This is a genomic window from Pseudomonas sp. 21615526 (assembly GCF_013386245.1).
Taxonomy (GTDB): domain Bacteria; phylum Pseudomonadota; class Gammaproteobacteria; order Pseudomonadales; family Pseudomonadaceae; genus Aquipseudomonas.
The window spans coordinates 1-57,671 of record NZ_JACAOM010000101.1; the positions used below are offsets into that span (position 1 = coordinate 1).

A 57,671-nucleotide genomic window follows, 5' to 3' on the forward strand; every position below is an offset into this window, starting at 1 on the left:
CCGCACAACCTCACCCGTCGCCAGATCCCGAATCAGACTCGGGTTCTTGCGCCCACCCAGATTCCCCCCCAATACCAGATCCACCTGCCCGCGGAAGTACTGCTCCACACGAATCCGCGTGCGCGCCGCCGGGCGGCCCTGCGGGTTGGCCGAGGTGGAAATCAGTGGCCCGACCAGCGAGCACAGATCCCGCACTTGCGGATGATCAGTCACCCGCAACGCCACCGTGTCATGCACCCCGGTAATCCACTCGGGCAGCAAGTCCTGATGGGGCACCAGCCACGTATTCGGGCCAGGCCAGGTACTGGCCATGCGGTCCATCCACTCATCGGGAAAGTCTTCGAAGAGAAAATCGAACTGACGGATATTGTCGGCAATCAGGATCAACCCCTTATCCACAGACCGGCCCTTGATCGCCAGCAACCGATCCACCGCTTCTTCGTTCCAAGGGTCACAGCCCAGGCCCCAGACCGCCTCGGTTGGATAGGCAATCACTGCGCCTGCGCGAATTTCTCGTGCGGCTTCTCGCACCCGCCACCTGTTGACCATTACTCACTCTCCGGACTAAAGCTCTGCGCAGTTTACCGATCTTCGTTACAAAACCTAGCTGCGCGCAAGCCAGCGCCCGCTTTCGCAGATCACTCGGCCTTCCAGTTCCAGCTCCGTCAGGCTGGCCAGCACCTCGGACAAGGCCCTGCCACTGGCAATCGCCAGGGCTTCACTGGTGTGGGGCGCCGCGTGCAACAGCGCCACCAGCGGATGATTGACCGCAATCGGCGCCGGGCGGGAGAGGGCCTGCCAGCCACGCAGGTTTTCGAGAATGTGTTCGATGGTTTCCACCAGCACCGCGCCATCGCGGATCAGTTGATGGCAGCCTTTGGCCCCGGGGTGATGGATGGAGCCGGGGATGGCGTATACCTCGCGCCCTTGCTCCGCCGCCAGCCGCGCGGTGATCAGCGAACCGCTGGCCATGCTGGCCTCCACCACCAGTACCCCAAGCGACAGGCCACTGATAATACGGTTGCGGCGCGGGAAGTTGCCGGCCTGGGGCGCGGCGTCCAACGGAAACTCGGAAACCACGGCACTGCCTTGGGCAATCATCGCCTCGGCCAAGCGTCGATGGCGCTGTGGATAAAAATTTTCGAGCCCGGTGCCCAGCACGCCGATTGTATGTCCACCAACATCCAAAGCCGCCTGGTGAGCAGCACCGTCGATACCCAGGGCAAGGCCACTGGTGATGACAAAACCGGCACTCGCCAGGCTGCGGGAAAACGCGGCGGCGGTATCCATTCCTGGCCTGGAGGCGCGACGGCTGCCGACCATCGCCAGCTGCGGTTTCTCCAGAATCGCCGGGTTGCCGGCGACGAATAATAGCGGGGGTGCATCATCCAATTCTGCAAGCAATGCCGGGTAGTCGGGTTGGTCCCACATCAGCAAATGCTGGGCCGGACGCTCCAACCAGGCCAATGCCGCACTGGCACCATCACGTACTTCCTCGCAACGCCGGGCATCGGCGCTGGCCACCTTGAGCCCCAGGGAGCGCCAGGCACTGGCCGGTGCGCTGATGGCTTTTGACGCAGAACCAAAGGCCTCGATAAGTTTTTTAAAGCCCTTGGGACCCAGTTCCGGCAGCCTGTGCAAGCGTAGTCGGGCTTCCAGTTCTGCCGGGGAAATTTCACGGTCATTCGTCGGTAACATATGATCGTCCTTGATCGGAACAAGCTGTGGATAACTCTGTTGGTAACTTATTTAGCAACCTAATTATTGTCTTCGTTCAGGCGCCTCAAAACGGTCCATTACCGCCAGCGAACGCGACGCGCTGAGCACCAGGCCGTAGCTGAGCTTTTCGTAGGTGCGGAACACCAATAGCGTCCCGGCCGGCTCGTCGGGCATCTTCACCGGAGCACCGGTCACTCGGTCCCGAACGGTTTCCCCGGTTTTCACCACGGCCAGCAAATGGCCTTCCGTCAGGCCGTCACGACGGCCCTTGTTCAGCGTCACCGCGTCCAGCACGCCGATCTGCGTCACGCCCCGTGGCACGTCGATGATGTGCCCGGCAGTGGCGCGAGCAGGCATCTGAATCACCAGGCTGGCCAGGTCGGTGGGCGCTTGCTGGCTGAGCAATCGGTCGCCGGGCCGCACTTCCTGGGTGACGCGCTGCACACTCAACGTGCTGACATCGCCCGCCGTCACAAAACGTGCGGTGCCAATGTCGTCGACGTTGATACCCAGCAATTCCTGGCTTTGCGGGTCGGTATAGGCCTTGCCGCGACGGAAGATCCCGTAGCTTTCGGCGGTAGGGTCCAGGGCACCTCGCGCATAAATACGCTCGCCATCGGCGCCCAATACTCGTCCGGCATCTGCTGCAACAATATAGGGAGCGTGCTCCAGTTCCTGGGGGGTATCGAGAATGCGGTTGTGCATTAAAAAGCGCTGGATGGCCTGCTGCGTATGAAGCGGCAACGGTTGGCCAGCCTGTGGATAGCTCTCGGGAACCTGGGCAATAACGGCCTGGGCCCACAGCAGCAAGACGAGTAGCGATTTCCTCATGGGGTGAATCTCCTTTATTATGTGCATTCGCGTGAAACGCCTTGGCCTTCGCGGCTTTCGGACGTTTTCCCACGGCACTTATCCCGGCACATCAAGGGTCCATCCCCGGCGCCGACTTGCCTTTACCTCACATGTGCAGCAATTACGCTTATGGCTATTTTGAACATCCTCGAATTTCCGGACTCACGCCTGCGCACCATCGCCAAGCCAGTGGCCGTAGTGGACGCCAAGGTTCGTCAGTTGGTCGATGACATGTTTGAAACAATGTATGAAGCCCCGGGTATCGGCCTCGCCGCGACCCAGGTCGACGTGCATCAGCGCGTCGTGGTCATGGACCTGTCCGAAGACCGCAGCGAGCCCCTGGTGTTTATCAACCCTGAGTTCGAAACCCTGACCGACGAGATGGGCCAGTACCAGGAAGGCTGCCTGTCGGTGCCCGACTTCTACGAGAACGTCGACCGTCCCCAGCGCGTCAAGATCAAGGCCCTGGACCGTGATGGCAAGCCGTTCGAGATGATTGCCGAAGGCCTGCTGGCGGTGTGCATCCAACACGAGTGCGACCACCTCAACGGCAAGCTGTTTGTCGATTACCTGTCCACGCTTAAACGCGACCGGATCAAGAAGAAGCTGGAAAAGAAGCATCGCCAGCAAGCTTGATTCCCTTCTTTCAAAGGCTTGCTCCGGCAAGCCTTTTTCTTTTGTGAGACGTTTCCCATGACCGAGCCACTGCGCATCGTTTTTGCCGGCACCCCCGAATTCGCCGCCGAACACCTCAAGGCCCTGCTCGCCAGCCCTTATGAAATCGTGGCGGTCTACACCCAGCCCGATCGCCCGGCCGGTCGTGGGCAAAAACTGATGCCCAGCCCGGTCAAGCAGCTGGCACTGGAAAACAACATTGTGGTGCTGCAGCCGCCGACCCTGCGCGACGCCGATGCCCAGGCCGAACTGGCTGCGCTGAAGCCAGACCTGCTGGTGGTGGTGGCCTACGGCTTGATCCTGCCCCAGGCTGTGCTGGATATCCCGCGCCTGGGCTGCATCAACAGTCACGCCTCGCTGCTGCCTCGCTGGCGTGGCGCGGCACCGATCCAGCGTGCCGTCGAAGCCGGTGATGCGCAAAGCGGGGTGACCGTGATGCGCATGGAAGCAGGCCTGGACACCGGGCCGATGCTGCTGAAAGTCACCACCCCGATCACCGGGCAAGACACCGGCGGCAGCCTGCATGATCGCCTCGCCGAAATGGGCCCGCCGGCTGTCGTCCAGGCCATCGCAGGCCTGGCTGCCGGCACTCTGCAAGGTGAAGTGCAGGACGACAGCCTCGCCACCTACGCCCACAAATTGAACAAGGATGAAGCCCGCATCGACTGGAGCCGCCCGGCCGTTGAGCTGGAGCGTCTGGTGCGTGCCTTCAACCCGTGGCCGATCTGCCACAGCATGCTCAATGGCGAGGCCTTGAAAGTACTGGCCGCCACCCTGGCCGAAGGCAAGGGCGCCCCCGGCGAGATCATCGGCGCCAGCAAGGACGGCCTGTTGGTAGCGTGCGGTGAACAGGCGCTGTGCCTGACCCGTCTGCAATTGCCCGGCGGCAAGGCGCTGAACTTCAGCGATTTGTTCAACAGTCGCCGTGAGAAATTTGCCGTTGGCATCGTCCTCGGCCAAGCGGTGGACGCGCAATGAACCCACGTCTGGCCGCCGCCAAGGCCCTGGCCGCCGTGCTCAACGGCAAGGCTTCCCTCAATAGTTCGTTGCCGACCCAACTGGATAAAGTCGAAGACCGCGATCGCGGCTTTACCCAGGACCTGGCCTTCGGTACCGCCCGCTGGCAGCCACGTTTATCGGCGCTGGCGGCCAAGCTGCTGCAAAAGCCGTTCAAGGCGGCGGACGCCGATGTCGAGGCGCTGCTGCTGGTGGGCCTGTATCAACTGCTCTACACCCGCGTGCCGGCCCACGCGGCAATCGGCGAAACCGTCGGTTGCGCCGACAAGCTGAAAAAGCCTTGGGCCAAGGCCCTGCTCAACGCCGTGCTGCGCCGCGCCCAGCGCGAAAGCGAAGCGCTGCTGGCCGAGCTGGAACATGACCCGGTGGTGCGCACCGCCCACCCGCGCTGGCTGCAAAAATCCCTGAAGGCGTTCTGGCCCGAGCAGTGGGAAGCCATCTGCGCAGCCAACAACGCGCACCCGCCGATGATCCTGCGGGTCAATCGCCGTCATCGCACCCGCGACGCATATCTCACGTTGCTTGGCGAAGCCGGTGTAGCGGCCACGGCCTGCGTCTACAGCCAGGACGGCATCGTTCTTACAGAACCGGGCGATGTACGTAACCTGCCCGGGTTCGCCGAAGGCTGGATCAGCGTGCAGGACGAAGCCGCTCAACTGGCCGCCGACCTGCTGGACCTGGCCCCGGGCCAACGCGTACTGGACGCCTGTTGCGCCCCCGGCGGCAAGACCTGCCACATCATGGAAGTGCAAGCAGACCTGGCCGGTGTCGTCGCCGTCGACCTGGAAGCCAAGCGCCTGGTGCGTGTGCGGGAAAACCTCGCCCGCCTGGGCCTCAGCGCCGAGCTGATCGCCGCTGACGGCCGCGACACCGCCACCTGGTGGGACGGCAAGCCGTTCCAGCGCATCCTGCTGGACGCACCGTGCTCCGCCACCGGCGTGATCCGCCGCCACCCGGACATAAAGCTGACCCGCCAACCCGACGACATCGCCGCCCTGGCCGTGCTGCAAGGCGAGTTGCTGGACGCGTTGTGGCCGACCCTCGAAGTAGGCGGCATCCTGCTGTACGCCACCTGCTCGACGCTGCCTACCGAAAACACTGAAGTCATCGAAGCCTTCCTTGCTCGCACCAGCGGCGCACGGGAACTGGACCTCGACATCCAGGCCGGGATCAAGCAGCCTCATGGCCGCCAGTTGCTGGCCCAGGAAGGCGGCCACGACGGGTTCTATTACGCCAAGCTGATCAAGATTGCCGCCGCTCGCGGCTGAATGGTTTTAAGGGAGTGACCGGATGAAAATCATCATCCTCGGCGCAGGGCAGGTTGGCGGTACGCTGGCCGAGCATTTGGCCAGCGAAGCCAACGACATCACCGTGGTCGACACCGACGCGGAGCGCCTGCGGGATTTGGGCGACCGTTTGGACATCCGTACCGTACAGGGCCGCGCCTCGTTTCCTACAGTGCTGCGCCAGGCCGGTGCCGACGATGCCGACATGCTGGTGGCAGTCACCAACAGTGACGAGACCAACATGGTTGCCTGCCAGGTCGCCCACACCCTGTTTCACACTCCGACCAAGATCGCCCGAGTGCGTGAGGCGGCCTACCTGACCCGCGCCGGACTGTTCGACAACGACGCGATCCCGGTCGATGTGCTGATCAGCCCGGAACAGGTGGTGACCCATTACATCAAGCGCCTGATCGAACACCCGGGCGCCTTGCAGGTGATCGACTTCGCCGAAGGCAAGGCACAGCTGGTGGCGGTCAAGGCCTACTACGGCGGACCGTTGGTGGGCCAGCAACTGCGCCAGCTACGCGAGCACATGCCCAACGTCGAGACGCGGGTGGCGGCGATCTTCCGTCGCGACCGGCCGATCCTGCCCCAGGGCGATACGGTGATCGAGGCTGACGACGAGGTGTTTTTCATCGCCGCCAAAGCGAACATTCGCGCGGTGATGAGCGAAATGCGCCGTCTGGATGAAACCTATAAACGCATCGTCATCGCCGGCGGCGGGCAGATCGGTGAGCGCTTGGCCGAGGCCATCGAAAGCCGCTACCAGGTGAAGATCATCGAGATGAATCCGGCACGCTGCCGGTATTTGTCCGACACCCTCGACAGCACCGTGGTCCTGCAGGGCAGCGCCTCGGATCGTGATCTGCTGCTGGAAGAAAACATCGCCGACGCCGACATCTTCCTGGCCCTGACCAACGATGACGAAGCCAACATCATGTCGTCGTTGCTGGCCAAGCGGCTGGGGGCGAAGAAGGTGATGACCATCATCAACAACCCGGCCTACGTCGACCTGATCCAGGGCGGCGATATCGACATCGCCATCAGCCCGCAACTGGCGACCATCGGCACCTTGCTGGCCCACGTGCGCCGCGGCGATATCGTCAGTGTGCACTCGTTGCGCCGGGGTGCGGCGGAAGCCATCGAGGCGATTGCCCACGGTGATTCGAAGTCGAGCAAGGTGATTGGCAAGGCGATCCGCGATATCGGCCTGCCGCCGGGCACCACCATCGGCGCAATCATTCGCGATGAAGAAGTGATCATCGCCCACGACGACACGGTGATCGCCACGGGCGACCACGTGATTCTGTTCCTTGTGGATAAAAAACATATCCGCGATGTGGAGAAGCTGTTCCACGTGGGCCTGAGCTTTTTCTGATCAAACGGAGTGACCGACATGCTCGAATCCCTGGAAAAAATGCTCGCCAAGGGTGTGGATAACTCACTGCTGCGGTTTGGTTTGGGCAAGGGTTATCTTGATCTGAAGGACAACGCCAAGGCGGCCGAGCATTTGCAGAAATGCGTCGAGTTCGACCCGAAGTATTCGGCGGCGTGGAAGCTGTTGGGCAAGGCGCAGCTGGGGCAGGGTGATAACGCTGCAGCGCGGTTAGCTTGGGAGAAGGGTATTGAAGCGGCCCTGGCACATGGCGACAAGCAGGCCGAAAAGGAAATGACCGTATTCCTGAAGAAACTCGACCGCCAAGCTTAAGCAGAACCCAATGTGGGAGCGGGCTTGCTCGCGAAGGCGTCGTGTCAGTCACCGAATTTGTGTCTGATACACCGCCTTCGCGAGCAAGCCCGCTCCCACATTTTGTTTTGTGCCAACCTTGAGTCAGCCGTACATCAATACCACCGCGCCTCACCCGGCGGGCGCTTCTTGAAGCGTTTCATGCTCCACATGTACTGGCTCGGGTAAGCCCCCACATAGCGCTCCACCACCTTGCTCATCGCCGCACACGAAGTGGCGGTGTCGGTGCTGTACATGTCTTCCGGCGCCGCTTCCAGGATCACTTTGTAGCCCGAGCCATCCGGCAGCCGCAGGGCATGCAGGAACACCCCGACCGCCTTGTGCCCCGCCAGCATGTTCGGCACGAACTTGCTGGTCAGCGCCTGGGTGGCGAAGAACGGCACGAAGATCCCGGCCGATTCCGCCGGCTCCGGATCCGCAGGAATCCCCACCTGGCCGCCTTTGCGCACTTCCTTGATGACGCTGAGGATGCCTTCCTTGGTGGACGCCGCCACGCGGTTACCCAGTTGCACCCGCTGTTTGCGCAGCAAGTCATCCACCGCCTTGAGCTTCGGCGGGCGGTAGAAAATGATCGGTTTACACTGGCTGCAATAGAAGTGGTTCAACACTTCCCAGTTGCCCAGGTGGCTGGTGATGCCGACCACGCCTTTGCCCGAAGCCAGGGCTTCGTGCAGCACTTCCAGGCCTTCGACCTCGCGCACCAGGTCGATGGAACGCTGGGCCGGCCAGATCCAGGCGCAGGCGCTTTCGGTCAGGGACTTGCCGATGTCCATCAGGCTGCGTCCAACGAGACGCTCGCGCTCGGTCGGATCCATGTCCGGGAAGCATTTGGACAGGTTGATCCGCACCGTCTCGCGGGAACGGTTGGGGGTTTTCCACATGATCCAGCCAATTGCCGAACCGACCGCTTGCACCGCGCGCCAGGGCAGCAGGGCAAACAACCGAAGAGCGCCTACCAGCAAGGCGCCTTTAAACTTTTCCACAGGTCACTCCTGATCGTGTGTGGTGCGCAAAGCCGCCATTCTAACCGGCGTTGGCGAGGTCCGCGTAACGGTCGCAGTCCTGAGTGTGGTCCATGACCATGCCCGAGGCCTGCATGAACGCGTAGCAGATGGTCGGCCCGACGAAGGTGAAGCCGGCTTTTTTCAAGGCTTTGCTCATGGCCTCAGCCTCCGGCGTAATGGCCGGGACCTGGCTGCGGTCCTTGAAATGATTGACCTTGGGCACGCCGCCCACAAACGACCACAGAAACTCCACGGGGTCCTGCAGCGCCAGCCAGGCGGCGGCATTGCGCCGGGTGGCATTGAGTTTCAGGCGGTTACGCACGATGCCCGGATCGAGCATCAGCGCTTCGATCTCGGCATCGCTCAGTTGGGCCAGACGCTGCGCATCAAAGCCGAACAAGACCTTTCGATAATGCTCGCGTTTGCGTAAAACGGTGATCCAGGACAGGCCCGCCTGGAACCCTTCGAGCAAAAGCAACTCGAACAGTCCCTGCGCATCGCGCAGCGGCGTTCCCCACTCCTGATCGTGATAAGCCATGTACAGCGGATCTTCAGAACACCAAAAGCAGCGTGGCATAAGGCTCCAGGGGATGGTGGCGCGGCCGAATCGGGTATACTCCCGCTCTTTAAATCGCAGCCCAAGTAACAGGTGAATTTCGTGAGCCAGCCTACGCCAGCCGTGCGTACCTTCCAAGACTTGATCCTCGCCCTCCAGCAATACTGGGCCGAGCAAGGTTGTGTGGTACTTCAGCCCTACGATATGGAAGTAGGCGCCGGCACTTTCCACACCGCTACCTTCCTGCGGGCCATCGGCCCGGAAACCTGGAACGCCGCTTATGTGCAGCCCAGTCGTCGCCCGACTGACGGCCGCTACGGCGAAAACCCGAACCGCCTGCAGCACTACTACCAGTTCCAGGTGGTTCTGAAGCCAAACCCGGACAACTTCCAGGAGCTGTACCTGGGCTCGTTGAAACATGTCGGCCTGGACCCGCTGGTCCACGACATCCGTTTCGTCGAAGACAACTGGGAATCGCCAACCCTGGGCGCCTGGGGCCTGGGCTGGGAAGTCTGGCTCAACGGCATGGAAGTGACGCAGTTCACTTACTTCCAGCAAGCCGGCGGCATCGAGTGCTACCCGGTGACCGGCGAGATCACCTACGGTCTCGAGCGCCTGGCCATGTACCTGCAAGGCGTGGACTCGGTCTACGACCTGGTGTGGGCTGACGGCCCGTTCGGCAAGGTGACCTACGGCGACGTGTTCCACCAGAACGAAGTGGAGCAGTCGACCTACAACTTCGAACACGCGAACGTCGAGAAGCTGTTCGAACTGTTCGACTTCTATGAAAGCGAAGCCAAGCGCCTGATCGAACTGGATCAGCCGCTGCCGTTGCCAAGCTATGAAATGGTTCTGAAGGCATCCCACACCTTCAACCTGCTGGACGCCCGTCGTGCCATCTCGGTAACTGCGCGCCAGCAATACATCCTGCGTGTACGCACCCTGGCGCGTTCCGTCGCCCAAGCCTACCTGTTGGCTCGCGCCAAGCTGGGCTTCCCGATGGCCACCCCGGACCTGCGTGATGAAGTGTTGGCTAAGCTGGAGGCTGCACAATGAGTGCTCAAGATTTCCTGGTTGAACTGGGCACCGAAGAGCTGCCACCCAAGGCACTGAATACCCTGGCCGACGCATTCCTGGCCGGTATCGAAAAAGGCCTGCAAACCGCTGGCCTGAAGTTCGCCGCAAAAAAAGTCTACGCCGCGCCGCGCCGACTGGCTGTGTTGCTCACCGCACTGGAAACCCAGCAGCCGGACCGCAGCATCAACCTCGACGGCCCGCCACGCCAGGCCGCCTTCGATGCTGAAGGCAACCCGACTCAAGCCGCCCTTGGTTTTGCCAAGAAGTGTGGCGTCGAGCTGAGCGAAATCGACCAGAGTGGCCCGAAGCTGCGTTTCAGCCAGGTCATCACCGGCAAGCCGACCGCCAGCCTGTTGCCGACCATCGTTGAAGACTCGCTGAACGACCTGCCGATTCCCAAGCGCATGCGCTGGGGTGCCCGCAAGGAAGAGTTCGTGCGCCCGACCCAATGGCTGGTGATGCTGCTCGGTGACCAGGTCATCGACTGCACCATCCTCGCCCAGAAGGCCGGCCGTGATTCACGTGGCCACCGCTTCCACCATCCTGAAGCCGTGCGCATCACCGCGCCCGCCAACTACCTCAATGACCTGCGTGCAGCCTATGTGCTGGCGGATGCCAATGAGCGCCGCGAGCTGATCAGCAAGCGTACCGAAGAGCTGGCCCGCCTGCAGGAAGGCACCGCCATCGTGCCGCCAAGCCTGCTGGACGAAGTGACCGCTTTGGTTGAATGGCCAGTGCCGCTGGTGTGCTCGTTCGAGGAGCGTTTCCTCGACGTGCCGCAGGAAGCGCTGATCACCACCATGCAGGACAACCAGAAGTATTTCTGCCTGCTGGACGTCGACGGCAAGCTGCTGCCGCGCTTCATCACCGTGGCCAACATCGAAAGCAAGGACCCGCAGCAGATCATCGCCGGTAACGAAAAAGTCGTTCGCCCGCGCCTGACTGACGCCGAGTTCTTCTTCAAGCAAGACAAGAAGCAGAAGCTCGAAGACTTCAACCTGCGCCTGCAGAACGTGGTGTTCCAGGAAAAACTCGGCAGCGTCTACGACAAGGCCGTACGGGTTTCCAAGCTGGCGGCCTACATCGCGCCACGCATTGGTGGCGATGCTGCCTGGGCTGCGCGTGCCGGCCTGCTGTCCAAGTGCGACCTGGCCACCGAGATGGTCGGCGAGTTCCCGGAGATGCAAGGTGTTGCCGGTTACTACTACGCCCTGAATGATGGCGAGCCGCAAGACGTCGCCCTCGCGCTGAACGAGCAGTACATGCCGCGCGGTGCTGGCGCCGAGCTGCCGACCACCCTCACCGGTGCGGCCGTGGCCATCGCTGACAAGCTGGATACCCTAGTCGGTATCTTCGGTATCGGCATGTTGCCTACCGGCAGCAAAGACCCGTATGCGCTGCGCCGTGCGGCCCTGGGCGTGCTGCGCATCCTGATCGACAAGAAGCTCGACCTCGACCTGACCCAGGCCGTGGTGTTTGCGGTTGGCCAGTTCGGTGCCAAGGTCAAGCAAGCCGGCCTGGCCGAGCAAGTGCTGGAGTTCGTGTTCGACCGTCTGCGTGCGCGTTACGAAGACGAAGGCGTGGACGTTTCGGTGTACCTGTCGGTACGTGCCCTGCAACCAGGTTCGGCGCTGGACTTCGACCAGCGTGTGCAGGCCGTACAGGCCTTCCGCAAGCTGCCGGAAGCCGGTGCCCTGGCCGCCGTGAACAAGCGTGTGTCGAACCTGCTGAGCAAGGCCGACAACCTCGGCAATGCCGAAGTCGACCCGGGCCTGTTTGCCGATGCCAAGGAGTTCTCGCTGAACTCGGCCATCGCCAAGGCGGAAAACGCAGTGAAGCCGCTGATCGCCGAACGCAACTACGCCGAAGCCTTGGCGCGCCTGGCCACCTTGCGTGAGCCGGTGGATGCGTTCTTCGAAGCGGTGATGATCAATGCCGAAGACGCGGGCGTGCGGAAAAACCGCTACGCCATGCTGGCGCGCCTGCGCGGCCTGTTCATCAATATCGCTGACATTTCCGTACTGAGCTGACCATGTTGAAACTGCTGATTCTCGATCGGGACGGAGTGATCAATTACGACTCCGACGCTTACATCAAATCGGTGGCGGAATGGATTCCACTGCCCGGCTCGATCGAGGCCATCGCGCAGTTGAGCAAAGCGGGCTGGACAGTGGCCATCGCCACCAACCAGTCCGGCATCGCTCGCGGCTACTACGACATCGCCACCCTCGACGCCATGCACGCGCGCCTGCGCACGCTGGTGGCCGAGCAGGGCGGTGAAGTAGGGCTGGTGGTGTATTGCCCGCACGGCCCGGATGAAGGCTGCGATTGCCGCAAGCCCAAACCGGGTATGCTTAAAACTATTGCTGAACATTACAACGTGCCGTTGGCTGGGCTATGGTTTGTCGGGGACAGCCTCGGTGACCTGGAAGCCGCCAAAGCCGTCGACTCTCAGCCAGTTTTGGTAAAAACCGGGAAAGGCGAAAAGACCCAGGCTAAAACCCTGCCGGTAGGTACTTTGATTTTTGACGATCTGGCGGCGGTTGCCGCAGAACTTATCAACAACTAGCAGCCCTTCTGACTTCCTGACCAAGGACTGTTCGGGAGCGCGCTTTTAACAGGCGGGCGTTGTCCCGCAACGGTAAATGCCGCCATGTCGATTTTGCAGGCCATCAGAACCTTCTTCTTTTACCTGCTGTTGGGCACCAGCTCTTTTCTCTGGTGCACCCTGAGCTTTTTTATCGCGCCTTTCCTGCCGTTCAAGGCGCGCTATCGTTTCATCAACGTCTTTTGGTGCAACTGCGCGCTGTGGTTGACCAAGGTGTTCCTGAACATTCGTTTCGAGATCAAGGGCGCCGAAAACGTCCCGGACCAGCCTTGTGTGATTCTGTCGAACCACCAGAGCACCTGGGAAACCTTTTTCCTGTCTGCGTATTTCTCGCCCCTGAGCCAGGTGCTCAAGCGTGAGCTGCTGTACGTGCCATTTTTCGGCTGGGCCATGGCCATGCTGCGACCGATCGCCATCGACCGCGACAACCCCAAGGCCGCACTCAAGCATGTGGCCAAGAAGGGCGATGAGCTGTTGAAGGATGGAGTTTGGGTGCTGATCTTCCCTGAAGGCACACGCGTGCCCTACGGCACTGTGGGCAAGTTCTCACGTGGCGGTACGGCCCTGGCGGTGAACGCCGGGCTGCCGGTGCTGCCGATTGCCCACAACGCCGGCAAGTTCTGGCCAAAGACCGGCTGGGCCAAGCGTCAAGGCACCATCACTGTAATCATTGGCGAGCCCATGTATGCCGAGGGCGAAGGCCCACGTGCCATTGCAGCGCTGAACGACCGTGCCCAGGCATGGAATGAAGCGCAACAAAGGGCCATGGGTTCGTTGCCGCCGGAGCCGGTTGTGGTCGACACGCCGGTGATTTGAGTTTCTGTGGATAACCTGTGTACGGTTTGTTGGCGAATAGCTCTTTTTGGCTTATAGGCTGCTGATTTACTTACATATTTCCCAAGCTCATAAAACAGCGGAAAAGGTGCATAAGTTTTTCCCGCATTAAAAACCGGTCCTTGAGACCGGTTTTTTATGCACAGGTGAAAAGCCGCGATTCAGTCTCGCCACAATGGCAGCTGAAGGATGAAGGTCGTACCTTTATCCACCTCGCTTTCGCAGCGAATTCTCCCACCGTGACGATCCACGACGGCCTTGACCATGGTCAGCCCCAACCCCAATCCTTCACTGCCCTGAGCCGAGGCGAAGCGCCGGTATTGAGCGAAGAGTTCGGGCAAATCCTGCGGGGAGATTCCTCGCCCCTGGTCGCTGATGCGGCACTCCAACGCGTCTTCATGACTGGTCAGGCTTAACGTAACGGTGGTGCCCGATGGGCTGTATTTCACCGCATTTTCCAACAGGTTGAACAAGGCGCGGGTCAGCAGCGATTGATCCGCCCACACCATTTCTTCGCCGTCTTCATCCAGGTGATGGACCAGGCGAATGCCTTTCAACTGGGCGTGCACTGCGACTTGATCAAATGCGTCGAGTACCAACATGGCGAACAGGCTGGGCTGGAATTGGTAGCCATCGGATTCGGCTTTCGCCAACTGCACGAATGATTCGGTCAGGTTCAGGGCACGGCGAACTTGTTGTTCGATCTGCGCAAATATCGGCGCGGCGGTGTCCTGAACATCCAACAGGGCCAGGATCGCCGAATGCGGCGCACGCAAGTCATGGGACAGAAAGCGCAGCAGGGTCTCCCGTTGCTGCTGGGTATCACGCTCAATGCTCAGGTCTGTGAGGCTCAGCAGCCAGCCCAGGGCCACGTCACCGTCTGCAGGCAGCAGCGGCGCCAGGTCGAGGCGCAGGCTGCGGTCAAGGGTGTCGCGGAACTCGACAATCTCCAGCGTCGACAGGGCAGGGCGAACACCGTCCTGCAGCGGTGGATAACCTAATGTGGCGAGCTGATCCAAGAGGTTTTCGGCCACCAGTTCATTGCCGAACACATCGCGGGCAATTCGATTGGCCAGCAGGACGTTGCCCCTGGGATCGGTAATCAAGGTTGCTACAGGCAAACATTCCAGCCCATCGGCCATGAAGCGACGAGTGTCCCGGGTACGGCTGACCGCTTGTTCGAGGGCGAAGATTCGTCCCTGCAATACATCACCCTGGCTGGCGGGCGCTCGACGGCGCTCCGGGAGCACTTTGGGCTCGTTGTCCAGGCGTGCCAGTTCCCAGCCGAAGTAGGCCAGGATCACGCTCAGGCGCCGCCAGTTCCAGATCAGATAGCTGAGCAACATGCCAACCAGACTTGCTGCCGGCGACCACCAATGGCCCAGGCGCAACAGGCCCCAAGAACCCAGAAGCGCAGCCCCCATGCAACCGAGGGTCAGCCACAGTGCATAACGCGGTCGAAACAGCAGAAGGCCCAACAGCACCGCGACCATCGCGGTGGCCAGTAGCGTCGCCATCCACACGGGCAGATCGACAATACTGCGCCCTTGCAGCAAGCCATTGAGAATATTTGCCTGGATCTCCACGCCCGGGGTGGTGCCGACACTGGCCGAAAGCGGCGTGACATAACGGTCGCCCATGCCCGGTGCCGTAGCGCCAATCAGGATCAAGCGGTCGCGCAGCAACTCGGATGGCACCTCCCCGCGCAAGACACTGATATACGGCACGCTGGGAAAGCCGGCATGACTGGCAATAAAAGGAATTCGAATGGCATTTTCCCGCTGCCAGCTGGAGCTTTCCGACGGACCAGGTGCGCCCGGCATTAGGGATGGCTGGCCGCTCAGTTCAAACGCCAGCCAGGCTAACTGCGGTGTCAAATTACCGGGTGGACCTTCACGTAAATACAGGCTTCGAACGATGCCGTCGCTGTCCGCTTCCACGTTGATATGGCCGACGCTACGGGCGCAATCACGCAAGGGCAACACTGGCAGGATTTGCGCCACAGGCTGGCCGTAGCGCGGCGAGCCTTCACGAATCAAAGGCAACAGGACGTTGCCAGCGTTGCACATAGCCTCGGCCAGGCGCAGGTCATTGGCTGGCTCCCGGGCGGGCTCGCTGAAGATCACATCAAACAGGATGCCGGCAGGCTTGGCGGCGCTCAGCCGATCAAGCAGGTCGGCATGCACACGTCGGGACCATGGCCATTGGCCAAGTTCCTTCAGGCTTCGGTCGTCGATCGTTACCAGCAGGATGCGTGGATCCACCGATAAAGGTGCCAGCCGGCGGAGGCTGTCATACAGCAGGTTATTGAGGGCCAGGCCAGGGCTCAGGGACAGGAAGGCCGTGATGGGTAATAGCAACAGGCTGACCCACAGCCATTCGCGCACCAGGCCATTGAACAGCCGCTGAGCCTGAGTCGGTTGGCGCTTTTCAGCCCTGTGCCACAGCCTCACCGGCTCGCGTCCAGGGCACTACTGCACGCGGTTCGCGGGTGGGTAATAGAAAATGTCATAAACCCCGGTTTCTCCCTCAAGCCCGTGTTCATCATATGCCGACAAGCGAACGTGATAGAACGATGCTTTCAGCCCAGTGAAGCGCATTTGCGGCTTGTCGGAGAAGTTTTCCTGCTTGATGTTCAGAAACTCCTTATCGGTCGCGACCTGGGCCCGGTAGCGCTGGGCCCCGGCCAATGGCCGCAGGAACAGGGTCCAGACAGGCGCATCGCCCTTTTGACCGTCCTGGCCGACCAACCGTGGCGCATCAAGCAGTTCCACGGGTTTGAGTTCACCTTGTTTCTTGAAGGCCAGGCCCTGCCGCGCACCAACCTTTACTTCACCAGAGACTGGACCGGTAATGGGCTTCTTCTTGATAGGGCGCGGGCTCGGTGGAGCGTCATCACGATTGACCGCCACTTGCCCGTTGAGTACTTCCACCAGCGATTGTTCGCCATCGTTACGCACACGGAAATGCGTGCCGCGTACCCCCAGAACGCCCACCGGGGTCATGATCTGGAAACGGTCATAGTCGCTGGCACGCTTGATCACGTAAGCCTCGACCTGACCTTCTTCAAGAATCACCTGGGGAATGGATTGCTCCTCGACCAGATGCAATCGGACCTGGGAGCTGGAGGGCAAGACAATCCGCGAGCCGTCCCCCAGCAACAGGCTGACAAATGCGCCCGATGAGGTTTTCACGCTTTCTTGTTCATCAATGAACATGCCTTCTTCCAGGGCCGCGGACACACCCTTGGCATCCAGTTTCCAGGCTTCCCCCGTGAGGTGCTGCACCACTGCCGGAAGCGGTTGCGCGCGGCACATCCGGTTGTCGTCGATATAGGGTGCACGGGGAGGGGCAGGGCGTGCCAAGGCCGGAAGACTCACTACGCCAAGCGTAACGATCAGGCCCGAACTCAACAGCGTAGAAGCGGCAGAGCGGAATCGGCAGGGGAAAAAGGTCATGGCGCTCATCAAGATTCTAGTTCTAATGGGTCATCAGAAAGCACTTTCAGGCAGCGTCTTGCAGCGGGAAGACCTTGAGTACCGTCTACGATACTCGATGAGGTATCCAGTCGATAGCCGAAATATCTGGGAGCGTGAGATCCATTGCAGAAGATGACACGTCCCTGTGTCGGAGCACTTCCGTCGCTCCAATCCGTGTGTCATCCAGCGAGAGCGAATTTACCTACAACATAGGTGCATCGGACCGATTCGCAACATTTGTTCAGATTTGCGGGTACTTAAAATACCCAACGTTGGGTCTGCTGCTGTTCGCTGAGTTGCTGAAACGGTGAACGGGCGAAGCCCATGCCATTGCCGGGCTCACTCAAAGTCTGCCGTTCCTCGAACGGCATAGGTATCGCCGGCTTATTGGCCCCGACCGTTTCCGTGCCCAGCGTAGCAACCATCACCACCAATACCAGTCTTCCCCATACATCAACCTTCCCCAGAACGGCCATACGTCTCGAAACAGCATAAAACCAGATTGCCATTGATCCTTTTCCTGAAGGTCTCGAGCCGGTATCTTCCCAGCTTGGGTGTTGACGATTTCCAATGGCTTGCGGCCATTTGATATCAGCGTACCGAGAGATTCAGAGGGCCTGAGAATCTGGCCATAATTGTTCAGATTCGATGCCCGCATTCTTCAATAAGAAAGGACCCTGCCATGCGTGTCGCAATATTGGATGACGAACCTGCTGAACTGCGGCGGGTGGAACAGACACTGCGACAAATCCCCAGCGCTGCGGATCAGCCATGGACCCTGCACTGCTTCGAGCGTGGAGAAGACCTGCTGCGACAACTGCGCCGCGAGACCTTCGACTTGCTGATCCTTGACTGGCAACTGCCCGACCTCAGTGGCCTGGCATTGCTGCGCTGGACCCGCGAGCACATGGAAGCGCCGCCAGCCGCCATCATGCTTACCAGCCGCGATGCCGAGAGCGATATCGTCCAGGCGCTGAACAGTGGTGCCGATGATTACGTCAGCAAGCCGTTTCGTCCCAATGAGCTTAAGGCTCGGGTGAATGCCGTTCTGCGTCGCCACGGGTTGCAGAAGTCTGCAGCCAGTGAGGTGCATACCTTCAATGACCTGACCTTTGATGATGCTGAACTCACGGTGAGCAGGGCGGGAAAACCCATCAGCCTGACGGAGCGCGAATACCGCCTGGCGCGGTGCCTGTTTGAGAACCTGGCGCGGCCGCTGTCTCGAGAGTACCTGTATGAACGGTTCTGGACCCATGAGGAGATGGTGTCGTCGCGGCCGCTGGATACGCATATTTATCGGCTGCGGAATAAGCTCGGGCTGACGGCGGATCGGGGTTGGCAGTTGCTGACGATCTATGGGTACGGATATCGGTTGGAGAGTGTGACGGCGGCTTCCGAGGACTGAGATGTTCCACGTGGAGCATTTATAAAATGCTCATATCCAGCCCATAAAAAAGGCCAACGCTAAGCGTTGGCCTTTTTTGTTTTTGCGCTGCAACCTGATCAGAAGTCCAGGTTGGAAACCGCCAGGGCATTGCTCTCGATGAAGTCACGACGAGGCTCGACCGCATCACCCATCAGGGTGTTAAAGATCTGGTCCGCGCCAATGGCGTCTTCGATGGTCACGCGCAGCATGCGACGCTGGGCTGGGTCCATGGTGGTTTCCCACAGCTGATCCGGGTTCATTTCGCCCAGACCTTTGTATCGCTGAATGGTATGGCGCTTGGTGCTTTCCGCCATCAACCAGTCCAGGGCTTCCTTGAACTCTTTGACCGCTTTCTTGCGCTCGCCACGCTGAATGTAAGCACCGTCGTCCAGCAGGGTGCTCAGTTGCGCGCCGAGGGTAACAACCGTCTTGTAGTCGTTGCTGCCGAAGAAGTCGCGGTTGAAGGTGACGTAGTTCGACAGGCCGTGGGAAATCAGTTCGACCTCTGGCAGCCAGACGTTACGTTCACGGTCTTCACGCAGGCTGGCTTTGTAGACCAGGCCGGATTTTTCAACGGTACGCAGGCGGACTTCGTACTGGGCCAACCAAGCCTGCATGTGAGCATGATCACCCAACTGTTCCAGGCTGACGGATGGCAGGTAGATGAAGTGCTCGGTCAGCTCCTGAGGGTACAGGCGCGACAAACGCTTGAGGGTCTTCATCACCATGCGGAAGTCGTTTACCAGGCGCTCCAACGCTTCACCGGAGATGCCCGGGGCTTCGTCGTTCAAGTGCAGGCTCGCATCTTCCAGGGCCGACTGCGTCATGTACTCTTCCATGGCGTCGTCGTCTTTGATGTATTGCTCTTGCTTGCCTTTTTTCACTTTGTACAACGGTGGCTGGGCGATGTAGATGTAGCCACGCTCGATCAACTCCGGCAACTGACGGAAGAAGAACGTCAGCAGCAGGGTGCGGATGTGCGAACCGTCAACGTCAGCATCGGTCATGATGATGATGTTGTGATAGCGCAGCTTGTCGATGTTGTACTCATCGCGGCCGATGCCACAGCCCAGGGCGGTGATCAAGGTGCCGACTTCCTGCGAGGAAATCATCTTGTCGAAACGCGCCTTCTCGACGTTGAGGATCTTACCCTTCAACGGCAGGATGGCCTGGGTGCGACGGTTACGACCCTGCTTGGCGGAACCGCCAGCAGAGTCACCTTCCACCAGGTACAGTTCGGAGAGGGCAGGGTCTTTCTCCTGGCAGTCAGCCAGTTTGCCCGGCAGGCCGGCGATATCCAGCGCACCTTTACGACGGGTCATCTCACGGGCTTTACGCGCCGCTTCACGAGCCCGTGCTGCGTCGATCATCTTGCCGACAACCAGCTTGGCTTCGTTCGGGTTTTCCAGCAGGAAGTCGGAGAAGTACTTGCCCATTTCCTGTTCGACCGCTGTCTTCACTTCGGAGGACACCAGCTTGTCTTTGGTCTGGGAGCTGAACTTCGGATCCGGAACCTTGACCGAGATAATGGCGGTCAGGCCTTCGCGGGCATCGTCACCGGTGGTGGCGACTTTGTGTTTCTTCGCCAGGCCTTCCGCTTCGATGTAGGTGTTCAGGTTACGCGTCAGTGCAGAACGGAAACCCACCAGGTGAGTACCGCCATCGCGCTGAGGAATGTTGTTGGTGAAGCACAACAGGTTCTCGTTGAAGCTGTCGTTCCACTGCAGGGCGATTTCTACGCCGATGCCGTCTTCACGCTGGATGTTGAAGTGGAACACCTGATTGACCGCGGTCTTGTTGGTGTTCAGGTATTCAACGAACGCACGCAGACCGCCTTCGTACTTGAACAGCTCTTCCTTGCCGCTGCGTTCGTCCTTCAGGACGATACCCACACCGGAGTTCAGGAAAGACAGTTCACGAATCCGCTTGGCCAGAATGTCCCAGCTGAAGTGGATGTTCTTGAAGGTTTCAGCCGAAGGCTTGAAGTGAATCTGCGTACCAGTGCTTTCGCTGTCACCGACGATTTTCATCGGTTCCTGTGGAACACCATGAACGTAAGTCTGTTCCCAGATCTTGCCGCTACGACGTACAGTCAGGATCAGCTCTTCAGAAAGGGCGTTTACTACCGAAACACCTACACCGTGCAAACCGCCGGATACTTTATAGGAGTTATCGTCGAACTTACCGCCGGCGTGGAGCACGGTCATGATGACCTCTGCCGCCGAAACGCCTTCTTCTTTATGCACATCTACCGGAATGCCGCGACCGTTGTCGCGTACGGTGATGGATTCGTCCGGGTGGATGATGATGCTGATGTCGTCGCAGTGACCGGCCAAAGCTTCGTCGATCGAGTTATCGACCACCTCGAACACCATGTGGTGCAGACCGCTGCCATCATCGGTATCACCGATGTACATACCGGGACGTTTGCGTACGGCATCCAAACCTTTAAGCACTTTAATGCTGGTCGAGTCGTACGTATTCGTATTTTCTTCGCTCATGCCTTCACTCCCGATGGTCGTGGGTCTGGGTGATACGGCCTTGTTCCACGTGGAACAAAGCGACTGGCGTTTCCGTCTGCCAGCCTTCCCTCAATAATTCGTGGTCTACACAGGTGATAAACACCTGGCAGCGTAAGTCTTCCAACAAGCGGCATAACGCGCGGCGGTGCTGCTCGTCCAGTTCGGACGGCAAGTCATCCACCAGATAAATACATTGCCCGCGCCGGGCCTGGCTAACCAGATGCCCCTGGGCGATACGCAAAGCGCAGACCACCAACTTCTGCTGACCGCGGGACAAGATATCCGCAGCATTATGTGCGCCCAATCTAAGGCGCAAATCAGCCCGTTGTGGTCCGGCCTGGGTGTGACCAATTTGCTGATCCCGCTGCAAGGACGTCGCGAGCACTGCACTCAGTTCCCGGTCTTTGTCCCAACCACGGTAGTAGCTCAACGTCAGCCCCTCGAGTTCAAGTAACTCGCTCAAGGTCTGCTCAAAGACTGGTTTCAAGGCTTTGATATAGGCGCGGCGGTATTCATCTATTTCAGCGCTGGCCAGGCACAGTTCCCGGTCCCAAGCAGCTTGCGAAGCGGCGTCAAGTGTACCATGCCGCAGCCATGAGTTCCGCTGCCGCAGGGCCTTCTGCAGGCGCTGCCAAGTGGCCATGAAACGCGGTTCCACGTGGAACACTCCCCAATCGAGGAATTGCCTGCGGATTTTTGGCGCGCCTTCCAGCAAGCGGAAGCTGTCCGGGTTGATCAGTTGCAGCGGCAGGATTTCTGCCAGCTGCGCAGCACTACGAGCATTCTGCCCATCGATGCGGATTTGAAACTCCCCCTGACGATCACGAGAAATCCCCAGGCTGCTATGACCGCCTTCGGCCAATTCGACTTGGCCAAATACTGTGCACGCCAGTTGCTCGTACTGAATCACCGGCAACAAGCGGGCACTGCGAAAGGAACGAGCGAGCCCCAGCAGGTGAATGGCTTCCAGCACGCTGGTTTTGCCACTGCCGTTGGCGCCGTGGAGGATATTGATGCGGGGGGAGGGGGAGAAGGTCACCGGGTGCAAATTGCGCACCGCGGTGACCGAGACGCGACTGAGGGACATCTAGCTTCTGCTGAACATGATTACAGGCGCATCGGCATGACAACGTAAGCCGAGTCATCGTTGTCGGATTCTTGTACCAGGGCGCTGCTGTTGGAGTCAGACAGAATCAGGCGAACCTGTTCAGTGGTCATCACGCCCAGCACGTCCAACAGGTAGCTGACGTTGAAGCCGATTTCCAGGTTGCCGCCGTTGTAGTCGACGCCCACTTCTTCTTCCGCTTCTTCCTGCTCAGGGTTATTCGCCTGGATTTTCAGTTGGCCGTTGGCCAATTGCAGGCGGATACCACGGTATTTCTCGTTGGAAAGAATAGCGGTACGGCTGAACGCTTCACGCAGGGCCTGACGATCACCGATCACCAGCTTGTCGCCGCCTTTTGGCAGAACGCGCTCGTAATCCGGGAACTTGCCGTCAACCAGCTTGGAAGTGAAGGTGAACTCGCCAGTGGTCGCGCGGATGTGGTGCTGGCCCAGCACGATACTGACATTGCCATCCGGCTCGGTCAGCAGGCGCGCGAGTTCCAGAATACCTTTACGCGGCACGATCACCTGGTGGCGATCCGGCTGACCGATATCGGCCTTCATCGAGCACATGGCCAGACGGTGACCGTCGGTGGCTACGGCGCGGATGATGCCTTCGGAGACTTCCAGCAGCATGCCGTTAAGGTAATAACGCACGTCCTGCTGGGCCATGGCGAAGCTGGTGCGCTCGATCAAGCGGCGCAGTCGGCTTTGTTCCAGGCTGCAAGTCAGCGAGCCTGGGCCTTCTTCCACGGTCGGGAAGTCGTTGGCCGGCAAGGTCGACAGGGTGAAACGGCTGCGACCGGCCTTGACCACCAGCTTTTGCTCATCAACCTTGATGTCGATCAGCGCGTCGTTGGGCAGGCTTTTGCAGATGTCCATCAGCTTGCGCGCCGGCACGGTGATCTCGCCGGGTTCGGCGGGCTCTTCGAGCTGGACGCGACCGACCAGCTCGACTTCGAGGTCGGTACCGGTCAAGGACAATTGCTGGCCTTCGACAACCAGCAATACGTTGGAAAGCACCGGCAAGGTCTGTCGGCGCTCGACGACGCCTGCGACCAGTTGCAGGGGTTTCAACAGGGCTTCGCGTTGAATGGTGAAATGCATGGTCTAGTCCCTTGCCTTAATAAGCTGCGCTGGTGTTCATCAAGTAGTCAGTGTACGCAGCAGGTTCTTGTAGTCCTCGCGAATATCCGCGTCGGATTCCTTAAGTTCGTTGATCTTGCGGCACGCGTGCAAGACCGTGGTGTGGTCGCGACCGCCAAACACATCACCAATTTCCGGCAGGCTGTGGTTGGTCAGCTCTTTGGAGAGCGCCATCGCTACCTGGCGGGGACGTGCTACCGAGCGCGAACGGCGCTTGGACAGCAGGTCGGAAATCTTGATCTTGTAATACTCGGCCACGGTGCGCTGGATGTTATCCACACTCACCAGCTTGTCTTGCAACGCCAGCAGGTCTTTCAGGGATTCGCGAATCAGCTCGATGGTGATGTCACGACCCATGAAGTGCGAGTGAGCGATGACCCGCTTGAGTGCGCCTTCCAGTTCACGCACGTTGGAGCGAATGCGCTGGGCGATAAAGAACGCGGCGTCGTGCGGCAGGTCGACTTTGGCCTGGTCGGCCTTTTTCATCAGGATCGCGACGCGGGTTTCAAGCTCCGGCGGTTCTACCGCTACGGTCAGGCCCCAGCCGAAGCGCGACTTCAGGCGCTCTTCCAGGCCTTCGATTTCCTTCGGATAACGGTCACTGGTCAGGATGACCTGCTGGCCACCTTCGAGCAACGCGTTGAACGTGTGGAAAAACTCTTCCTGGGAACGTTCCTTGCGGGCGAAGAATTGAATGTCATCGATCAGCAAGGCATCAACGGAACGGTAGAACCGCTTGAACTCGTTGATGGCGTTTAGCTGCAACGCCTTGACCATATCGGCCACGAAGCGCTCCGAGTGCAGGTACACGACCTTGGCATTCGGGTTCTTCTTTAATAGGTGGTTACCCACGGCGTGCATCAAGTGAGTTTTACCCAAGCCAACGCCACCATAAAGGAAGAGCGGGTTGTAACCATGCTTGGGGTTGTCGGCGACCTGCCAGGCTGCCGCGCGGGCCAGCTGGTTGGATTTACCTTCGACAAAGTTCTCAAAGGTGAACGTGCGGTTCAGATAGCTGGTGTGCTTGAGCGCACCCTCTACCTGGACGGTGCGCTGTTCGGCACGAACCGGGGCCTGTTGTGAGCTGGCGCCGGCCATTGGGTCAAAGCTGTCGCGGGACGGCTCTTCATTTATAGGCGCGTTTTTCTGCGACGAGGATTTCGAAGGCGTCTGGGCGACCGGGGCTGGCGAGTTATTAACAGGTGCCGCAGCGGCCTGAGCCTGGGAGGCACTGGCTGCCAACGGTGCATTCGGCGCAGCACGAGGTGCCGAGCTACGTTTGCTGCCTATTAATAAGGAGAGCACCGGAGCAAGCCCGTTGCCATGTTCATCGAGTAATTCGAGAACGCGGCTCAGGTATTTCTCGTTGACCCAGTCGAGAACAAAACGATTGGGTGCGTAGACACGCAACTCGTCGCCTTCGGCTTCGACCTGTAGCGGACGGATCCAGGTGTTGAATTGCTGGGCAGGCAGCTCATCGCGCAAAAGCTCCACGCACTGCTGCCAAAGTTCCACTGACACGGATATCCCCTAAGTTGAAAGCCGGTGAGGCAAAAACAGCCGCCATTGTAGCGGCCAGCCGCCCACTTATCCACATGTAGGTTGCTCACAGGGCGCCAAGAATCAATGCCTTAACCGTAAAAAAGGCGACAAATGGTCTGTGCATAAGCTCTGTGGATAAGCGCCCCTAAGCTCGTTGTACAAGTGGGGTCGAAAGTCTGTGGGTAACTGGCCTGTGGATAACTAGCCATTCCACACACAGCTTATCCGATAGCGCAGCACAGGCAGAGCACCGTTTCTCCCCCGTGTTGTCATTCTCTGTACAGCCCGTAGAATATGGCCTCAAGGCAGTTATCCACAGAAGATGGGGTGCCTAGCTTTTATAAGCTTTACAGAAAAGCTTTAAATAACTTCCTTCTTTATTTTTATATCTATGGCATTGCTCGTGAAAGGCGAATCGCCCGGATTCGGTCCGCAGGCCTCCAGATATCTAATTAAAGGAAAAGCTGGTTGGAAATTGACCTAGAGGCTTGCTTTCTCTAGAATCGCCGGTCTCTTAAAACGGGGGCCATTCCGGCCCGTTGTGGACGAACCAGGTAACACGCCATGAAACGTACTTTCCAACCAAGCACCATCAAACGCGCCCGTACTCACGGCTTCCGTGCTCGCATGGCCACCAAGAACGGCCGTGCTGTCCTGTCGCGTCGCCGCGCCAAAGGTCGTGCGCGTCTGGCAGTTTGATAATCCGGTACTGGTGGTGAGTCAGGACTTCAGTCGGGAAAAGCGTCTGCTAACCCCCCGGCATTTCAAGGCAGTCTTTGACTCCCCCACCGGCAAGGTTCCGGGGAAAAATCTCCTGCTCCTTGCGCGTAACAACGATCTGGATCACCCCCGTCTCGGGTTGGTGATCGGCAAGAAGAGCGTAAAGCTCTCCGTTGAGCGCAATCGCCTCAAGCGTCTGATGCGCGAATCGTTTCGCCTCCACCAGGAAACTCTGGTTGGTTGGGATATTGTTATCGTCGCGCGCAAAGGCTTGGGGGACGTAGAAAACCCCGAATTGATTCAGCATTTCGGCAAGCTCTGGAAACGTTTGGCTCGTACCAACAAGCCAGCACCAGCTGTCAGCACCGAAACTGTAGGGGTAGACAGTACTGATGCGTAAACTGGCCCTCGTTCCGATCCAGTTTTACCGCTATGCCATTAGTCCCCTGATGGCAAACCACTGTCGTTTCTACCCCAGTTGTTCCTGCTACGCGTTGGAAGCCATAGAAAATCATGGCCTTCTGCGCGGTGGCTGGCTGACCTTTCGTCGTTTAGGTCGCTGTCATCCGTGGAATCCCGGTGGTTATGACCCGGTTCCGCCTATCCCTACCTCCCGTTCTTCTTCGATGGCCGAGTAATCATGGATATTAAACGCACGATCCTGATCGTCGCCCTGGCAATCGTGTCCTACTCTATGGTTCTTAAGTGGAACCAGGATTATGGCCAAGCTGCCCTGCCGACTCAGAATGTTGCTACCAATCAGTCGGCGCCGGCTATTCCGGATACGCCACTGGGTAACAATGCTGCCGCCAGTGCCGATGTACCCAGCGCGAATGCCGATACCAGTACCCCGGTAGAAACCCCGGTCGTCACCAATAAAGACCTCATCCATGTAAAAACGGATGTACTGGACCTGGCAATCGACCCACAGGGTGGTGATATCGCCCAGCTCAAGCTGCCGCTGTATCCACGTCGCCAAGACCATCCGGATGTTCCGTTCCAACTGTTCGATAACGGTGGCGAACGTGTATATCTGGCGCAAAGTGGCCTGACCGGTACTGACGGTCCGGATGCTCGTGCTACCGGTCGTCCGGTTTATTCGACCGAACAGAAGACTTATCAACTGGCCGATGGCCAGAACCAGTTGAACGTCGACCTGAAATTCAGTCACGACGGCGTCAACTACATCAAGCGTTTCAGCTTCACCCGCGGTTTGTACGATCTGAAAGTCACTTACCTGATCGACAACGAAAGCGCGAAGCCGTGGACGGGCAACCTGTTTGCCCAGCTCAAGCGTGACAACAGCGCCGATCCTTCTTCCAGCACTGCCACCGGCACCGCGACTTACCTGGGCGCAGCCCTGTGGACAAGTAGCGAGCCGTACAAAAAAGTGTCGATGAAAGATATCGACAAGGGCGCGCTGAAAGAAACCGTTCAAGGTGGCTGGGTTGCCTGGTTGCAACACTACTTCGTGACCGCATGGATCCCGAACAAAGGTGATGCCAACCTGGTTCAAACCCGCAAAGACAGCCAAGGCAACTACATCATTGGCTTTACTGGCCCGACGTTGACCGTCGCTCCGGGTGCCAAGGCTGAAGCCAGCGCCACGTTGTACGCCGGTCCGAAGAGCCAGGCAGTCCTCAAAGAGTTATCCCCAGGTCTGGAACTGACTGTGGATTACGGCATTCTGTGGTTCATTGCCCAGCCGATTTTCTGGCTGCTGCAACATATCCACAGCATTGTGGGTAACTGGGGCTTCTCGATCATCCTGCTGACCATGCTGATCAAGGGGATCTTCTTCCCACTGTCGGCTGCCAGCTACAAGTCGATGGCGCGTATGCGTGCCGTGGCCCCGAAACTGGCCGCGCTGAAAGAACAACATGGCGATGACCGGCAGAAAATGTCCCAGGCCATGATGGAGCTGTACAAGAAAGAGAAGATCAACCCGTTGGGTGGATGCTTGCCGATTCTGGTGCAGATGCCGGTGTTCCTGTCGTTGTACTGGGTGCTCCTGGAAAGCGTGGAAATGCGCCAGGCGCCGTTCATGCTGTGGATAACTGACCTGTCGATCAAAGACCCGTTCTTTATCCTGCCGATCATCATGGGCGCGACCATGTTCATCCAACAGCGTCTGAACCCGACTCCGCCGGACCCGATGCAGGCCAAGGTAATGAAAATGATGCCAATCATCTTCACCTTCTTCTTCCTGTGGTTCCCGGCTGGTCTGGTGCTGTACTGGGTGGTCAACAACTGCCTGTCGATCTCCCAACAGTGGTACATCACACGTAAAATCGAAGCGGCTACCAAAAAAGCCGAGGCGTAATTTACTCTGTGGATAACACCACTCAAGACGCCCCCTAGTGGGGCGTTTTGCTTTCTGTCACTTTTATCCGGGTACCCGCCATGAGCGCTCCTCGTGAAACCATCGCCGCTGTCGCCACCGCTCAAGGTCGTGGTGGTGTCGGTATCGTTCGTATTTCCGGGCCGCTCGCCAGCGTGGCGGCCCAGGCCATCAGCGGGCTGGAACTGAAGCCGAGGTATGCGCATTACGGGCCGTTTTTAGGTGCTGATGAAGAAGTGCTGGATGAAGGTATCGCCCTTTATTTCCCGGGGCCGAACTCCTTTACCGGCGAAGACGTCCTCGAGCTGCAAGGCCACGGCGGCCCGATCGTTCTGGACATGCTGCTGCAGCGTTGCCTGCAGTTGGGTTGCCGCCTGGCACGTCCGGGTGAATTCAGCGAACGCGCGTTCCTCAACGACAAACTCGACCTGGCCCAGGCCGAGGCGATTGCCGACCTGATCGAAGCCAGCTCTGCACAAGCTGCGCGCAATGCGTTGCGCTCGTTGCAGGGCGCGTTTTCCCTGCGTGTGCATAACCTCACCGAGCAATTGATCAGCTTGCGCATCTACGTGGAGGCCGCGATTGATTTCCCGGAGGAAGAAATCGACTTCCTTGCCGATGGCCATGTCCTGGCGATGCTGGATAAGGTTCGTGATGAGTTATCCACAGTGCTGCGCGAAGCCGGGCAAGGTGCCTTGCTGCGTGACGGTATGACCGTGGTGATTGCCGGCCGTCCCAACGCCGGCAAGTCGAGCCTGCTCAATGCCCTGGCCGGGCGAGAGGCCGCGATCGTCACCGAGATCGCCGGCACCACGCGGGATATCCTGCGCGAACATATCCACATCGATGGCATGCCCCTTCATGTGGTGGACACCGCTGGACTGCGTGACACCGATGACCAGGTGGAAAAGATCGGGGTGGAACGCGCGTTGAAGGCCATCACGGAAGCTGACCGCGTGTTGCTGGTGGTGGATGCCACCGCGCCAGAGGCTGCAGACCCGTTCGCACTGTGGCCGGAATTCCTCGAACAACGGCCGGACCCGGCCAAGGTCACGCTGATTCGCAACAAGGCTGACCTGACGGGCGAGGCAATTGCCCTGGAAGTCAGTGAAGATGGCCACGTGACAATCAGCTTGAGTGCCAAGGCTGCAGGAGAAGGGCTGGAACTGCTGCGCGATCATCTGAAAGCGTGCATGGGCTACGAGCAGACTTCGGAAAGCAGCTTCAGCGCTCGTCGCAGGCACCTGGAGGCACTGCGGCATGCCAGCGCCGCCCTTGAGCATGGCCGTGCGCAACTGACGCTGGCAGGAGCCGGTGAGCTGCTGGCTGAGGATTTACGCCAGGCGCAGCAGCTGTTGGGTGAGATCACCGGCGCATTCAGCTCCGATGATTTGTTGGGGCGGATCTTTTCAAGCTTCTGTATCGGGAAATAGGCGGTTATCCACAGCTGGCTGGTTACCAGTTGTAGGAAACAGTTCCGAGTAGCGTCCGGCTTTCACCCCAGTAGCAGCGGCCCGCATCGTTGCAGCCGGACACATACTCCTTGTCGAACAGGTTCTTCGCATTCACGTCTACCGACCAGTGCTGGTCAATCTGGTAACCAATGGCGGCATCCACCAACGTCACGCTTCCAGCATCCAGCTTCCCGTATAGAGAAGGCGCGGTGTAAGCGAAAGTGCTGTCGAAGTAGCGCACGCCGCCGCCGACGGACAAGCCCTTGAGCTGGCCATCAAGAAAGCGGTATTTGCCCCAGACCGAAGCCTGATTACGCGGAACACCGGTCATCTGGTGACCTTCCACGAGCGACGTTGCCGAATCCTTGGTAATCCGAGCATCGGTGTAGGTGTAGGCCGCAGTCACGTTCAAATTAGGTGTGAGGCTGCTGTTGACCTCCACTTCCACACCCTTGGCCCGGCTTTCGCCGACCTGGCGGTAGGTATTGGTCGTGGCGTCGAGGTACGTATCGTCCTGCTTGCGCAAGTCATAGACCGACAACGTCATCGCCGTGTCCCAGCCGATCGGCTCGTACTTGAGGCCTACTTCGTATTGACTGCTGGTGATCGGGTCCAGCGGTGTGCCGGCATTGGAGATCTGCTGTACCGGAACGAACGCGGTCGAGTAGCTGACATATGGCGTCAGGCCATTGTCGAACTGGTACATGATCCCGCCCTGATAGGTGAACTTGCGGTCTTCAGAGCTGATGTTGCCGGCCTTGGCCACCTTGTCGCGAAAATCACTGTCGACCCAGTCCTGCCGCCCGCCGAGCAAGAATAACCAGTGGTCATACTTGCTCTGAAGCTGTGCATAAACACCTTTCATCTGCTGTTCGAGCAACGTGTTTTGCACCGCGAGAGGCGTCAATGGGTCCCTCAGGTACACCGGGTTATACACATTGATCGTGCCTGCAAATCCGGCATTCCAATCCTGGCTGAACGAGGTACGGTCATAGCTGGCACCGAACAGCACGGTATTTTCCAGCCCGCCTACCTGGAATTTGCCTTCCAACTGGTTATCCAGCGAGTAGACCATCGATTTGTTGTAGCGGTCGTAGGCATTCATGTTCAGCTGTGTGCCGAACCCCGCATTATTCAGGTTGCCTGGCCAGGTTTCATGGCGGGTGATTCGCGACTGCATGTAGCGCGAGTTCTGCCGAAACTGCCAGTCATCGTTGAAGCTGTGGCTGAACTCGTAGCCGGTGCTCCAGGTTTCCCGTTCGAAGGTGTTCCAATCCGGGTCACCGAGCATGGTGTGCTTGGAGAGCTTTCCGTTGGGGTTGGTCAGTAACGTGCCTGCTGCAGGTAGGCCAAGTTCAAGATTGGTGTGGTCTTTCTGGTAGTTGGCCAGCAGCGTCAGGGTGTTGTAGTCGTCGAAATTGAGGGTCAGGGACGGTGCGATATACAGACGGTCATCGGGAACGTGATCGGTCTGGGTGTCGGACTTCCTGCCGAGCATCACCACCCGTCCAAGGATATTGCCGCTGTCGTCCAAGGGACCGGAGATATCCACACCCACCTGGCGCCGGTTATTAGAACCGTAGGTCAGCTGAACTTCGCCTTGTGGTGTAGCTGTCGGGTGTTTACTCACCAGGTTGACCAGGCCACCGGGTGCGTTTTCGCCGTAGAGCAGGGAAGAAGGGCCACGGAATATCTCCACCCTTTCCAGGCCATAAGGTTCGCTGGTGGTGTCATACCGGTTGCCTTGGACTCGCAAGCCATCGCGCAGCAGGCCGTAGCCATAATCCGTAGCGTTGAAACCGCGAATGAAGAACAAGTCACCGGCCAGCCCGTCGCCCGCAGCGAAGGGAGGGGCAAAGATTCCCGGCACATAGCCCAGCACTTCGGTGAGCGTCTGGGATTTTTGATCCTTGATGCGCTGGCCGGTCACCACCGACACCGAGCGCGGGGTTTCCGACAATGGTGTGCTGGTCTTGGTACCGATTCGGCTGTTTTGCGCCTTGTAACCTACGTCCCCGGCAATTTCCTGATTGAACCCAGTCTGTTGATAAGTGCTGACAGTAGTGGGGGCCAGCATGAGCTGTTCCCCGCTCGCAGCCGGCTGCAGCGCGTAGCTGCCGGGGCCTTGAACCGCCGCCTGCAATCCCGAGTTTTGCAGCAATAACGCAAACCCTTGCTCCACCGAGTAGTCACCCTCCAGCCCAGGACTTTGCAGGCGCGCCGTCTGCTGCGGCGAGAATGACAAAATCACATTGGCCTTCGATGCGAATTGGCTCAAGGCATTGTCGAGTGGCCCGGAGGCGATCACGTAATGTTGCACTGGGCTGGCAGCAATGGCCCGAGTGCATAGCAAGGTGCTGGCAGTCGCGGCCGTGGCCAGCAGCAAGCCATACGTGATGCCGTGATGGGAGAGACGCTGGCGAAGTTTTGTAGGAAGGCGCATGTGTGAGTAAGCCCTGAAGGTAGCATCGTGATTACCTGTAGGGCCGCGCCAGGTAAAAAAAAGATAACCCCCGTTGAGAGTATTTTTTCAGTATCAAGCTGTAAGCGTTACGGAGACCCAATAGCGCGTGAAATACTTCACGTGGATCGGCAGCGTGACCTGCAGGTTGGCCAATACGGCGTCGGTGGAATCCAGACGGAAAGTGCCGGACACCCGCAGCCGCGCTGATGCGGCATCGCACTGCATAACGCCCGGCCGATAGCGCGCCAGTTCGTCGATGACATCCCCCAGTCGCGCATCCAGAACGATCAGTTGGCCGTCGACCCATGCGGCTTGGTTCCCGCGATAGATATGGCTGGGGCCTACGTCTTGCGTGCCGAAGTCGACACTCTCACCAGGTCCGAGCACTCGGCTATGGGCCGGCTGGTCGACGGGTTGCACGCTGACCCGGTCTTCCAGCACACCAACCCGCGTCGACCCTTGCAGTTGGCGAACAGTGAACCGCGTACCCAAGGCTTGAACACGACCCTCATGGGTTTCAACATAAAACGGTGTTTGCCGGCCCGACTTTCCGGTGTGGATAAGTACTTCCCCCTCACGCAAACGGACCAGTCGCTGCTGCCCATCGAAAAGTACGTCGATAGCCGTGTTCGTATTGAGGTCAATTTGAGTGCCGTCGGCCAACCCGATTCGCCGTCGTTCGCCGACCTTGGTCCGATAGTCAGCCCAGAGGTTGCCCAGGGACGTGTGTTGTTGAACGTTCCACCCCAAGTACCCGGCGGCACCGAGCATCAGCATCAGCTTGAGCACTTGCCGCCGTTGTTGACTGGCCGAGAGCGCACGACGGGTGAAGTCCTTGGGTAGCGCACCGAGGCCACGTTGCAACTGCTCCATCTGGTTCCAGGCCGCCTGATGGGAGGGATCGCCGTTGAGCCATTGCTGCCAGGCACTTTGTTGCGCGGGTGTCGGTGGCTGCGATTGAAATTGCACGTACCAGCTGGCGGCGGCTTCGAACGTCTTGCGATCCGGGGCAGCCATTACATGCCCGCCATGATCAAGGCGCATTCAGTCAGGGCCCGAACCATATGTTTCTTGACGGTGGTCAGCGAGACACGCAACTGATCGGCGATCTGTTGATAAGTCAGACCTTCGACCTGGGACAGCATGAAAATTCGCCTGGCCCGTTCCCCCAGCCCACACAAGGCTTTATCCACAGCAACGAGGGTTTCAATGATGATGGCCTTGTCTTCTTCACTGATTGCGATCGCTTCGGGCCGGTCTGCCAGGGTTTGCAGATAGGCCTGCTCAATGGCGCGGCGGCGATAGCGGTCAATCACCAGTCCCCGGGCAACTGTGGCCAGATAGTCCCTGGGCTCGAGGATCTGCGTCGCATTGCGGCCGCCCAGGATCCGCACGAACGTATCGTGTGCCACGTCAGCTGCATCGCAGGCGTTATGCAACTTTCCCTTGAGCCAGCTGTGCAACCACGAATGGTGCTGCTCATAGATGTGCTGGACTGCAACGGTATGCGAGGGAAGGGCCATGAGAGGTGACGAGGCAGGTTAATGATAATAACTATTATTAACTGCCGTGGCGCTTTCTCACAATAGGCGTTCCATCAACCCGTTTCACAAATGCAAATGAACTGTTTCCTGCCTGACCGAGGATTTTCGGAGGCATCTGTCTACCTGAAACTTATCGGGACCCGTGTTTTCTGTGGATTAAGCCCTGTGAATAACCGCCCCTGTGCCCAGTTGATAACCAGGCTTGAAACCTGAGTAAAAACCCCTCTGTGGATAACCACCCGTTTAATCCACAGGCTTAAAGCACTTATCCAAGGGCCTCATTGGCACCTAACCACAGACTTTTGAATCTCTGTACATAAAGTAAATAAAGGCCTGTAGAGATCTATCCACAGAAACATGCCTCAGTAGAAATAAACATAAAAACAAAGATTTAATAAATTTCTCTCTTTTAATTTCTATTGTTCGTGATTCATCCACAGCTGGTTAAATTTTGTGCAAAGGGTTCTTTAGGAAGGGCGAAGTCCCTATACTTGCCGACTCGTTCGAAAACCTGATCTCGAACGCTCATTCCTAATTACCTACAGAAGCAGGCACGAGGTGCGTGGTGGATTTCCCTTCCCGTTTTGAAGTGATCGTCATCGGCGGCGGTCATGCCGGTACCGAGGCAGCACTGGCGTCAGCACGCATGGGGGCAAAAACCCTGTTGCTGACGCATAACGTGGAAACCCTCGGCGCCATGAGCTGCAACCCCGCGATCGGCGGGATTGGCAAAAGCCACCTGGTCAAGGAAATCGATGCCCTGGGCGGCGCGATGGCCATGGCCACCGATAAGGGTGGTATTCAATTTCGCGTATTGAACAGTCGCAAAGGCCCGGCCGTACGAGCCACACGTGCTCAAGCCGACCGCATCCTGTACAAGGCCGCTGTCCGCGAAACCCTGGAAAACCAGCCGAACCTGTGGATATTTCAACAGGCAGCCGATGACCTGATCGTCGAACAAGACCAGGTACGCGGTGTTGTCACGCAAATGGGCCTGCGTTTCTTCGCAGAATCCGTGGTGTTGACCACCGGTACCTTCCTCGGCGGACTTATCCACATCGGTATGCAGAACTATTCCGGTGGCCGCGCCGGTGATCCACCGTCAATTGCCCTGGCTCAGCGCCTTCGCGAACTGCCACTGCGTGTTGGTCGCCTGAAAACCGGCACGCCGCCGCGAATTGATGGCCGGTCTGTGGATTTCTCGGTGATGACCGAGCAAGCCGGCGATACACCGATTCCGGTGATGTCGTTCATGGGCTCCAAGGAACAGCATCCGAAGCAGGTCAGTTGCTGGATTACCCACACCAACGCCCGCACCCACGAAATCATTGCTGCGAACCTCGACCGTTCGCCGATGTATTCCGGGGTGATCGAAGGTATTGGCCCGCGCTACTGCCCGTCGATCGAAGACAAGATCCACCGCTTTGCCGACAAGGAAAGCCACCAGGTTTTTATCGAACCGGAAGGTCTGACTACCCACGAGCTGTACCCGAACGGGATTTCAACTTCCTTGCCGTTCGACGTGCAAATCCAGATCGTGCAGTCGATTCGCGGTATGGAAAATGCGCACATCGTGCGTCCTGGCTACGCCATCGAGTACGACTACTTCGACCCGCGTGACCTGAAATACAGCCTGGAAACCAAGGTCATCGGCGGTTTGTTCTTTGCAGGGCAAATCAACGGCACCACCGGTTACGAAGAAGCCGGCGCCCAGGGTTTGCTGGCCGGAACCAACGCGGCACTGCGTGCACAGGGCAAAGACAGCTGGTGCCCGCGTCGCGATGAGGCGTACATCGGTGTGTTGGTCGACGACCTGATCACCCTCGGAACCCAGGAACCGTACCGGATGTTTACGTCCCGGGCCGAATACCGCCTGATCCTGCGGGAAGACAACGCCGACCTGCGCTTGACCGAAAAAGGTCGCGAATTGGGCCTGGTCGACGACGTGCGTTGGGCGGCCTTCTGCAAAAAACGCGAAAGTATCGAGTTGGAAGAGCAACGCCTGAAAAGTACTTGGGTTCGCCCGGGCACCGAGCAAGGCGACGCGATTGCCGAAAAATTCGGCACGCCGCTGACTCACGAATACAACTTGCTGAATCTGCTGTCCCGTCCGGAAATCGACTACGCTGGTCTGATCTCGGTCACCGGCGCTGGCGCAGAAGATCCACAGGTTGCCGAGCAGGTCGAAATCAAGACCAAATACGCCGGTTACATTGACCGTCAGCAGGATGAGATCGCTCGTCTGCGGGCCAGCGAAGACACCAAGCTGCCTGTGGATATCGATTACACAAACATTTCCGGGCTGTCGAAAGAGATCCAAGGCAAGCTGGGGATAACTCGACCGGAGACCCTGGGCCAGGCGTCCCGTATTCCGGGCGTCACGCCGGCAGCCATTTCGCTGTTGATGATTCATTTGAAAAAACGCGGCGCGGGCCGTCAGTTGGAGCAAAGCGCTTGAGTTCGTTGGTCACCTCGCAACACGCCGAAGAGTTATCCACAGGTGCTCGCCAGCTTGGCGTCAACCTGACCGAAGCCCAGCACGAGTTGCTGCTGGGTTATCTGGCCCTGTTGATCAAATGGAACAAGGCTTACAACCTCACTGCGGTGCGTGACCCGGACGAAATGGTCTCCCGCCATCTGCTCGACAGTCTCAGCGTGATGCCGTTTATCGAAAACGGCCGCTGGCTCGACGTTGGCAGCGGCGGCGGCATGCCCGGCATCCCGCTGGCGATCCTGTTTCCGGAGTCGCAAGTGACCTGCCTGGACAGCAACGGCAAGAAAACCCGCTTCCTGACCCAGGTCAAACTCGAACTCAAGCTGGATAACCTGCAAGTTATCCACAGTCGCGTCGAAGCCTTTACGCCTGAACAGCCTTTCAACGGAATTGTTTCCCGGGCGTTCAGCAGCATGGAGAACTTCAGCAACTGGACCCGCCACCTCGGCGACCGCGATACCCGTTGGCTGGCAATGAAGGGCGTTCATCCAAGCGACGAGCTGTTAGCATTGCCGGCAGACTTCCACCTCGATAGCGAACACGCCTTGGCCGTACCCGGTTGCCAAGGCCAACGCCATCTGCTGATACTGCGCCGCACGGCATGATTGGGAACACAAGCAAGAATGGCTAAGGTATTCGCGATAGCGAACCAGAAAGGTGGCGTGGGCAAAACCACCACCTGCATCAACCTCGCAGCATCCCTGGTCGCTACCAAGCGTCGGGTGCTGTTGATCGATCTCGATCCACAGGGCAACGCCACCATGGGTAGCGGTGTGGATAAACACGGCCTGGAAAACTCGGTCTACGACTTGCTGATTGGCGAGTGCGACCTGGCCCAGGCCATGCACTTCTCCGAGCACGGCGGTTATCAACTGCTGCCGGCCAACCGCGATTTGACCGCGGCGGAAGTGGTGCTGCTGGAAATGCAGATGAAAGAAAGCCGTCTGCGCAGCGCTCTGGCGCCGATTCGCGAGAATTACGACTACATTTTGATCGACTGCCCGCCGTCGCTGTCGATGCTGACGTTGAACGCACTGGTTGCGGCCGACGGGGTGATTATCCCCATGCAGTGCGAGTATTTTGCGCTCGAAGGCTTGAGCGACCTTGTGGATAACATCAAGCGTATCGCCGAGTTGCTCAACCCGAACCTGCAAATCGAAGGCCTGCTGCGGACCATGTATGACCCGCGCCTGAGCCTGATGAACGATGTGTCGGCACAGCTCAAGGAACACTTCGGCGATCAGCTCTACGACACCGTGATTCCACGCAACATCCGCCTGGCCGAAGCGCCAAGCTATGGCATGCCCGCGCTGGCGTACGACAAGTCTTCCCGCGGCGCCATTGCCTATCTGGCGCTGGCCGGCGAGATGGTTCGCCGTCAACGCCGCAATTCACGCACCGCTGCAGCCCAGCCAACTTAAGGAATCCCCATGGCCGTCAAGAAACGAGGTCTCGGACGTGGACTGGATGCACTGCTGAGTGGTCCGACTGTCACTTCGCTTGAAGAACAGGCAGTGCAGGCCGACGAGCGCGAGCTGCAGCACCTGCCGCTGGACCTGATCCAGCGCGGCAAATACCAGCCGCGCCGGGACATGGACCCGCAGGCGCTGGAGGAATTGGCGAATTCGATCAAGGCCCAGGGCGTGATGCAGCCGATCGTGGTGCGCCCGATTGGTGCAGGCCGCTTTGAAATCATCGCCGGCGAGCGCCGCTGGCGCGCCAGCCAGCAGGCCGGCAAGGAAACCATTCCGGCAATGGTGCGCGATGTGCCGGATGAAACCGCCATCGCCATGGCGTTGATCGAGAACATCCAGCGTGAAGACCTCAATCCGATCGAGGAAGCGATCGCCCTGCAGCGTTTGCAGCAGGAATTCAAACTGACTCAGCAGGAAGTCGCGGATGCGGTGGGCAAGTCCCGGGTTACCGTGTCCAACCTGTTGCGCCTGATCGCGCTGCCGGAAGTCATCAAAACCATGCTTTCCCATGGCGACCTGGAAATGGGTCATGCCCGTGCTTTGCTCGGTTTGCCGGAAAATCAACAGGTTGAGGGGGCGCGACACGTTGTCGCACGAGGCCTCACCGTTCGTCAGACTGAGGCCCTGGTTCGCCAGTGGCTCAGTGGCAAACCTGCACCGGTCGAAACCGCCAAACCTGATCCGGATATTGCACGCCTGGAGCAGCGCCTGGCCGAACGCCTAGGCTCTGCGGTGCAAATTCGTCATGGCAAGAAAGGCAAAGGGCAATTGGTCATCGGATATAACTCATTGGATGAGCTTCAGGGCGTCCTTGCCCACATCCGCTGAAACAATTGCTTCTGTAGCGCGCAGTCGGAAATCACTACCCGGCAGTTGAATAGGGGCAGAACCGCCCCTATACTCTGCGCGCATTTTGTCGGCACAAATTATGCCAAGTTATTGATTTCCGGCAGCCGACCATTGAGGAGCAAGAGTGATGGAAACCCGCACGCCAAACACGTTGCCGTTCCATCGCTTGGCCGTTTTCCCGGTTTTAGTGGCTCAATTTGTCATTTTACTGATCGCCTCTTTGGCGCTCTGGTATTGGTATGGAGTCGTAGCCGGATACTCGGGACTCTGCGGAGGCCTGATAGCCTTGCTGCCCAATATGTATTTTGCTCACAGGGCCTTTCGGTTTTCCGGCGCCCGAGCAGCCCAGGCTATCGTCCGGTCTTTTTATGCCGGCGAGGCGGGGAAATTGATTTTGACGGCAGTGCTGTTTGCACTGACCTTTGCAGGTGTGAAGCCATTGGCGCCGCTGGCTGTATTCGGCGTCTTCGTGTTGACCCAACTGGTCAGCTGGTTCGCTCCCCTGCTAATGAAAACAAGACTTTCGAAACCTTAGGGCGTTTGAGGCAACCATGGCAGAAACAACCGCTTCGGGCTATATCCAGCACCACTTGCAGAACCTGACCTTCGGTCAGCTTCCCAACGGCGGCTGGGGCTTTGCCCACTCCGCAGCAGAAGCCAAAGAAATGGGCTTCTGGGCATTCCACCTGGATACTCTGGGCTGGTCTGTCGCATTGGGCCTGATCTTCGTCCTGATTTTCCGCATGGCGGCAAAGAAGGCGACTTCCGGTCAGCCAGGTGCTTTGCAGAACTTCGTTGAAGTATTGGTCGAATTCGTCGATGGCAGCGTGCGGGACAGCTTCCATGGTCGTAGCGCGGTGATTGCACCGTTGGCACTGACCATCTTCGTCTGGGTGTTCCTGATGAACGCCGTCGACCTGATCCCGGTCGACTGGATTCCTCAGCTGGCCATCCTGATCTCCGGCGATCACCACATTCCATTCCGTGCGGTTTCGACCACGGACCCTAACGCCACCCTGGGCATGGCCCTGTCGGTGTTCGCGTTGATCATTTTCTACAGCATCAAGATCAAGGGCATCGGCGGCTTCATCGGCGAACTGACCCTGCACCCGTTCGGCAGCAAGAACATCTTCGTTCAAGCGCTGCTGATCCCGGTGAACTTCCTGCTGGAGTTCGTGACCCTGGTCGCCAAGCCGATTTCCCTGGCCCTGCGACTGTTCGGCAACATGTATGCCGGCGAGTTGGTGTTCATTCTGATCGCTGTGATGTTCGGCAGTGGTCTGCTCTGGCTTAGCGGCCTGGGCATTGTTCTGCAGTGGGCGTGGGCTGTGTTCCACATCCTGATCATCACCCTGCAGGCGTTTATCTTCATGATGCTGACCATCGTCTACCTGTCGATGGCGCACGAAGAGAACCATTAAGACCAGTCTCGACTAGTCTGATGTCCCTCCCGGTCAAACGGGAGGGTAGCCCTGAAGGGCTATGAAACGATTTGTTTTACCGCTTTAAAATCTAAAAAACCTAAACCATACGACGTAAAAGTCGGGAGGAAAGATGGAAACTGTAGTTGGTCTAACCGCTATCGCTGTTGCACTGTTGATCGGCCTGGGCGCCCTGGGTACTGCCATTGGTTTCGGCCTGCTGGGCGGCAAGTTCCTGGAAGGCGCAGCGCGTCAGCCAGAAATGGTTCCAATGCTGCAAGTTAAAATGTTCATCGTCGCCGGCCTGCTCGACGCCGTGACCATGATCGGTGTTGGTATCGCTCTGTTCTTCACCTTCGCGAACCCCTTCGTTGGTCAACTCGCCGGTTAATCACTCGTTTTTTCGAGTGATTGGTGTGTTGTGCAACGAACGAGCGAGGTATTGGCGTGAACATTAATGCAACCATTATTGGTCAGTCCTTAGCGTTCTTGATTTTTGTAGTTTTCTGCATGAAGTTCGTATGGCCTCCGGTCATCGCGGCTTTGCACGAACGTCAGAAGAAGATCGCAGACGGACTGGACGCTGCCGCACGAGCAGCTCGCGACCTGGAGTTGGCCCAAGATAAAGCGGGTCAACAACTGCGCGAAGCGAAAGCTCAGGCAGCTGAAATCATTGAGCAAGCCAAGAAACGCGGTAACCAGATCGTTGAAGAGGCTGTTGAAAAAGCCCGTATCGACGCTGACCGTGTGAAGGTTCAGGCTCAAGCCGAGATCGAGCAGGAACTGAACGGTGTCAAAGATGCGCTGCGTGCCCAACTGGGTGCTCTGGCCGTCGGCGGTGCTGAGAAGATCCTGGGTGCCACAATCGATCAAAACGCGCACGCGGAGCTGGTAAACAAACTGGCTGCTGAAATTTAAGCGAGGGCGATCATGGCAGAATTGACCACGTTGGCCCGACCTTACGCTAAGGCAGCCTTCGAGCACGCCCAGGCCCACCAGCAGCTGGCCTCTTGGTCAGCCATGCTCGGCCTGGCTGCAGCAGTGTCGCAAGACGACACCATGCAGCGCGTGCTCAAGGCCCCGCGACTGACGAGCGCAGACAAGGCCGCCACGTTTATTGACGTGTGCGGCGACAAGTTTGATGTAAAAGTGCAGAACTTCATCCACGTCGTTGCCGAAAACGACCGTCTCCCGCTTCTGCCGGAGATCGCCGCTCTGTTTGACCTGTACAAGGCCGAACAAGAGAAATCGGTAGATGTTGAAGTGACCAGTGCTTTTGCATTGAACCAAGAACAGCAAGACAAACTCGCCAAGGTTCTCAGTGCACGACTCGACCGGGAAGTGCGCCTGCAAGTTGCGGAGGATGCCACCCTGATTGGTGGTGTCATCATTCGCGCCGGCGACCTGGTTATCGATGGCTCGATTCGCGGCAAACTCGCGAATCTTGCCGAAGCATTGAAATCTTGAGTTTGAAGGGGCAGCAGAGCAATGCAGCAACTCAATCCTTCCGAAATAAGTGAAATTATCAAGGGCCGCATCGACAAGCTCGATGTGACCTCCCAAGCCCGTAACGAAGGCACTGTCGTCAGCGTATCTGACGGCATCGTGCGGATTCACGGTCTGGCCGACGTAATGTACGGCGAGATGATCGAGTTTCCGGGCGGCGTCTACGGTATGGCCCTCAACCTGGAGCAAGACTCTGTAGGTGCCGTTGTATTGGGCTCCTACCAGACTCTGGCCGAAGGCATGAGCGCCAAGTGCACAGGCCGCATCCTGGAAGTTCCGGTTGGTAAGGAACTGCTGGGTCGCGTTGTCGACGCACTGGGTAACCCAGTTGACGGCAAAGGTCCGCTGAACAACACCGAGACCGATGCGGTCGAGAAAGTTGCTCCAGGCGTGATCTGGCGTAAGTCGGTAGACCAGCCTGTACAGACTGGCTACAAGGCTGTCGATGCCATGATTCCTGTCGGCCGTGGCCAGCGTGAGCTGATCATCGGTGACCGTCAGATCGGTAAAACCGCTCTGGCGATCGACGCGATCATCAACCAGAAAGACAGCGGGATTTTCTGCGTCTACGTAGCCATCGGTCAGAAACAATCGACCATCGCCAACGTGGTTCGCAAGCTGGAAGAAAACGGCGCCCTGGCTAACACCATCGTCGTGGCCGCCAGTGCTTCCGAATCCGCTGCACTTCAGTTCCTGGCACCGTACTCCGGTTGCACCATGGGCGAATACTTCCGCGACCGCGGTGAAGACGCGCTGATCGTTTATGACGATCTGTCCAAGCAAGCAGTGGCTTACCGCCAGATTTCCCTGCTGCTGCGCCGTCCACCAGGCCGTGAAGCTTACCCAGGCGACGTGTTCTATCTCCACTCCCGTCTGCTGGAGCGCGCATCCCGCGTTTCGGAAGAATACGTAGAGAAGTTCACCAACGGCGCAGTGACCGGCAAAACCGGTTCCCTGACCGCACTGCCGATCATCGAAACCCAGGCTGGCGACGTTTCCGCGTTCGTTCCGACCAACGTGATTTCCATCACCGACGGTCAGATCTTCCTGGAATCGGCCATGTTCAACTCCGGGATCCGTCCTGCAGTGAACGCCGGTGTTTCGGTATCCCGTGTGGGTGGTGCCGCTCAGACCAAGATCATCAAGAAGCTCTCCGGTGGTATCCGTACCGCTCTGGCTCAGTACCGTGAACTGGCGGCATTCGCCCAGTTCGCTTCTGACCTGGACGAAGCGACCCGTAAGCAACTTGAGCATGGTCAGCGCGTTACCGAGCTGATGAAGCAGAAGCAATACGCACCAATGTCGATCGCTGACATGGCGCTGTCGCTGTATGCCGCTGAGCGTGGGTTCCTGACCGACGTTGAAATCACCAAGGTCGGCAGCTTCGAACAAGCGCTGATTGCTTACTTCAACCGCGATCACGCCGAATTGATGGCGAAGATCAACGTGAAGGGTGACTTCAATGACGACATCGACGCTGGCATCAAAGCCGGTATCGAGAAGTTCAAGGCCACCCAAACCTGGTAAGCCGCAGCGGGGGCCGCGAGGCTCCCGCTTGCTAACCTGATAGGTGTTACATGGCAGGCGCAAAAGAGATTCGCAGTAAGATTGCGAGCATCAAAAGCACGCAAAAGATCACCAGCGCCATGGAAAAAGTGGCGGTCAGCAAAATGCGCAAGGCACAAATGCGCATGGCTGCTAGCCGTCCCTACGCGGAGCGTATCCGCCAGGTTATTGGTCATCTGGCCAACGCCAACCCGGAATATCGCCACCCGTTCATGATCGATCGCGAAGTAAAGCGCGTCGGTTATGTCGTGGTGAGCAGTGACCGTGGTTTGTGCGGTGGTTTGAATACCAACCTGTTCAAGGCCCTGGTCAAGGACATGGCGGTAAACCGCGAAAAAGGCGTCGAGATCGATCTGTGTGTGGTCGGTAGCAAGGGTGCGGCCTTTTTCCGCAACTTCGGCGGTAACGTCGTTGCAGCTATCAGCCACCTGGGTGAAGAACCGTCGATCAATGATTTGATCGGCAGCGTCAAAGTGATGCTGGATGCATACCTGGAAGGCCGGATTGACCGCCTCTCCGTGGTATCCAACAAGTTCATCAACACCATGACGCAACAGCCTACCGTGGAGCAGTTGATTCCATTGGTGGCCGCCCCGGAACAAGAACTCAAGCACCACTGGGACTACCTCTACGAACCAGACGCCAAAGAGCTGCTTGACGGCTTGATGGTGCGCTACGTGGAGTCGCAGGTGTACCAGGCGGTGGTCGAGAACAACGCGGCTGAACAAGCTGCGCGGATGATCGCGATGAAGAACGCTACCGACAACGCCGGTGATTTGATCAGCGATTTGCAGCTGATCTACAACAAGGCGCGTCAGGCTGCGATCACCCAAGAGATCTCGGAAATCGTCGGCGGCGCTGCCGCGGTTTAACGGTTCAAATATTCAGAGGATCCAGCTATGAGTAGCGGACGTATCGTTCAAATCATCGGCGCCGTTATCGACGTGGAATTCCCACGCGACAGCGTACCGAGCATCTACAACGCTTTGAAAGTCAAAAGCGATGCAGGCACCACCCTGGAAGTTCAGCAGCAGCTGGGCGACGGCGTGGTTCGTACCATTGCAATGGGTTCCACCGAAGGCTTGAAGCGCGGTCTGGAAGTCACTGACTCTGGCGCAGCCATCTCCGTACCGGTCGGTAAAGCGACCCTGGGCCGGATCATGGACGTCCTCGGTAACCCGATCGACGAAGCCGGTCCAATCGACACCGAAGAGCGCTGGGGCATTCACCGTCCTGCGCCTTCCTTCGCGGAACAAGCGGGCGGCAACGACCTGCTGGAAACCGGCATCAAGGTTATCGACCTGGTTTGCCCGTTCGCCAAGGGCGGTAAAGTCGGTCTGTTCGGTGGTGCCGGTGTAGGCAAAACCGTAAACATGATGGAACTGATCCGTAACATCGCCATCGAGCACAGCGGTTATTCCGTGTTCGCCGGTGTGGGTGAGCGTACTCGTGAGGGTAACGACTTCTACCACGAGATGAAGGATTCCAACGTTCTGGACAAAGTGGCACTGGTTTACGGTCAGATGAACGAGCCGCCGGGTAACCGTCTGCGCGTAGCACTGACCGGCCTGACCATGGCCGAGAAGTTCCGTGACGAAGGTAACGACGTTCTGCTGTTCGTCGACAACATCTATCGTTACACCCTGGCCGGTACTGAAGTATCCGCACTGCTGGGCCGTATGCCTTCCGCAGTAGGTTACCAGCCGACCCTGGCCGAAGAGATGGGTACTCTGCAAGAGCGTATCACTTCGACCAAAAACGGTTCGATCACCTCGATCCAAGCGGTATACGTACCTGCGGATGACTTGACTGACCCGTCGCCAGCGACCACGTTCGCCCACTTGGACGCCACCGTCGTACTGTCCCGTGACATCGCCTCCCTGGGTATCTACCCAGCGGTCGATCCACTGGACTCGACTTCGCGCCAGCTGGACCCGAACGTCATCGGCCAGGAACACTACGACACCGCTCGCGGCGTCCAGTACGTTCTGCAGCGTTACAAAGAACTGAAGGACATCATTGCGATCCTGGGTATGGACGAGCTGTCGGAAACCGACAAGCAGTTGGTATCCCGCGCTCGTAAGATCCAGCGCTTCTTGTCGCAGCCGTTCTTCGTGGCTGAAGTCTTCACCGGTGCCTCGGGTAAATACGTTTCCCTGAAAGACACCATTGCTGGCTTCAAAGGCATCCTCAACGGTGACTACGACCACCTGCCAGAACAAGCGTTCTACATGGTCGGCGGCATCGAAGAAGCGATCGAGAAAGCCAAGAAACTGTAATTCCGGCGCCCGGTAACGGGCGCTAATCAGGTTGAGGCAAGCAGATGGCTATGACATTCCATTGCGATATCGTCAGCGCGGAAGGGGAAATCTTCTCCGGTCAGATCGAGAGTGTGATTGCACACGGCGAACTGGGCGACCTGGGTATTAACTTTGGCCACGCGCCATTGATTACATCCTTGAAGCCTGGTCCGATCACTCTGACCAAGCTGGGCGGGGAACGGGAGGTGTTTTACATCTCCGGTGGTTTCCTCGAGGTTCAGCCGAACATGGTCAAGGTACTTGCCGACACCGTGCAACGTGCTGCCGACCTGGATGAAGCCTCCGCTCAGGAAGCCGTCAAGGCTGCCGAGAAGGCCCTGAACGAAAAAGGCGCAGATTTCGACTACGGTTCTGCTGCTGCACGTCTGGCCGAGGCCGCAGCTCAGCTGCGCACCGTCCAGCAGATCCGCAAGAAGTTTGGCGGCTAAGCCGTCAAGCCTCATGCGTGATTGATTAAAAAGGGTAGCCTCGGCTACCCTTTTTCTTTTTTTGCAAAACACTTCTTTGGTCTGAAGTCTGACCGCCCAGGATTGGTAGCCATTCATGTCTCTCGAAATCGTAATTCTTGCCGCAGGCCAGGGCACCCGTATGCGTTCGGCCCTGCCCAAGGTGCTGCACCCGGTTGCCGGCAACTCCATGCTTGGCCATGTTATCCACAGCGCCCGGCAGCTGGATCCACAGCGCATTCATGTGGTGATCGGCCACGGTGCCGATGTGGTGCGTGAGCGGCTGGCGGCGGATGACCTGAATTTCGTATTGCAGGACAAGCAATTGGGTACCGGCCATGCCACCGCGCAGGCCGTGCCGTTCATCAAGGCCGACACCGTGCTGATCCTCTACGGTGACGTGCCGCTGATCGAAGTGGAAACCTTGCAGCGCCTGCTCAAGCACGTGGTGCCAGGCCAGATGGGCTTGCTCACTGTCGAGTTGGACGACCCGACCGGCTACGGTCGCATCGTGCGCAACGCTGACGGCAAGGTCGCCGCCATCGTCGAGCATAAAGACGCCAGCGAAGCCCAGCGCGCCATCACTGAAGGCAACACCGGCATCCTCGCTGTGCCGGCTGACCGCCTGGCTGACTGGATGAGCCGCTTGTCCAACAACAACGCCCAAGGCGAGTACTACCTGACCGACGTCATCGAGATGGCCGTCAGCGATGGCCTGGTGGTAGCCACCGAACAGCCCCACGACCCGATGGAAGTGCAGGGCGCCAACGACCGCAAGCAACTGGCGGAGCTGGAGCGTCACTACCAACTGCGTGAAGGCCGCCGCCTGATGGCGCTGGGCGTGACGCTGCGTGATCCGGCACGTTTCGATGTGCGGGGTGACGTCACCGTTGGCCGCGACGTGCTGATCGATATCAACGTGATCCTCGAAGGCCGCGTGGTCATTGAAGACGACGTGGTGATCGGGCCGAACTGCGTGATCAAGGACAGCACCCTGCGCAAGGGTGTGGTGATCAAGGCCAACAGCCATATCGACGGTGCGGTGATGGGCGAGGGCAGTGATGCGGGTCCGTTCGCGCGTTTGCGTCCGGGCAGCGTGCTGGGCGCCCGCGCCCACGTGGGTAACTTTGTCGAACTGAAAAACGCCCGGATGGGTGACGACGCCAAGGCCGGCCATCTGGCTTACCTCGGCGATGCAGTGATCGGTGCCCGCAGCAATATCGGCGCAGGCGCCATCACCTGCAATTACGACGGCGCCAACAAGTACCAGACGACCATTGGCGAAGACGTGTTTATCGGCTCCAACAACTCGCTGATCGCCCCCGTCACTATCGGTGATGGTTCAAACACCGCCGCAGGTTCCACCATCAACCAGGATGTGGATAAGTCCCAGTTGGCCGTGGCCCGCGCCCGCCAGCGCAACATCGACGGCTGGAAACGCCCGGTCAAAATCAAAAAGACCTGAGTTATCCACAACCCTGAAACACTGCGGTACTTATGTGGGAGCGGGCTTGCTCGCGAAGGCGGTCTTTCGGTTGATACATGCGCCGACTGACACACCGCCTTCGCGAGCAAGCCCGCTCCCACATTTTTATCTGTGTTGATTCAAAAAACTCCGCCGCACGCTTGACCATTTTGAATGAATAGGTTTTGATTGCCTTCGTTATCTTTCGAAACGAAACTTATCATCACCATGTCGAAACGAAATACACCCCAACGTCGCCACAACATCCTTGCCATGCTCACCGAGCAAGGTGAAGTCAGCGTGGACGAATTGGCCAAGCGTTTCGAAACCTCGGAAGTCACCATCCGCAAGGACCTGGCGGCCCTCGAAAGTAACGGTCTGTTGCTGCGTCGCTACGGTGGCGCCATCACCATGCCTCAGGAACTGGTCGGTGATCCGGCACAGCCCATTTCGGCCTACAAGCGCGCCATCGCCCGTGCGGCCGTCCGGCGTTTGCGGGAACACGCGCGCATCATCATCGACAGCGGCAGCACCACCGCCGCCATGATCCCCGAATTGGGCCACCAGCCCGGCCTGGTGGTGATGACCAACTCCCTGCACGTGGCCAGCGCCTTGAGCGACCTGGAACACGAGCCGGTATTGTTGATGACCGGCGGCACCTGGGACCCGCATTCGGACTCGTTCCAGGGTCAGGTCGCCGAACAGGTACTGCGTTCCTACGATTTCGACCAGCTCTTTATTGGTGCCGATGGCATCGACCTGGAGCGCGGCACCACCACCTTCAACGAATTACTGGGGCTGAGCCGCGTCATGGCCGAAGTCGCCCGCGAAGTGGTGGTGATGGTCGAGTCCGACAAGATTGGCCGCAAGATCCCCAACCTGGAACTGCCCTGGAGCAGCGTCCATACCCTTATTACCGATGATCGCCTGCCACTTGAGGCCCGCGACCAGATTCAAGCCCGCGGCATCACGCTGATTTGCGCGGCAGTCATCTAGGAGAGAAACCATGTGTGGAATTGTTGGCGCAGTCGCTGAACGAAACGTCACTGCCATTTTGCTCGAAGGCCTCAAACGCCTGGAATACCGTGGCTACGACAGCGCCGGTGTGGCGCTCTTTACCAACGCCGGCAAGCTTGAGCGCATGCGTCGCCCGGGCAAGGTCAGCGAACTCGAACAAGCGTTGGCCGGTGAGCCGCTGGTAGGCCGCCTGGGTATCGCCCACACCCGTTGGGCCACCCACGGCGCGCCGTGCGAACGCAATGCTCACCCGCACTTCTCCGGTGACCTGGCGGTTGTGCACAACGGCATCATCGAAAATCACGAAGTGCTGCGTGAACAGCTCAAAGGCCAGGGTTATGTCTTCACCTCGGACACCGACACCGAAGTCATCGCCCACCTGCTGAACCACAAGCTCAAGGACATCGGCGACCTGACCAACGCTCTCAAGGCCACCGTCAAGGAACTGCACGGCGCCTATGGCCTGGCCGTGATCAGCGCCAGCCAGCCCGACCGCCTGGTCGCCGCCCGCAGTGGCAGCCCGTTGGTGATCGGACTGGGCCTGGGCGAGAACTTCCTCGCCTCCGACCAACTGGCCCTGCGCCAGGTGACCGACCGCTTCATGTACTTGGAAGAAGGCGACATCGCCGAGATCCGCCGTGAAAGCGTGTCCATCTGGGACGTCAACGGCCAGTCCGTGGAACGTGAAGCCGTGCAGTACCGCGACGGCGCCGAAGCCGCCGACAAGGGCGAGTTCCGCCACTTCATGCTCAAGGAAATCCACGAGCAACCGGCCGTGGTGCAACGCACCCTGGAAGGTCGCCTGAGCCAGAACCAGGTATTGGTGCAAGCCTTCGGCCCGCAAGCTGCTGAGCTGTTCGCCAAAGTGCGCAACGTGCAAATCGTCGCCTGCGGCACCAGCTACCACGCCGGTATGGTCGCCCGTTACTGGCTGGAAGAACTGGCCGGCATCCCGTGCCAGGTCGAAGTCGCCAGCGAATTCCGCTACCGCAAGGTGGTGGTGCAGCCCGACACTCTGTTCGTGACCATCTCCCAGTCCGGCGAAACCGCCGACACCCTGGCCGCCCTGCGCAACGCCAAGGAACTGGGCTTCCTCGGCAGCCTGGCGATCTGCAACGTCGGCATCAGCTCGCTGGTGCGCGAGTCCGACCTGACCCTGCTGACCCAGGCCGGTCGTGAAATCGGCGTGGCATCCACCAAGGCCTTCACCACCCAGTTGGTCGGCCTGTTGTTGCTGACCCTGTCCCTGGGCCAGGTTCGCGGCACGCTGGGCGAAGGCGTCGAGGCACACCTGGTCGAAGAACTGCGCCGCCTGCCGGCCCGCCTGGGTGAAGCCCTGGCCATGGACAGCACTGTGGAGAAAGTCGCTGAGCTGTTCGCCGACAAACACCACACCCTGTTCCTCGGCCGTGGTGCGCAATACCCGGTGGCAATGGAAGGTTCGCTCAAGCTCAAGGAAATCTCCTATATCCACGCCGAAGCCTACCCGGCCGGTGAGCTCAAGCACGGTCCGCTGGCCCTGGTGGATGACGACATGCCAGTCGTTACCGTCGCGCCGAACAACGAACTGCTGGAGAAGCTCAAGTCCAACCTGCAGGAAGTGCGGGCCCGTGGCGGCCAACTGATCGTGTTCGCGGACGAGAAGGCCGGCATGACCAATGGCGAAGGCACCCACGTCATCAACATGCCGCACATCCACGACACCCTGTCGCCGATCCTCTACACCATCCCGCTGCAGCTGCTGTCGTATTACGTCGCTGTGCTGAAGGGCACCGACGTTGACCAGCCGCGTAACCTGGCGAAGTCGGTGACGGTGGAATAAGCCGCACTCGAACCACCAAAACCCCCGTTCTTCGGGGGTTTTGCTTTTTCAGGCTACCGGATATCGGGTCTTGCCGTTTCTGTGGACTAATTCCGGGAGTATTCCCCTGCTTTACCCCTAGAATGCGCCCTGTGGATAACTAGCCAGGGAATGCCGCCGCCATGAACATCGAACTGCTGATCGCCGGTATCGTCGTGCTGATTATTGTCGTCGGCCTGGTCGGCTGGCTGGTGGGGGTCTACAACGGCCTGGTGATGCGCCGCAACGATGTGGATAAAGCCTTCGCCAACATCGACGTGCTGCTCAAGCAGCGGGCAGACCAGATTCCCGACCTGATGCGCGTGGTGCAAACCGCCATGAACCATGAGAACGCGCTGTTCACCCGCCTCAGCGACGCCCGCACCGCGTACCTCAACGCCAGCAGCCTCACCGATAAAGTCGATGCCTCCAACCAGCTCAATACGGCGCTCAAGTCGGTGATTGCAGTTGCCGAGAATTATCCGACGCTGATCTCCGGCCCCAACATGGTCGAGTTGCAGCAGGCGATCTCGGCGGTTGAGGAACGCATCGCCGACCGTCGCGAGTTCTTCAATGAGTCAGTCAACCTCTACAACATCGCCATCGCGATTTTTCCTGATCTGTTCTTCGCCAAGATGCTCGGCTATCAGCGCATTCCGCTGCTGGCCATCAGCGCCGAAGAAACCCGCTACGACGGCGTGAAGCTTGAGGTGCCGGGGGCATGAAAACCACCCAGGCAGGGGTTGTCACAAAAAAACCAGTGTGGAAAACCCTGGTGGCACTGGTCTTTCTCGCCGGCTTTATTGGCCTGATGGTCTACGCCCCGACGATCCTCGTGGCGCTGTTTTTTCCTGTGTGCATCCTGATCGGGCTGCTGGCCAGCTTCGGCCCCAATTTCTATCGCACCGAACAGCGCCTGGCCACCAGCCAGATACGCTCATTGGCCATGGGGCTGGTGGAAGTGAACGGCAAGGTGATCGTCGACACGCCCCTGATCTCACCGGTCCACGGCAAGCCTTGCGCCGGTTACGTGTGGGTCATCGAAGAAGGCACCAAAGACAAGGATGGCGATTGGAGCTGGAGCCAGGTCTCGGCCGAGGCTCGCTGCAATGACTTCCGCCTGCAGGACGCCACCGGTGAAGTGACAGTGATTGCCGAGGGTATCGACCTGTTCGGCAAGAAGCGCCCGGACGACCATGAATGGATCAGCAGCTCCCGCCGCCAGGGCGAACTGCTCCTCACCCAGGATATGCAGGTGATGCTGATTGGCGACGCCTGCGAGCGTGCGGGCAAGACGGTGATTGCCCAGGGCCGGCAACCTGACGCGGTGTTCGGCCTGGCCGAGACCAAGGAGGTGGAAAACCGCCGTGTGCTGGCGCCGCTGTGGCGCGCCGGTGGTTTCTACGCGGTGGTGGTGGGTTTGATCGGCGTCGGCATCATGGCCATGACGCCGGAACATTTTGCCCAACTGCATTTGCCGGGCCCTGCCACCTACCAGCAAATGGCAGAGCTGAATCCCGCCTATCGGTTTCTGGCCTGGTTGTACCGTGACAACGGCTTCGTGATTCCTTTCATGGCCGCGTTTGGCTTCTTGCTGACGATGTTTGTGGTGTTGCTCGCGCTGCGGCTCTTGCTGCCCAAGGGCATGCGCCTGGCGGTAGGCCGCGTGCTGGGCGCCTGGATGGGCCTGGGCATGGTGATTGGCGGCGTAGTGACCTTGCTGCTGGTGGTGGCCCAGGTGGACACCATGAAGGTGTTCCTGGTGTGGATGATGATTCTGCTGGGCACCCTGGTGTTTTCGATCTTTGAGCAACGCAAGCTGGGGGTGGCGTACAAGCATTTCGCAAAAGATGCCGGCACTGCCGGTTTAGGCGACGAAGACGCCTGATCAGGGTACAAACTCAACCTTCAAGCCTCGGCTGGCGCTGCGGCCCTGATCGTCAGTCACCCGCAACCGGTACTCCCCCGACTTACCCGGCCGCCAGTTCAGCGTGGTTTGCGGCGGGCCCTGGCCGATCAGGGTCTGGTCGGCGAACCAATACAGCATCAGTGCATCACTGGCCGCATTGGCGTTCAGCGGGATGCTTTCCTGGGGCTGGGACAGGCGCAGGTGATAACTGACCTGAGTCAGCGGCGAGCGAATCTGCGGCGCCTCGCTCTGGTCGCCGACACGGTTGGGTTGGCAACTTTTCTGCACATTGGGCGGCGTACGCCGGGGCAGCCCGGCGGCGCGGAACAGCCGCTGCACATCGCTGGGCCAGAACTCGAAGACTTCTTCACGGGTGTACTGCGGGTCGAACGGCGGGCACGCGGCCTTGCTGGTGCGGGTGTCGATCAGCACCGGGCGGTGCAGGTTGGACACCCGAATCGGTGACACGCCGGGGATGTACCAGGTCTTGCGGGTACGTGGGCACCAACGGTTGGGCAAGTCACCAGAGGCCGCGCAGACGTCGATGCGGATCAGCCCGGCGGGCGGTTTGTCGGGTTTGATCACCACATTGGGCAAGGCCAGCGGCAGGGCGTCGGCGATACGGAAGAACAGCGGTGCCGCAGTTTTCGCACCGATAAACTCAGGATTCGGACGCCCATCGAAGTTGCCCACCCACACCACCAGCACGTACGGGCCTACGAGGCCGGCGCTCCATGCATCATGAAAGCCCCAGGACGTGCCGGTCTTCCAGGCCGTACGCCAGTGGCGCCCCGGCAGCCCGTCCGGGCGCGGGTTGCGCCGCAGCATGTCGCGCACCATAAACGCGGCCTGCGGCGTGAGTAGCTGGGCGCCAGTGGTTTGCGGCTGTTCCTGCAAATAGCGCAGCGGCCGCAAATGCCCGTCACCAGCCAGCATCACATACAGCCGCGCCAGCTCCTCGGGCGTCATCTCGCCGCCGCCCAAGGCCAGCGCCAAGCCGTAATGGCTTTCGCCGCGCAGGCCCTTGATCCCGGCCCGTTGCAGCAATCCGTAGAGTGACGGCGAGCGGGTTTGGCTGGCCAGCCAGACAGCCGGAATATTGCGGCTGCGAATCAGCGCGTCACGGGCTGTCACCGGCCCGACAAAACTGCCGTCGAAATTTTCCGGCTGGAAGTAGCCGAAGTTACTCGGCATGTCCTTGAGGATGCTCATGGGGTGGATCACCCCTTGGTCCAGCGCCAGCCCATACAGGAATGGCTTGAGGGTGGAGCCCGGCGAGCGCCGCGACAACACGCCGTTGACCTGGCCGTGGATGCTTGTGGATAAGTAGTCTGCCGAGCCCACCAGGGCTTTTACGCTCTGGTCGCGGCTGTCGATCAGGATCGCCGTGGCGTTTTCCACACCGCTGCTGCGGCGCTCGGCGATGAAGCCGGTGATCAGCCGTTCCAGCAATTGTTGCAGCGCCAGGTTGAGGGTGCTGTTCAACTCATTGCCGGTTTGCGAGGCCAGCAACTGTTCGCTCAGGTGCGGCGCGAGAAACGGGATCTGCTGGCGGTTGCGGGCTTCCAGCGGCAGGTCCAGCAAACTGTCGTTACGCGGATCCTGTGGATAAGTTTCCCGCCAGTCGGCCATCAGCCGTTGCCGGGCGGTTTGCAGGGAAGGCCCAAAGCGCGCCCGACGACCCGGTTGCTGGGGAATCACGGCCAGCGCGAGGGCTTCAGACAAGGACAACTGCGCCGCTGACTTGCCAAAATAGATCCGGCTGGCCGCTTCGGCACCTTCGATATTGCCGCCCATGGGCGCCAGGTTGAGGTAGGCCTCAAGGATGTCGTGCTTGCTGTAACGCGCCTCCAGCCACAGTGCCAGGGCCATCTGCTGCAGCTTGCCGGGCACTTGGCGAGTATTGAGATCCCACAAGCGCCTGGCCAGTTGCATGCTCAGGGTCGAACCGCCCTGACGCTGGCCGCCGCTATAGGTGGCCATGGCCGCCCGTAATAACGCCGGGGGATTGATCCCCGGGTGCCAGTAGAAATTGCGGTCTTCCTTGAGCAGCAACGCCTCCACCAGTGACGGAGAAATCCGTTCCAGGGGTAGCCACAGGCGATATTGCCCGTCAGCCGCCAGGGTCATGCGCAGCAGCGAACCGTCATCGGCCAGCACCACCCGTGAGGAGGTGGCTGCCTGTTCCAGCGGCGCGTGGGGCCACAACCGTAGCCCCGCCAGAATCAACGCCGCTGCCAGCAGCGGCGTCAGGCTTTTAAGGCTTGGTAATTTCAAGCTGGCCTACTTTGCCGCGTCCTTGCAGGGTGGTTTCGTACATGCCCTCGGCGTAGGCCGGTGGCGTATTGAAGGTACCGGCGTTGGTGGCGCGCACGCGGTACACGAAGGTGCCTACATCCCGCAGCGCGGTGCCGTACAACACCACTCGGTCATCACGCACGTCGACGTAGTCCGGTTGCCAGTTGCTCAAATCGGTCTCGCCAATCGGCGCCTGCCAGGCGTCGGCTTCTTCGGTGTCTTCGCCGGTTTCAACGTACTCCGAATCGTCGCCTTCGCTTTCCTCGGTGCTGGCCGCTTCCGGCTCCGGCGGCAAGTTATACACAGGCTCGACACCACCCGGCAGCAAGTCGACCACCGCCACTTGCTGCACCTGATCACGGTCAGTAGCCCGCAAGCGCAGGCGCACCAGGAACTCATCACCTACCGCGACCTTGCTGACTGGATTGCCCTTGAGGTCGAGGTATTCGTGGATGATTTCCAGGCCGCTGTTGATCGGCTTGAGGTTGGCGCCCTTGTCATAGCCCGCTTCGCTCAGCATGTAGAACGCCGCCGGGCCGTCGGATTTTTCCATCTGCAGTTTTTGCGTACCGGCAGGCACCGCCGCACGTGGCGGTTGGCCGGCCATCTGCAACAACTGTTGCTGCTTGTCGCTGAGCCATGCGGTGGCCTTGAGGGTCATGTCGCTTTGGGCGCGCTGGCCGTAATTGTCCAGGGCCCGCAGCAACAGTGCCGCCGACAGCGAGTTGTAGCGTTGCTCGTTGAGACGCTTGCCGAGTTTATCCAGCAGGCTTGTCGGCACATCGTCGAGCATTTCCGGGAAGTGCCGCGCGAGCAAATGCAGGTGCTCGGCGTCGTGCACCAGCGGGTCGTAATACAGGCCGTCGCTGTTCCATTTATCCGACAGGGAAAGCCACGGCACCTTGCGGAACAGCGTGTCGGCCTGACGATCCTGCTTGAGCAACTTGTAGCTGGCGGCCAGGTACGCCGCGCCAATGTCGTTCTGCCAGGTGTCCTTGAAGTAGCTTTCGTAGCGCTCGCGGATATCGCTCAAGGCGCCGCTCACCAGAATCCCCTGACGGCTCAGGAGGTAACTGGCATAGGCGCGGTTGCGCAATTCCGACAGGCCTTCGCTCGGGCCGTTGGCCAGGTCGGTGAGGTACGCGTTGGAACGTTGCAGCAGGTCTTCCGGCACCGGCAGCCCGCGCTCCCTGGCTTCGATCAGGAAGTCGGTGGCGTACAGGCTGGCATACGGCGCCACATCCGGGTTGGCCGCCCACAAGCCGAAACCGCCGGCCTGGTTCTGCCGTTGACGCAGCATGCGCACCGCACCGCTGAAGGCCTGCTCGGCCTCCGGCGCGTTACCACCCCAGATCAACGCCGGCATGGCCTTGGACACCAATTGCTCGGTGCAGGCGTAGCCATAGTCATCCAGGTAATGCTTGAGGCCGTTGGCCCATACCAGCGGCGAAGCGGCGACGCCCAACTGCACATCGCGCAACTGGCTGAACAGCTCGCGGGTCGGTTTCAGCTCTTTGCTGGCGCTGTCGAAACGGCCCAGGCTCAGGGCCACCCGATGCTCGCTCAAGGGTCGGATCGATGTGGTTTCCGCCACCTGGATACGCTTGCCATCCGGCAGCACCGCGACGAAGCGCAAGTCTGCCGAGCCGAGGGTTTCGCCTACCTTGATCTTGAACTCGGCGACACCCTCCTTGCGCGGTTGCAGGGCCAGGGTGCTGGCCTTGTCGCCTTGCACCTGCAGGCCATCGCTGGTCTGCACTTCAAACTTCACGTCCGCCGCCGCGTCCAGGTTGCTGAACACCCCGGCGCTGACGCTGAACACATCCCCCGGTGCGACAAAGGCCGGCACGTTCGGCGTGATCACCAGCGGCCCGCGCACTTCGGTGTTGGCCTCGCTGACGCCCACGCTGTCGCTGTCCACGGCCACCGCAAACAGATGCAGCTTGCCATTGAAGCTGTCCGGAACCTGGTAATGCAGCACGGTTTCACCGGCCGGCAAGTCCACCAGGCCAGACCACCAGGCCACAGGTGGCTGATGTTTACGCTTGAACGGGTTGAGGTGGTTGGCCAGGGCGCCTTCCGTATCGCCACCCGGCGCTGCCCCACTGAGCAGGCGGCTGAATTCCGGCAGGATCAGGTCAAGGATCTGACTGGTGCCGACCTCCAGTGCACGCTTCTGGAAGAAGAAGCCCAACGGGTCCGGCGTCTGGTAGCGCGCCACTTGCAGGATGCCTTCGTCCACCGCGTAGACCACTGCGCGACCAGGGCGGTCGGCGTTGACCTTGATATCCAGGGTCTGCCCCGGCTCGATCTTCGCCGGGCCTTCGACTTTCAGCGCCATGCGCCGCGCGTCGAGGTTGATGCTGAACGGCACTACGCCGTAGGACAGCGGGCTCATGTAGACCTCGGACGAACCAATGTCCCGTACGAACTGCACGTTGACGTAGGCATTGCCCTCAAGCCCCGCAGGAACGCGGATGTGTTGCACGCTGTTGGTGCTGTCGGCCTTGAACCACTGCTGGGTGTAGACCTTGTCCCGCTCGATGGTGATCAACCCGGCGCCGGTGTACGGCGCGCGAATGCTGATGGCGATCTCATCACCGGTGGCGTAGCTGCGTTTATCCAGGCGCAGTTGCAGTTCGGCGTTGCGCTCCAGGGAGCGCGAGGTGTTGCCCCGGCCGGCGACGCTGTAGTCGATCTGGTTCAGCAGGTTGCCGTTGGCGTCCTTGAGTTGCAGGGTGAAATCGCCCGGGGTGCCGGTGTTCAGGGTTTGCTTGGCGCCGTCCTTGGTCATCACCAGCGGCGAGGCAGGCTGGCTGATGTTCTTGATGCGCGACTCGTATTTGTAGGTGCCGTTGGATTGCTTCACCAGCACCGAGACGTAGCGGTGCTCGACCACTTCACTGGTCAGGCCGTCGACTGCGACTGGCGTAAGGTCTGGCGCCACGGCCAGCCATTGCACTTCACGCGGGGCGTCCTTGGCGACGAAAGACAGCGAATCCTTGCTCTTCACACCCACCAGGTACGGCGCCGCCGACACCAGCAATGCGCTTTGTGCGGCGACGTTGCGACCGCCTTCGGCTTCGTACACCTGGGTCATCACTTGCAGGCGGTAGGTGCTGTTGGCGAAGCGTTGCAGGTTCAGGTCCAGCACCGCCTGGCCATTGTCGTCGACGGTGGTTTCGGCCAGGTCTTCGGAGCTGGCTTCTTCCAGCGAGTCATTCAGGCGGAAGCGGTAATCCGGGTAGCGATCAAAGGCCGCGAGCGTCGGGCTCAGAGACATTTTCGCCGTGACGCGACGACCCGCCGCCGGAGCGCCGAACAAGTGCATCGCGGTGACCTTGGCCACCACCTGATCCGGCGGGATCCAGCCCAGCACCGGTGTATCGTGCAGGCTCAGGCTGACTTTCATCCGGTCCGGTTCAAAGTCGCGGACCTTGAAGCTGACGCTGCCCAGGTCGGTACGACGCTGCTTCTCACCGATCAGTTGCAGGGTCGCGGTGTAATCGCCGGATGGCGCTACTTCGCTGCTTGGGAAATCGAAGGTTTCAAAACCGCTGGCCGACAGTTTCAACGGCTGGCGAATCACCTCAAGGCCACGGGGGTCGGTGATCTGCAACTCAACCGGCAGGCCTTGCAGGGCGCCTTTCCAGTCGCCGCTGCGCACGATCATGCCCAGGTGCGCGGTCTCACCGGGCCGGTACAGGCCGCGATCGGTAAATAGGTAGGCGCTGAGGCGATTGATCGCACCGTCCTCTTCCAGGCCGCCTACATCAAAGCGTGACAAATCCAGCTGTTGCGACTGACGGGCAATCGGCAGGAAGGATTGGTCATTGCCGCGACTGACCACATACATCAACGGCGTTTTCTCACGGCGCAGTTCATCCAGCTTGGCGAAGTGCGCGTGTCCTTCGGCGTCGGTATGGCCGCTGGCGACCGGCAAACCG

At 59.3% G+C, this 57,671-nt stretch carries 50 protein-coding genes (1 of these 50 running past the window's edge); 33 read left to right on the forward strand and 17 right to left on the reverse strand.

Translation table 11 applies throughout. From position 1 onward, the window contains the following. From HX786_RS25250 to HX786_RS25260, 3 genes are all read right to left on the reverse strand, one after another. The coding region (locus HX786_RS25250) for an L-threonylcarbamoyladenylate synthase (protein WP_178912741.1) at nt 1–549 on the reverse strand (549 nt) is incomplete at its 3' end. Nucleotides 550–603: 54 nt separating this feature from the next. Then, entirely contained in the window at nt 604–1,698 is a 1,095-nt protein-coding gene (gene dprA / locus HX786_RS25255; protein WP_177050671.1) for a DNA-processing protein DprA, read from the reverse strand. Nucleotides 1,699–1,761: 63 nt separating this feature from the next. Beyond that, entirely contained in the window at nt 1,762–2,550 is a 789-nt protein-coding gene (locus HX786_RS25260; protein ID WP_178912742.1) for a peptidoglycan-binding protein, read from the reverse strand. A gap of 150 nt (nt 2,551–2,700) precedes the next feature. Here HX786_RS25260 and def point away from each other — a divergent pair, with 150 nt between their 5' ends. From def to HX786_RS25285, 5 genes are read left to right on the forward strand one after another with little or no spacing between them, the layout of a single operon-like run. Further along, nucleotides 2,701–3,207, forward strand: a complete 507-nt coding sequence (gene def / locus HX786_RS25265; RefSeq protein ID WP_003213617.1) for a peptide deformylase — start codon at nt 2,701–2,703, stop codon at nt 3,205–3,207. 57 nt (nt 3,208–3,264) lie between these two features. Continuing rightward, a complete protein-coding gene (gene fmt / locus HX786_RS25270; protein ID WP_178912743.1) occupies nt 3,265–4,224 on the forward strand; it encodes a methionyl-tRNA formyltransferase in 960 nt (319 codons plus the stop codon). Next, complete coding sequence (rsmB, locus tag HX786_RS25275; protein WP_178912744.1) at nt 4,221–5,531, forward strand: 16S rRNA (cytosine(967)-C(5))-methyltransferase RsmB; 1,311 nt, start codon at nt 4,221–4,223, stop codon at nt 5,529–5,531. The genes fmt and rsmB overlap by 4 nt, the downstream gene beginning before the upstream one ends. 22 nt (nt 5,532–5,553) lie before the next feature. Next, complete coding sequence (gene trkA / locus HX786_RS25280) at nt 5,554–6,927, forward strand: Trk system potassium transporter TrkA (protein WP_003213611.1); 1,374 nt, start codon at nt 5,554–5,556, stop codon at nt 6,925–6,927. A gap of 18 nt (nt 6,928–6,945) precedes the next feature. Next, nucleotides 6,946–7,257 (forward strand): lipopolysaccharide assembly protein LapB, encoded by a 312-nt coding sequence (locus HX786_RS25285; RefSeq protein ID WP_003213608.1) that lies wholly within the window; start codon nt 6,946–6,948, stop codon nt 7,255–7,257. A 134-nt stretch (nt 7,258–7,391) separates the two neighbouring features. Here HX786_RS25285 and HX786_RS25290 read toward each other — a convergent pair whose 3' ends face one another. Then, nucleotides 7,392–8,279, reverse strand: coding sequence for a lysophospholipid acyltransferase (locus HX786_RS25290; protein ID WP_177122410.1), 888 nt, complete (start codon nt 8,277–8,279; stop codon nt 7,392–7,394). Nucleotides 8,280–8,319: 40 nt separating this feature from the next. Then, entirely contained in the window at nt 8,320–8,877 is a 558-nt protein-coding gene (locus HX786_RS25295; RefSeq protein ID WP_087694571.1) for a DNA-3-methyladenine glycosylase I, read from the reverse strand. Nucleotides 8,878–8,958: 81 nt separating this feature from the next. On the opposite strand from HX786_RS25295, the gene glyQ reads away from it, so the two are divergent. The 4 genes from glyQ to HX786_RS25315 all read left to right on the forward strand — a co-directional run bounded on the left by glyQ (nt 8,959) and on the right by HX786_RS25315 (nt 13,357). Beyond that, the gene (gene glyQ / locus HX786_RS25300; protein ID WP_003213601.1) at nt 8,959–9,912 is read left to right on the forward strand and encodes a glycine--tRNA ligase subunit alpha; all 954 of its coding nucleotides are present in this window, start codon (nt 8,959–8,961) and stop codon (nt 9,910–9,912) included. After that, nucleotides 9,909–11,963: a glycine--tRNA ligase subunit beta gene (gene glyS / locus HX786_RS25305; RefSeq protein ID WP_003213599.1), complete on the forward strand. Its 2,055-nt coding sequence runs from the start codon at nt 9,909–9,911 to the stop codon at nt 11,961–11,963. The genes glyQ and glyS overlap by 4 nt, the downstream gene beginning before the upstream one ends. Nucleotides 11,964–11,965: 2 nt before the next feature. Continuing rightward, nucleotides 11,966–12,502, forward strand: coding sequence for a D-glycero-beta-D-manno-heptose 1,7-bisphosphate 7-phosphatase (gene gmhB / locus HX786_RS25310; RefSeq protein ID WP_166742131.1), 537 nt, complete (start codon nt 11,966–11,968; stop codon nt 12,500–12,502). Nucleotides 12,503–12,586: 84 nt separating this feature from the next. After that, a complete protein-coding gene (locus tag HX786_RS25315; protein ID WP_087694572.1) occupies nt 12,587–13,357 on the forward strand; it encodes a 1-acyl-sn-glycerol-3-phosphate acyltransferase in 771 nt (256 codons plus the stop codon). A 179-nt stretch (nt 13,358–13,536) separates the two neighbouring features. On the opposite strand, the gene HX786_RS25320 is transcribed toward HX786_RS25315, so the two are convergent. The 3 genes from HX786_RS25320 to HX786_RS25330 form a co-directional block, all read right to left on the reverse strand. After that, the gene (locus tag HX786_RS25320; RefSeq protein WP_178912745.1) at nt 13,537–15,828 is read right to left on the reverse strand and encodes a CHASE2 domain-containing protein; all 2,292 of its coding nucleotides are present in this window, start codon (nt 15,826–15,828) and stop codon (nt 13,537–13,539) included. A gap of 18 nt (nt 15,829–15,846) precedes the next feature. Further along, on the reverse strand, nt 15,847–16,842 hold the full coding sequence (locus HX786_RS25325) for a FecR domain-containing protein (RefSeq protein WP_256735322.1): 996 nt from the start codon (nt 16,840–16,842) through the stop codon (nt 15,847–15,849). A gap of 269 nt (nt 16,843–17,111) precedes the next feature. Beyond that, a complete protein-coding gene (locus HX786_RS25330) occupies nt 17,112–17,363 on the reverse strand; it encodes a hypothetical protein (protein WP_003213590.1) in 252 nt (83 codons plus the stop codon). A 173-nt stretch (nt 17,364–17,536) separates the two neighbouring features. On the opposite strand from HX786_RS25330, the gene HX786_RS25335 reads away from it, so the two are divergent. Further along, the gene (locus tag HX786_RS25335; protein ID WP_003213588.1) at nt 17,537–18,259 is read left to right on the forward strand and encodes a response regulator transcription factor; all 723 of its coding nucleotides are present in this window, start codon (nt 17,537–17,539) and stop codon (nt 18,257–18,259) included. Between the two features lie 98 nt (nt 18,260–18,357). Here HX786_RS25335 and gyrB read toward each other — a convergent pair whose 3' ends face one another. The 4 genes from gyrB to dnaA are packed head-to-tail and all read right to left on the reverse strand — an operon-like array spanning nt 18,358 to nt 24,573. Next, complete coding sequence (gene gyrB, locus HX786_RS25340) at nt 18,358–20,781, reverse strand: DNA topoisomerase (ATP-hydrolyzing) subunit B (protein WP_003213587.1); 2,424 nt, start codon at nt 20,779–20,781, stop codon at nt 18,358–18,360. 4 nt (nt 20,782–20,785) lie between these two features. After that, nucleotides 20,786–21,889: a DNA replication/repair protein RecF gene (recF, locus tag HX786_RS25345; RefSeq protein WP_003213585.1), complete on the reverse strand. Its 1,104-nt coding sequence runs from the start codon at nt 21,887–21,889 to the stop codon at nt 20,786–20,788. 20 nt (nt 21,890–21,909) lie between these two features. Next, nucleotides 21,910–23,013 (reverse strand): DNA polymerase III subunit beta, encoded by a 1,104-nt coding sequence (dnaN, locus tag HX786_RS25350; RefSeq protein ID WP_003213582.1) that lies wholly within the window; start codon nt 23,011–23,013, stop codon nt 21,910–21,912. 39 nt (nt 23,014–23,052) lie between these two features. After that, complete coding sequence (gene dnaA, locus HX786_RS25355) at nt 23,053–24,573, reverse strand: chromosomal replication initiator protein DnaA (protein ID WP_032868695.1); 1,521 nt, start codon at nt 24,571–24,573, stop codon at nt 23,053–23,055. A 585-nt stretch (nt 24,574–25,158) separates the two neighbouring features. Between dnaA and rpmH the strand changes: the two genes are divergently transcribed. From rpmH to mnmE, 5 genes are all read left to right on the forward strand, one after another. Further along, nucleotides 25,159–25,293: a 50S ribosomal protein L34 gene (gene rpmH, locus HX786_RS25360; protein ID WP_003213577.1), complete on the forward strand. Its 135-nt coding sequence runs from the start codon at nt 25,159–25,161 to the stop codon at nt 25,291–25,293. Nucleotides 25,294–25,309: 16 nt separating this feature from the next. Then, nucleotides 25,310–25,714 carry a ribonuclease P protein component gene (rnpA, locus tag HX786_RS25365; RefSeq protein ID WP_010168490.1) on the forward strand — a complete coding sequence of 135 codons (405 nt, stop codon included), beginning with the start codon at nt 25,310–25,312 and terminating at the stop codon, nt 25,712–25,714. Beyond that, on the forward strand, nt 25,707–25,952 hold the full coding sequence (yidD, locus tag HX786_RS25370) for a membrane protein insertion efficiency factor YidD (protein ID WP_003213574.1): 246 nt from the start codon (nt 25,707–25,709) through the stop codon (nt 25,950–25,952). Before rnpA ends, yidD begins: the two co-directional genes overlap by 8 nt. 2 nt (nt 25,953–25,954) lie before the next feature. Then, the gene (gene yidC, locus HX786_RS25375) at nt 25,955–27,637 is read left to right on the forward strand and encodes a membrane protein insertase YidC (protein WP_003213572.1); all 1,683 of its coding nucleotides are present in this window, start codon (nt 25,955–25,957) and stop codon (nt 27,635–27,637) included. 80 nt (nt 27,638–27,717) lie between these two features. Further along, nucleotides 27,718–29,088, forward strand: a complete 1,371-nt coding sequence (gene mnmE, locus HX786_RS25380) for a tRNA uridine-5-carboxymethylaminomethyl(34) synthesis GTPase MnmE (RefSeq protein WP_178912746.1) — start codon at nt 27,718–27,720, stop codon at nt 29,086–29,088. A 22-nt stretch (nt 29,089–29,110) separates the two neighbouring features. On the opposite strand, the gene HX786_RS25385 is transcribed toward mnmE, so the two are convergent. The 3 genes from HX786_RS25385 to HX786_RS25395 form a co-directional block, all read right to left on the reverse strand. Then, nucleotides 29,111–31,552: a TonB-dependent siderophore receptor gene (locus tag HX786_RS25385; protein ID WP_178912747.1), complete on the reverse strand. Its 2,442-nt coding sequence runs from the start codon at nt 31,550–31,552 to the stop codon at nt 29,111–29,113. A 93-nt stretch (nt 31,553–31,645) separates the two neighbouring features. Continuing rightward, on the reverse strand, nt 31,646–32,590 hold the full coding sequence (locus HX786_RS25390) for a FecR domain-containing protein (RefSeq protein ID WP_087694576.1): 945 nt from the start codon (nt 32,588–32,590) through the stop codon (nt 31,646–31,648). After that, complete coding sequence (locus tag HX786_RS25395) at nt 32,590–33,096, reverse strand: sigma-70 family RNA polymerase sigma factor (protein ID WP_008439546.1); 507 nt, start codon at nt 33,094–33,096, stop codon at nt 32,590–32,592. The genes HX786_RS25390 and HX786_RS25395 overlap by 1 nt, the downstream gene beginning before the upstream one ends. A 586-nt stretch (nt 33,097–33,682) precedes the next feature. Between HX786_RS25395 and mnmG the strand changes: the two genes are divergently transcribed. The 18 genes from mnmG (at nt 33,683) to HX786_RS25485 (ending at nt 51,405) form a co-directional block, all read left to right on the forward strand. Next, the gene (gene mnmG / locus HX786_RS25400) at nt 33,683–35,575 is read left to right on the forward strand and encodes a tRNA uridine-5-carboxymethylaminomethyl(34) synthesis enzyme MnmG (protein ID WP_087694608.1); all 1,893 of its coding nucleotides are present in this window, start codon (nt 33,683–33,685) and stop codon (nt 35,573–35,575) included. After that, nucleotides 35,572–36,216 (forward strand): 16S rRNA (guanine(527)-N(7))-methyltransferase RsmG, encoded by a 645-nt coding sequence (gene rsmG, locus HX786_RS25405; protein ID WP_003213561.1) that lies wholly within the window; start codon nt 35,572–35,574, stop codon nt 36,214–36,216. The genes mnmG and rsmG overlap by 4 nt, the downstream gene beginning before the upstream one ends. An 18-nt stretch (nt 36,217–36,234) precedes the next feature. Next, nucleotides 36,235–37,032 (forward strand): ParA family protein, encoded by a 798-nt coding sequence (locus HX786_RS25410; protein WP_003213559.1) that lies wholly within the window; start codon nt 36,235–36,237, stop codon nt 37,030–37,032. Nucleotides 37,033–37,041: 9 nt separating this feature from the next. Further along, a complete protein-coding gene (locus HX786_RS25415) occupies nt 37,042–37,914 on the forward strand; it encodes a ParB/RepB/Spo0J family partition protein (RefSeq protein WP_063033750.1) in 873 nt (290 codons plus the stop codon). 148 nt (nt 37,915–38,062) lie between these two features. Further along, entirely contained in the window at nt 38,063–38,470 is a 408-nt protein-coding gene (locus tag HX786_RS25420) for a F0F1 ATP synthase subunit I (RefSeq protein ID WP_003213556.1), read from the forward strand. A 16-nt stretch (nt 38,471–38,486) separates the two neighbouring features. Further along, the gene (atpB, locus tag HX786_RS25425) at nt 38,487–39,356 is read left to right on the forward strand and encodes a F0F1 ATP synthase subunit A (RefSeq protein WP_003213554.1); all 870 of its coding nucleotides are present in this window, start codon (nt 38,487–38,489) and stop codon (nt 39,354–39,356) included. A 133-nt stretch (nt 39,357–39,489) separates the two neighbouring features. After that, a complete protein-coding gene (atpE, locus tag HX786_RS25430) occupies nt 39,490–39,747 on the forward strand; it encodes a F0F1 ATP synthase subunit C (RefSeq protein WP_002555987.1) in 258 nt (85 codons plus the stop codon). Between the two features lie 56 nt (nt 39,748–39,803). Next, nucleotides 39,804–40,274, forward strand: coding sequence for a F0F1 ATP synthase subunit B (locus tag HX786_RS25435; RefSeq protein WP_008439543.1), 471 nt, complete (start codon nt 39,804–39,806; stop codon nt 40,272–40,274). 12 nt (nt 40,275–40,286) lie between these two features. Further along, the gene (locus tag HX786_RS25440) at nt 40,287–40,823 is read left to right on the forward strand and encodes a F0F1 ATP synthase subunit delta (protein WP_003213551.1); all 537 of its coding nucleotides are present in this window, start codon (nt 40,287–40,289) and stop codon (nt 40,821–40,823) included. A gap of 21 nt (nt 40,824–40,844) precedes the next feature. Beyond that, on the forward strand, nt 40,845–42,389 hold the full coding sequence (atpA, locus tag HX786_RS25445; RefSeq protein ID WP_003213549.1) for a F0F1 ATP synthase subunit alpha: 1,545 nt from the start codon (nt 40,845–40,847) through the stop codon (nt 42,387–42,389). Between the two features lie 50 nt (nt 42,390–42,439). Then, nucleotides 42,440–43,300 carry a F0F1 ATP synthase subunit gamma gene (gene atpG, locus HX786_RS25450; RefSeq protein ID WP_003213547.1) on the forward strand — a complete coding sequence of 287 codons (861 nt, stop codon included), beginning with the start codon at nt 42,440–42,442 and terminating at the stop codon, nt 43,298–43,300. Nucleotides 43,301–43,327: 27 nt separating this feature from the next. Beyond that, nucleotides 43,328–44,707 (forward strand): F0F1 ATP synthase subunit beta, encoded by a 1,380-nt coding sequence (gene atpD / locus HX786_RS25455; protein WP_003213545.1) that lies wholly within the window; start codon nt 43,328–43,330, stop codon nt 44,705–44,707. A gap of 44 nt (nt 44,708–44,751) precedes the next feature. Beyond that, the gene (locus HX786_RS25460; protein ID WP_008439541.1) at nt 44,752–45,177 is read left to right on the forward strand and encodes a F0F1 ATP synthase subunit epsilon; all 426 of its coding nucleotides are present in this window, start codon (nt 44,752–44,754) and stop codon (nt 45,175–45,177) included. 115 nt (nt 45,178–45,292) lie between these two features. Then, nucleotides 45,293–46,660, forward strand: a complete 1,368-nt coding sequence (glmU, locus tag HX786_RS25465; protein WP_102370203.1) for a bifunctional UDP-N-acetylglucosamine diphosphorylase/glucosamine-1-phosphate N-acetyltransferase GlmU — start codon at nt 45,293–45,295, stop codon at nt 46,658–46,660. Between the two features lie 228 nt (nt 46,661–46,888). Further along, complete coding sequence (locus HX786_RS25470; RefSeq protein ID WP_003213539.1) at nt 46,889–47,656, forward strand: DeoR/GlpR family DNA-binding transcription regulator; 768 nt, start codon at nt 46,889–46,891, stop codon at nt 47,654–47,656. A gap of 10 nt (nt 47,657–47,666) precedes the next feature. Further along, complete coding sequence (gene glmS, locus HX786_RS25475; RefSeq protein WP_008439539.1) at nt 47,667–49,499, forward strand: glutamine--fructose-6-phosphate transaminase (isomerizing); 1,833 nt, start codon at nt 47,667–47,669, stop codon at nt 49,497–49,499. A 161-nt stretch (nt 49,500–49,660) separates the two neighbouring features. Continuing rightward, nucleotides 49,661–50,242, forward strand: coding sequence for a LemA family protein (locus tag HX786_RS25480; RefSeq protein ID WP_003213535.1), 582 nt, complete (start codon nt 49,661–49,663; stop codon nt 50,240–50,242). Then, nucleotides 50,239–51,405, forward strand: coding sequence for a hypothetical protein (locus HX786_RS25485; protein ID WP_178912748.1), 1,167 nt, complete (start codon nt 50,239–50,241; stop codon nt 51,403–51,405). The genes HX786_RS25480 and HX786_RS25485 overlap by 4 nt, the downstream gene beginning before the upstream one ends. Here HX786_RS25485 and pbpC read toward each other — a convergent pair whose 3' ends face one another. Together pbpC and HX786_RS25495 are read right to left on the reverse strand one after the other, a co-directional pair. Continuing rightward, on the reverse strand, nt 51,406–53,703 hold the full coding sequence (gene pbpC / locus HX786_RS25490; protein WP_178912749.1) for a penicillin-binding protein 1C: 2,298 nt from the start codon (nt 53,701–53,703) through the stop codon (nt 51,406–51,408). Further along, nucleotides 53,684–57,671, reverse strand: the 3' portion of a protein-coding gene (locus HX786_RS25495) for an alpha-2-macroglobulin (protein ID WP_178912750.1). The gene runs 1,856 nt beyond the window's last position; only the last 3,988 of its 5,844 coding nucleotides appear in the window; its start codon lies beyond the right edge, outside the window; the stop codon is at nt 53,684–53,686. Before HX786_RS25495 ends, pbpC begins: the two co-directional genes overlap by 20 nt.

What these genes read in the sequence shown, in the direction of transcription:
- dprA (WP_177050671.1), bottom strand. Translation starts at nt 1,698, where the DNA reads ATGTTACCGACGAATGACCGTGAAATTTCCCCGGCAGAACTGGAAGCC.
- HX786_RS25260 (WP_178912742.1), bottom strand. Translation starts at nt 2,550, where the DNA reads ATGAGGAAATCGCTACTCGTCTTGCTGCTGTGGGCCCAGGCCGTTATT.
- def (WP_003213617.1), top strand. Translation starts at nt 2,701, where the DNA reads ATGGCTATTTTGAACATCCTCGAATTTCCGGACTCACGCCTGCGCACC.
- fmt (WP_178912743.1), top strand. Translation starts at nt 3,265, where the DNA reads ATGACCGAGCCACTGCGCATCGTTTTTGCCGGCACCCCCGAATTCGCC.
- rsmB (WP_178912744.1), top strand. Translation starts at nt 4,221, where the DNA reads ATGAACCCACGTCTGGCCGCCGCCAAGGCCCTGGCCGCCGTGCTCAAC.
- trkA (WP_003213611.1), top strand. Translation starts at nt 5,554, where the DNA reads ATGAAAATCATCATCCTCGGCGCAGGGCAGGTTGGCGGTACGCTGGCC.
- HX786_RS25285 (WP_003213608.1), top strand. Translation starts at nt 6,946, where the DNA reads ATGCTCGAATCCCTGGAAAAAATGCTCGCCAAGGGTGTGGATAACTCA.
- HX786_RS25295 (WP_087694571.1), bottom strand. Translation starts at nt 8,877, where the DNA reads ATGCCACGCTGCTTTTGGTGTTCTGAAGATCCGCTGTACATGGCTTAT.
- glyS (WP_003213599.1), top strand. Translation starts at nt 9,909, where the DNA reads ATGAGTGCTCAAGATTTCCTGGTTGAACTGGGCACCGAAGAGCTGCCA.
- gmhB (WP_166742131.1), top strand. Translation starts at nt 11,966, where the DNA reads ATGTTGAAACTGCTGATTCTCGATCGGGACGGAGTGATCAATTACGAC.
- HX786_RS25315 (WP_087694572.1), top strand. Translation starts at nt 12,587, where the DNA reads ATGTCGATTTTGCAGGCCATCAGAACCTTCTTCTTTTACCTGCTGTTG.
- HX786_RS25325 (WP_256735322.1), bottom strand. Translation starts at nt 16,842, where the DNA reads ATGAGCGCCATGACCTTTTTCCCCTGCCGATTCCGCTCTGCCGCTTCT.
- HX786_RS25330 (WP_003213590.1), bottom strand. Translation starts at nt 17,363, where the DNA reads ATGGCAATCTGGTTTTATGCTGTTTCGAGACGTATGGCCGTTCTGGGG.
- HX786_RS25335 (WP_003213588.1), top strand. Translation starts at nt 17,537, where the DNA reads ATGCGTGTCGCAATATTGGATGACGAACCTGCTGAACTGCGGCGGGTG.
- gyrB (WP_003213587.1), bottom strand. Translation starts at nt 20,781, where the DNA reads ATGAGCGAAGAAAATACGAATACGTACGACTCGACCAGCATTAAAGTG.
- recF (WP_003213585.1), bottom strand. Translation starts at nt 21,889, where the DNA reads ATGTCCCTCAGTCGCGTCTCGGTCACCGCGGTGCGCAATTTGCACCCG.
- dnaN (WP_003213582.1), bottom strand. Translation starts at nt 23,013, where the DNA reads ATGCATTTCACCATTCAACGCGAAGCCCTGTTGAAACCCCTGCAACTG.
- rpmH (WP_003213577.1), top strand. Translation starts at nt 25,159, where the DNA reads ATGAAACGTACTTTCCAACCAAGCACCATCAAACGCGCCCGTACTCAC.
- yidD (WP_003213574.1), top strand. Translation starts at nt 25,707, where the DNA reads ATGCGTAAACTGGCCCTCGTTCCGATCCAGTTTTACCGCTATGCCATT.
- yidC (WP_003213572.1), top strand. Translation starts at nt 25,955, where the DNA reads ATGGATATTAAACGCACGATCCTGATCGTCGCCCTGGCAATCGTGTCC.
- mnmE (WP_178912746.1), top strand. Translation starts at nt 27,718, where the DNA reads ATGAGCGCTCCTCGTGAAACCATCGCCGCTGTCGCCACCGCTCAAGGT.
- HX786_RS25385 (WP_178912747.1), bottom strand. Translation starts at nt 31,552, where the DNA reads ATGCGCCTTCCTACAAAACTTCGCCAGCGTCTCTCCCATCACGGCATC.
- HX786_RS25390 (WP_087694576.1), bottom strand. Translation starts at nt 32,590, where the DNA reads ATGGCTGCCCCGGATCGCAAGACGTTCGAAGCCGCCGCCAGCTGGTAC.
- HX786_RS25395 (WP_008439546.1), bottom strand. Translation starts at nt 33,096, where the DNA reads ATGGCCCTTCCCTCGCATACCGTTGCAGTCCAGCACATCTATGAGCAG.
- HX786_RS25410 (WP_003213559.1), top strand. Translation starts at nt 36,235, where the DNA reads ATGGCTAAGGTATTCGCGATAGCGAACCAGAAAGGTGGCGTGGGCAAA.
- HX786_RS25415 (WP_063033750.1), top strand. Translation starts at nt 37,042, where the DNA reads ATGGCCGTCAAGAAACGAGGTCTCGGACGTGGACTGGATGCACTGCTG.
- HX786_RS25420 (WP_003213556.1), top strand. Translation starts at nt 38,063, where the DNA reads ATGGAAACCCGCACGCCAAACACGTTGCCGTTCCATCGCTTGGCCGTT.
- atpB (WP_003213554.1), top strand. Translation starts at nt 38,487, where the DNA reads ATGGCAGAAACAACCGCTTCGGGCTATATCCAGCACCACTTGCAGAAC.
- atpE (WP_002555987.1), top strand. Translation starts at nt 39,490, where the DNA reads ATGGAAACTGTAGTTGGTCTAACCGCTATCGCTGTTGCACTGTTGATC.
- HX786_RS25440 (WP_003213551.1), top strand. Translation starts at nt 40,287, where the DNA reads ATGGCAGAATTGACCACGTTGGCCCGACCTTACGCTAAGGCAGCCTTC.
- atpA (WP_003213549.1), top strand. Translation starts at nt 40,845, where the DNA reads ATGCAGCAACTCAATCCTTCCGAAATAAGTGAAATTATCAAGGGCCGC.
- atpG (WP_003213547.1), top strand. Translation starts at nt 42,440, where the DNA reads ATGGCAGGCGCAAAAGAGATTCGCAGTAAGATTGCGAGCATCAAAAGC.
- atpD (WP_003213545.1), top strand. Translation starts at nt 43,328, where the DNA reads ATGAGTAGCGGACGTATCGTTCAAATCATCGGCGCCGTTATCGACGTG.
- HX786_RS25460 (WP_008439541.1), top strand. Translation starts at nt 44,752, where the DNA reads ATGGCTATGACATTCCATTGCGATATCGTCAGCGCGGAAGGGGAAATC.
- glmU (WP_102370203.1), top strand. Translation starts at nt 45,293, where the DNA reads ATGTCTCTCGAAATCGTAATTCTTGCCGCAGGCCAGGGCACCCGTATG.
- HX786_RS25470 (WP_003213539.1), top strand. Translation starts at nt 46,889, where the DNA reads ATGTCGAAACGAAATACACCCCAACGTCGCCACAACATCCTTGCCATG.
- glmS (WP_008439539.1), top strand. Translation starts at nt 47,667, where the DNA reads ATGTGTGGAATTGTTGGCGCAGTCGCTGAACGAAACGTCACTGCCATT.
- HX786_RS25480 (WP_003213535.1), top strand. Translation starts at nt 49,661, where the DNA reads ATGAACATCGAACTGCTGATCGCCGGTATCGTCGTGCTGATTATTGTC.
- HX786_RS25485 (WP_178912748.1), top strand. Translation starts at nt 50,239, where the DNA reads ATGAAAACCACCCAGGCAGGGGTTGTCACAAAAAAACCAGTGTGGAAA.